The sequence below is a fragment of the Flavobacterium sp. genome (assembly GCF_039595935.1).
GTDB lineage: Bacteria > Bacteroidota > Bacteroidia > Flavobacteriales > Flavobacteriaceae > Flavobacterium.
Map to the genome: position 1 here is coordinate 1 of NZ_JBCNKR010000007.1, position 49,354 is coordinate 49,354.

Genomic DNA, 49,354 nt, shown 5'->3' on the forward strand with positions numbered 1-49,354 from the left:
CGATGTTTTGCGCAATACTTTCTAACTGTCCAGATTGAGTATAATAAATAACGAGAACATTTTTCATTGAGGTTTTGTTGCTTTGGTTGCGAACAAAAATAAGTAAATTTATTTAAACGGATTTTTCTTGTTTAACGGATTGAGGGTTTACCACGAATTACACTAATTTTCACGAATGTATTGCGTAAAAAAGAATGTTTTTAACCACATGTTGAGATTTACAAAATTTCAGAGAGTATTAAATTAGTGAAAATTTGTGGCTAAAGAAAATTTTAAGGCTTCAAATCATTCCAGAAATCGAAATAATTAAACCATTGTAAAGGGTATTTTTTTAGAATGCTTTCTACACTTGTTACGTATTCTTTTAGCAATGCTTTTTCGTCGCGATGTTTTACTGTAGCTTCTCTTGCGTATAAATGATAATGTAAATTTGGCTCTTTCATAACATAAACGAAGACAACCGGAACTTTTAATCTCGAAGCAATTAAAAATGGTCCGGCAGGAAAGTTTGCTTCTTTGCCTAAAATATTTTCAGAAAGTGATTTTGTGCCTTCAAAATAGCGGTCGCCTGTAAAACAAACCAATTCGTTATTGGCCAAAGCAGCATTGATCTCAAAAATATGAGACAAATCTTCTTTGATAATGATGAATTTTACGGTTGGTTTTTGGGTAATGCTTTCCAAATAATTTTTGATGGCAGAATGCTCTAAATCTGTAGTAACTAAATTGATTTGAAAATCGATATCAATTTCTCCAAAAAAATGTTCGGCGATTTCAAAATTACCAACATGTGCGCTAATTAGTACACCGCCTTTTTTTTCTGCCAAAAGATTTTTTAAAGTCTCGATTCCGTCAAATTCATAGGTAAATTTGTTCCGCATTCCGGCCGAAATGGAAACTTTATCAATAATGGTTTGTCCAAAAGTGTAATAACTTTTGAAAACCATTTTTTTTGATTTAAAATAGGAGTATTGCAACCTTTCTTTAAAATAATAAAAAATAGCGCGATTGCTTTTCTTTAAAAATAAAAAGTAATAAGAGGCGACAAAATAAAGTAAAACATAAGCAGATTTAACACCCGCTTTTTGAATCAAAAAAACGAATATTCTATATCCTAAAACCGTTCCTTTTGATTTGCCATCCCATTCACTCATTAAGCTGTTTTGGCTTTTAATTTATTTTCGATAAGGTCATAGAAACTTTGGAAATCAGAGATTCCAACAAAATCAGCCTCAACTAGTTTTACGCCAAAGTTAGATTCTATTGAAACTACCAAATCAACATAATCTAAACTATCTAAGCCAAGTGTGTCTTTTAAATTAGCATTTGGTTCAATGTCATCATTGTCTACTTCAAATTCATCAACCAAAAAACCATTAATTTTTGCTATTATCTCTTCTTTATTCATTGCTCAATTTAAACTTTTTAACCACCAACGCAGAGTTGGTTCCTCCGAAACCGAAAGAATTGGACAAAAATATGTCAAATTTTTTGTTTAACGTAGTTTTAACTAAATTTAATTTTGAAGCATCTTCGTCTGGGTTTTCTAAATTGATGTTTGGCGCAATGAAATCGTTCTGCATCATTAGGATAGAGTAAATAATTTCACTTGCTCCGGCCATCCAGCATTCGTGTCCCGTCATCGATTTTGTTGAACTTACATAAGGATTTTTCTCACCAAAAACTTCAAAAATTGCTTTGGCTTCGTTTGCATCACCAACCGGAGTTGAAGTTGCGTGTGCATTTATATACTCAATATCGGTTGCTTTTAGTTTAGCATCGTCAAGTGCTCTCTGCATAGCTGTAGCCGGTCCTTCGACGTTTGGAGTAGAAATATGTCCACCGTTTGAAGAAAATCCGTAACCGGAAACTTCGGCAATAATGTTGGCTCCACGAGCAATAGCAGATTCGTAACTTTCAAGAATTAAGGTTGCTCCGCCGCCACTCGGGATTAATCCGTCGCGTCCGGCATCAAAAGGTCTTGATGCTTTTTCCGGATCACTTTCTCTGTTAGAAAAAACACCTAAACCATCAAAACTGCTCATGGCATATTTGTTAATTTCCTGTGCTCCTCCGGTAATAACGATATCCTGAAAACCGCTTTTTATTAAAAAATAAGCTAATCCTATAGAGTGCGAACCGCTGGCACAAGCTGCACTTACGGTTAAATTGATACCACGAAGTTTAAAAATTGTTGAAAGATTCATGGTAACGGTAGAATTCATCGATTTAAAAATCGCTCCGGAACCAATTAAGGCAGTATCTTTTTTCTCGCGTACAATATCTGTAGCATCAATAATGGCTTTAGAAACACTGTCGTTTCCGTACATAATTCCCACTTCGTGAGTTTCAAAAAAAGAATCGTCGATACCGGCATTTTTCAATGCTTCGATCGTGGCCATGTAAGCATATTCGGTTTCTTCGCCAATGCTCATACGTTGTCTTCGGGTCAAAAGATTTTTTAAATCAGCTTTCGGAACCATTCCGGTTAAGGCTGACTGAAAACCAAATTCTTTTCGTTCAGCATCGAACTGAATTCCTGATTTTCCATTATATAATGATTCCTTTACTTCATCTAAAGAAGTTCCGATACAAGAATAAATTCCCATTCCAGTAATTACAACTCTTCTATTCATCGTCTTTCAAAGTAATTTTTTATCCTTAAAGTGTAATTTTTACTAAGTATATTTTATATTCTTTAATTGGTATTGAAAGCATTTAAAAGCTATACATTTTTAGAGTATTATGCTTTAGGCTTCTAATTTTTTAACCGCAAATTTCACAAATTTCCGCAAAATTAATTTGTGTGAATTTGCGTAATTTGTGGTAAGAATCAGGTAAAAACTTAAAATATTATGCAAACATAGTATTCTTAAGAATATATTCCGCCGTTTATGTTAATAATTTCACCGGTAATATAACTTGATTTTTTTGAAATCAAAAAGCTTACCAAATCTGCAACCTCTTCGGCTTCACCAAAACGATTTACCGGAATTAATTTTAGTAACTCTTTTTCATCCAGCTCACTTGTCATATCTGTTCTAATAAAACCAGGGGCAACAGCATTAACGGTAATATTGCGTTTTGCTACCTCTTGTGCCAATGCTTTTGTAGCTGCTACAATTGCTCCTTTTGCTGCCGAATAATTAGTTTGTCCTGCAGTTCCTTTTACACCGGAAACAGAAACCATATTTACAATTCGACCGTATTTGTTGCGAAGCATTTTTTGAATAAAAAACTGCGTCACATTAAAAAATCCGTTTAAACTTGTGTTTACTACACCATTCCAGTCCTGAGGAGTCATCCACATAAAAAGACCGTCTTTTGTAATTCCGGCATTGTTTACAATAGCTTCTACAATAGCTTCCGGATTTGCTTCCTGCCATTGTGTTAAAACGCTTTGTACTTCTTCAAAATTGGCAACATCAAAACCTAAAATTTCTCCTGTTGCGCCTAATTTTTGAATTTCCTGAAGTGTTTCTTCGGCAGCGGTTTTCTTTGAATGATAATTAATAAGAATATGATAATTAGATTCAACGGCTAATTTTTTACAAATAGCACTTCCAATTCCTCTTGAACCGCCTGTTACTAATACACATTTCATTGATGTAAATTTTATTTTTTATTTCTTTTTCTTCGGTGTTGGTTTGACAGTTTGTTTTGTTTCCTGCTTTGGTTTTTCAAGAGCGATTTCATTTGTTTTAGGTTTTTCTACTGCAGCAGACTGAGAGAATAATTCAGCATTTTCAAACCATTGGTTTCCTAACACAGTTCCATCAGGTCTTAAAAATCCCCATTTGCCTTCATTTTTTACTCTTGCAAGACCATCAATAAAACCTTTGTCCTGCTGTACAAACAAAGCAATAACAAATCCGTTTGAAGTGATTCCGTATTGAGTTGGGATTACGAGTTTTCCAGATTCATTAATAAATCCCCAATTATTTTCTTTTACAGGAGCCAGACCGTTTGTGCTAAAAACTTCAGCATCAGTATAAGTTGGTTCAATTACAAATGTTCCTTTTAAATTGATATAACCCCATTTTTTTCCCACTAAAACAGGAGCTAAATTTTTTGAGAAAGCTTTTCCTTTATCATATATAGGCAGAATTACCCAATTTCCGTTTAAATCGATATACCCAATTTTTCCGTTCTTTTTGGCATAAGTTAAATCCTGAGTTTCAAAATCCCAGATTTTTTCGGCACCATCAATCGGAATGAATTTTCCGCCGCTTACCAATCCGAAAGTTTTATCTTTTCTTGCCCAGGTTGTACCTTTAAAATAGTTTCCAATTTCAGCGTAAACCGGTTCAACTAATTCTTTTCCGCTGGTATTTATAATTCCCCAGTTTTTGTTGAGTTCAACCTTTGCGTAACCATTTTCAAAAGGTTTGATCTGGTCATATTTTGGTTCTAAAACTACAGACAGTTTTGAATTGATTAATCCAACTTTATTTCCTTGTCTAATAAAAGCAACGCCATTATTAAAATCAAATATTTTTTCAGTTGCCGGAGCTTTTAGAATTTCTCCCTTTTTATCAATATAAACCCAGTCCTTATCTTTTTGTACTACTGCAATTCCGCTGTTAAAATCTTTAGCATTGTTGAAAGAAGAAGGAATTACCCAGCTTCCTTTAGTATCGATAAATCCCCATTTTCCGTTATCTTCTACTGCGGCTAAACCTTCAGAAAAGCTTTTGGCTGATTTGTATTGAGGCTCGATTTTAAAAGATCCGTCTTTTGAAATATATCCAATTTTTGAATTTTTTTTAACTAATGCCAGTTCTTGACTATTAACAAATTGAATGCAACTTAGCAACAAAAAAATAAGTGTTTTTTTCATGATTTTAAGATTCAATGTTTAATAATTAAAGCAAAACTCTTTGGGGCATATTTTAATCTATAGAAACTATAGTTTCTATGTAAAATCTTTTAATTATTGATCAAATAATCTTTTACATTTTGAACAAAAGGATACATTACCTGATCTTCTTTAAATGTTGGAATTATATTTCGAACATCGTCGTACCATTTTTTAGTAACAGATGAGATTTTATCTTTTTGTCCTAAATAATCAATTGCCTGAACAATAGTAATCATTTCGATTGCTAATACTTCAAATGAGTTTTCGATTACTTTAGATGTAATAACCGCAGCATTTGTTCCCATACTTACAATGTCCTGATTGTCATTGTTGTTCGGTATACTGTGAACATACATTGGGTTGGATAGCATTTGACTTTCGGCAGTTGTTGAGGTTGCTGTAAACTGAACTCCCTGCATTCCGAAATTAAAGCCTAATGTTCCTAAATTCACAAAAGGAGGCAGTAATTCGTTGATTTTTGAATTCAATAAATAATTCAATTGACGCTCTGCAAGCATTGTCAATTTTGTAATAACAATTTTCAGTTTATCCATTTCAAGCGAAATATAATCTCCATGGAAATTTCCTCCGTGATAAACGTGTTGGTTTTTTACGTCAATAATTGGATTATCATTTGCCGAGTTAAACTCGTCTTCTAAGATAGAAGCTACATTATTAATTGTTTCTAAAACCGGACCTAAAATTTGAGGTACGCATCTTAAAGAATAATATTCCTGAACTTTTTCTTTGAAAATTTCTTCGGTATTTTCTCCAGAATATAAATGGTCTTCTCTTTTACGTATTAATGTACTGTCTGAAAGATTCTGACGCATTTTTGCAGCAATTTCCTGCTGTCCTTTATGACGTTTTGTTTGGTTTAATTCTGCTGAGAAATGATCGTCATACGCCTGAACTAATTCGTTTATAGCGCAAGAAGATTTTAATGACCAGTCTAATAATTTTTTAGCGTGATACACATTTACAACCCCAATTCCGGTCATTACAGAAGTTCCGTTGATTAACGCAAGACCTTCTCTAATTTCTACCTGAATTGGTTTTAAGCCTTCGATTTCGAATACTTCCGGAGTTGGTCTTCTTTCGCCTTTATAAAAAACTTCACCTTCGCCAATTAAAACTAATGCTAAATGTGATAATTGTACTAAGTCTCCGCTGGCACCCACACCGCCGTGTTCAAAAATTAATGGCGTAATATCTCTATTGATAAGTTCAGACATTAAATGAATTACTGATGGATGAACACCAGAATTTCCTAATGAAAGCGTATTTAATCGCGCTAAAATAGCCGCTTTTGCACAAGCAGGACTTAAAGGTTTTCCTGTTCCTGAAGAGTGGCTTCTGATTAAATTATATTGAAGCTGAATTTGGTCAGATTCTTTGATTCTGTACTGCGCCATTGGACCAAAGCCCGTGTTTACGCCGTAGATAACTTTATTCCCAGAGAATTCTTTTAAGAAATTGAAGCTTTCGTTTACTCGGTTTAGAACAACATCGCTAATTGTAACTTTTTGATTTCCAAAGATTATGGCTTCAAACTCTGCTAAACTTAAATATTCATTAATTGTATTCATTAAATCGGTTTTGATTGTGCTAATTTAATTTTATTTATCAAAATAATTGTAGTTATTTTGATGAGGGCAAATGTAGGTTAATAATTGATAATATTTTTATTATGACAAAGGAGTTTGTAGATGTTTTAGTAATAGGCGCCGGACCGTCCGGATGTGTATCGGCATCGTATCTTCATAAAAACAATGTTAAGGTAAAAGTTGTAGAGAAACAAAAGTTCCCTAGACTGGTTGTTGGCGAAAGCTTAATACCGAGAGTAATGGACCATTTTGCTGAGGCAGAATTGTTTGATGCTCTTAATTCGATGAACTTTGAAAAAAAGCTTGGAGCCCGTTTTATTAGAGGCGAAGAGATTTGCGTTTTTGATTTCAGCAAAAAATTTGGCGAAGGTTGGGACTGGACCTGGCAGATTCCGAGAGCTGATTTTGATAACACTATGGCGCAGGAAGTTGTGCGAAAAGGTGTTGATCTTGAATTTGAAACGGAGGTTCTTGAAGTTACTTTTGAAGGAAAAAATTCTAAAACAATTGTAAAAGATAAAGACGGAAACTTAAAAGAAATCCATGCCAAATTTATTGTAGATTCAAGCGGATACGGACGTGTTTTACCAAGGCTTTTAGATTTGGATACGCCTTCGAAATTAGATCCGCATTCTTCGATATTTACGCACGTAAAAGATATTAACAGACCAGAAGGTGAGGAAGGAACGCAGATTTCGTTTGATATTTTAGAAACGGAGGTTTGGCTTTGGGTAATTCCATTTTCTAACGGAAATACAAGTTTGGGTGTTGTTGGGCCAACAGATTTTATTAATTCGCTTTCTGAAAATAAAGATAATGCCGAGGCTTTGAAAAACGCTATTCAGCTATCAGATTATTATATTAAGAGATTTAAAGGAACAGAATTTTTATTTGAACCTGTAAAACTGGAAAATTATTCGAGAGCTGTAAAAAGAATGTACGGAGATGGTTTTGCTTTAACAGGAAATAGTTCTGAGTTTCTTGATCCGGTTTTTTCGTCTGGAGTAGCTTTTGCAACTGAATCTGGAATGCTTGCAGCGAAATTATATTTGAAAGAATCACAAGGAATTCCTGTAGACTGGGAAGTTGAATTTACACAATATATGAAACGTGGTATTGGCGTATTTACAACTTATGTGCAGGAATGGTATACTGGAAACTTGCAGACTTTATTTTTCCATCAGCCGGAAAACCCTGAAGTTAAAGAAAAAATTTGTGCTGTTTTAGCGGGTTATGTCTGGAACGAAGAAAATTCGTTTGTCAAAAAACATGATCACGTAATTGCGAATATGGCGTATTTACTAAATATGCAAAAAGAACAAAGCCCTGAATAATCAGGGCTTTTTTTTATAATAAGATATAAAAGAATGTCTTTTATTTTGTTTTTTTAACGATAAGCTTAGACATTGATTTTGCCGTTTTAGCAAATCCTTCTCCAATTCTGGTTTCGTTGCTAAAGTTGCTTCCCCATTGATCTCCGGGAGCTTCATCACTTGTAATTTCTAATAGTACATTTGATTTATTAGCAGTTTCAACAAACTTTAGGTTTGTAGTAACTTTGGCTGGCTGTTTCATAATTCCAGCATCCCAGCCCGGATAAATCCATACTGCTTTTACTATTAAGGTATAAGGAGTGTTTAATCCTTCCTGAAAGTTTAAATCTTTTTTCTCTTTCGTTAATACAATGTTTGCAATCTCTAAAAATTTAGGCGTCCAGATTTGGTCTTTTGCTACACCCCATTTTTTCTCCCAGATATTTCCATTTCCTTTTGCTTTTTCGTCCAGATCGGCTTTATGTTCTTTTACATATTGCGCTTCCGACTTTTTTTCTTTCATCATAGTAAAGTCACTATAATCAAATACGGTATTAATTTCTTTTTGATCTTTTAAAAAGTCAAAGTTTCCTTTTACTACTTCCATGTCCTGAGCAAACGCTGTTCCTGAAATAATAAATAATGCAAAAATTAGTTTTTTCATTTTTTCCTGTTTTGGTTAATTACGGCGTTAAAAATAATGAAAATGATTATATGAATGTTTTTTTCTTGTTAAATTATAATTAGGATTTTAAAATACAAAAGACAAAAAAGGGATTCTAACCAGAATCCCTTTTTCTCTTCAAAATTACTTATTAAAAAATTACCAGAATTTAACGTACAATGCTACTATAATCAGTAATGTAATTACAATTAAAACTGTTGTTTGTGGTTTTACTTTAAACATTTCAGAATCTATTTCAAAAGCTTTTGGATTTACTTTTGGTCCGGCAAAACTGATTCCAATCATGGCTAACATGGTAAAGAAGAATGATAATCCCATACAAATGTGGAAAGGAATTTCGTACACAGGAACACCGCCTATAACTTTTCCAGTAGGCCATGCGGTATATAGCAAAGTGTCGTTTCCAAATAAAGCCGGAGCATATTCGTTGAATAATACAGATAAAAGAAATCCTAAAATTACCCCAACAATAGCGGCAGTTCCAGTAGTTCTTTTCCAGAACATACCAAGGAAGAACATAGCGAAAACTCCAGGACTAATGAAACCAGTGTATTTTTGAATGAATGTGAATCCACCTTCTCCTCCAATTCCAAGAAGGTCATTCCATGTAAATAAAACAGCTAAAAGCATTGCGGTAAAAACAGCGATTCGACCAATGTTTACCTGTTTTTTTTCGCCAGCTTCTTTTTGAATATATTTTTTGTGAACATCTAAAGTATAAATAGTAGAGATACTGTTTACTTTTCCAGCTAATGAAGCTACAATTGCAGCAGTTAATGCCGCAACAGAAAGTCCTTTAAGGCCTGTTGGAAGAAACGTTAACACAGCGGAATAAGCTCCATCTTTTCCTCCAACTAATTGTGGTAAATGACCGTCTTTGTATAAAACAAAAGCTGCGATTCCAGGAAGCATTACAATTAAAGGCATTAATAATTTTAACATACCAGCAAATAAAATTCCTGTACGAGCCGTTTGTAAATCTGCTCCAAGCGCTCTTTGTGTAATGTATTGATTACATCCCCAGTAATTTAAGTTGATGATCCAGATACCTGCAAGGTAAGACATCAAACCTGGGAAAGTTAAATATTTATTGATTTCAAGTTGAGATGAAGTTGCGGTTGGTCTTGGTATAATCATTTTGAAATGTTCAGGAGCTTCTCTCATTAAAACTTTAAAACCTGCAATTGCATTTTCTCCAACTCCAAAAGCACTCCCAACAGTTGTAAGCGCAATGTAAGAAGTTACTAAACCTCCAATGATTAAAACCGCAACCTGAATAACATCTGTATAAGCCACAACCTTCATTCCTCCAAGAGAAATAAATAAGGCAAACACAGCCAGACCAATCATAATAATGTGAAGATATCCTCCTCCCGCCAGACCGTCAATAGCAACTGCACCTAAATATAGAATAGAAGTTAAGTTTACAAAAACATATAAAAACAGCCAGAATACCGCCATAATCAACGCAGTCGATTCGTTGTAACGTGTTTTTAAAAATTGAGGCATAGTATATATCTTATTTTTAAGATATACCGGAATAAACCAAACGGCTACAATAATTAAAGCAACAGCAGCAAGCCATTCATAAGCAGCAACGGCGATTCCTAAAAAGAAACCTTCACCGCTCATTCCGATGAATTGTTCTGCTGAAATGTTTGATGCAATTAACGAAGCTCCAATTGCCCACCAGGTTAAATTTCCTTCTGCAAGAAAATATGCCTTAGCATCGTGCTCATCTTGTTTACGTTTGCGATAAACGGTGTAACCGTAGACAGATACTACGATGAAATAAATAATAAAAACCGCATAATCTGCGAGTGCGAGGTTTGACTTCATTGGTAATAGTATTTTAGATAATTAGTATAGGTGATTGTTTAAGTTAAAGTTTGAAATTAATATTTATGTGGTTTAATGTCTTTAAAAATGAAATATGTGTTTTTATTCTGTTATTTTTTTATTAAAACAAGAACGAAAGCCAAATTTAAAATAAAAACTGAAAAAACAACTATTTTAAATGTGTTATTTACATTTATAAGCGGATAATTCTGTTAAATTTTTAAATTACAGGTTTTAGCGTAAAATTTTAGTCAATTTTTACTGCAATTTTGTAATGTACTTCAGATTGTTGCCTTAAAATTTCAGCACTTTTTTCCGGAGTAATATCTCTTTGCGATTCTCCCATCATTTCGTAACCAACCATGAATTTTTTTACAGTTGCAGAACGAAGCAAAGGCGGATAAAAATGCATATGAAAATGCCATTCAGGATGATCAAAACCATCTGTTGGTGCTTGGTGAATTCCTGATGAATACGGAAATGAAGTATTGAATAAATTATCGTATTTGATTGTTAACTGCTTTAAAATTTTGGCATAAGCCGAAACCTCTTCAGCTGTAAAATCAGTTATTTTACTGATGGCTCTTTTGCTTACAATCATAGTTTCATACGGCCAGATTGCCCAAAACGGAACCAGTGCAACAAAATGTTCGTTTTCGATTACAATTCTAACTTCGGCTTTTAATTCGGCCTGAACGTAATCTTCTAATAAAGTTCTTCGGTTTTTATCGTAATATGATTTTAAGCTGTTATGTGTTTTTTCAACCTGAGTCGGCAGTGAGGACTGTGCCCAGATTTGTCCGTGCGGGTGAGGGTTGCTGCAGCCCATAACACTTCCTTTATTTTCAAAAATCTGAACGTGGTTGATGTATTTAATATTTCCTAAATCGGTATATTCTTTTTGCCAGGTTTTTACAATGTTTTCAATATCCGAAACTTCCATTTCCGGAAGCGTAAGATCGTGTCTTGGTGAAAAACAAACCACTCTCGAAATTCCCTGTTCTGGTTTTGCCTTAAAAAATGTGTGCTTGATGTCTTCCTCAAAAATAATTTCATCCTGTTTTAGGGCAGCAAAATCATTGTCGAATACAAAACTGTTTTTGTATGCGGGATTATGTACACCATTTGCACGAACATTTCCCGGACATAAATAACATTCAGGATCGTGTTTTGGAAGTGATTCTGTAGAAATAGTTTCATTTTGTCCCTGCCACGGACGTTTTGCACGATGAGGTGAAACCAAAACCCATTCATTAATTAAGGGATTAAAACGTCTGTGCGGATCTTCGTTAATGTCAAAATTTTTCATTGTGTTGTGTGTGGTATTAAAGTAATGTTGTTCCGTTTGAGATTTTTACGTCATAAAATTTTAATTGAATCCCAAATGTATCTAAATAAAGATTTGAAAACTTACTTTTTACCTCATTTTCATGTCCTTTTTTAATTAAATTTATAGTACAGCCTCCAAAACCGCCTCCCATAACGCGAGAACCTATAATGGCGTCGTCTGCTTTTGCAGTGTCTACAAGCATGTCCAGCTCAGCGCAGCTTACTTCATATTCCTGCGATAAACCATAATGCGTTTCAAAAAGCAATTGTCCTAAAAGTTCTATATCACCGTTATCAAGTGCTTCGCAGGCTTTTATAACTCGGTTAATTTCTTTTACAACAAAATGAACTCTTTTAAAAACTGTTTCATTCATTTTATCCTGAATGCTTAAAAGCTGCTCTTCAGAACAGTCTCTGAAACTTTTTACTTCAGGGAAATTTTCTTTAATAATCGCTAAACCTTGTTCACACTCAATTCTGCGCGTGTTATATTCAGATGTAAAAAGAGAATGTTTTACATTACTATCCATCAAAATCAATGAATAATCTTTAAAATCGGCATTATGATATTCAAAATCAAGCGTGTTGCAATCAAGTTTTATAACCTTATTTTCAAGACCGTGAACACTCGAAAACTGATCCATAATTCCGCAGTTAATACCAACCCAGTGTTCTGCTTTTTGTCCTAATAATGCTATTTTAACTTTCTCAATTTTTAAATCAAAAAGTTGTTTAATTCCGAAAATCATTCCGCATTCTAAAGCCGCAGAAGAAGACAATCCAGAACCAACCGGAATATTACTGCTAAAAACACAGTTGAAACCATCAAACGAAAATCCTTTATCCTGCAATTGTTTGATAACGCCGCGAATGTAATTTGTCCAAACAGCTTCGCTTAGTTTTACTTCTTCGGTTAAATCAATTTCAAATTCTTCATTTAAATCAATGGCAATGATTTTTGATTTTTTAGAATTACTTTTTTCAAAAGCAAAACAAATCACTTTATCAATCGCGGCTGGCAGAACATAACCGTCATTATAGTCAATATGTTCTCCGATAATATTAATTCTTCCCGGAGAAAGGACTACTTTTTCTGGCTTAGAGCCGAATGATTTCTCAAAAAAAGCAGTCGTATTTTGTATTAAAATGTCATTCATTATATTGTAATAGGTAGTTAGTTTATATTTTCAAATTTGTAAACCGTTTTCTGAATATATTCTTCGCCTTTTTTCAAAACCGAATTCGGAAAATGTGCCTGATTTGGAGCGTCTGGGAAATTTTGGGTTTCAAAACAAATTCCGCTTGTTTTATGATAAACAGCATCATTTTTTCCTTTCAAAACATCAAAACAATTTCCTCCTACATATATATGTACACTTGGCTGATCCGTATAAACGCTCATTTTCAAATTGTTTTTTGAGCTCGATAAAACGGCAGCAGCAGTATTGGTCTGATCAATTACAAAAGAATTATCGATAGATGCCGGACAATTTTTCCCAGATCTAAAATCAAATTCGTGATTGGTTAAATCAATAAATTTTCCAGTTGGAATATTTTTGCTGTCAGTTTCTAACATTTTTTCGGCATCAATAAAAACCTTTTGATTTAAGACACTTGTGTCGTGTCCGTCAAGATTGAAATAACTATGATGCGTTAAATTTATAATCGTATCTTCTGTAGAAACCGCTTTATACTCTAATTTCAATTCATTTTCTTCTGTCAGAGTATAAGTCAAATCAACATGCAATTCTCCCGGATAATTCTCCTCTAAATTTTCACTTACAAGACTAAATGTTATTGAAGGGTTTTCTCCCAAAGTCTGGTTGGTAACGTTCCATACTTTTTTCCCAAAACCAATATTTCCACCATGCAGAGAATTTCCATTATTGTTTTTGGACAATTCATATGTTTTTCCATTTAAAGAAAAAGTTCCGTTATGGATTCTTCCCGCGTAACGGCCGACAGTTGTTCCAAAATAAGGCGCACTTGGCAGTAAATAAGATTCTAAATACGAAGAAACAGAATCGAAACCTAAAACAACATCAACAAGATTTCCGTTTGAAAGCGGAATTTGTAAAGATGTTACAGTCGCTCCATAATTAATAATCTCCACTTTCATACCATTTTTGTTCGATAATTCGAAAGAAAGAATTTCGTTATTATCTGGCATGAAACCAAAGGATTTAGAATTATAAGTTTCGTTTAAATGCGATTTATGTTTTATTTCCATATAAAATTTGCCAATAATGAAATCCAAAAATAAAAACATTTCTTTATTTTTACATACCAGTACCTACCAGTTTTTGTATATTGCACAAAATTTCAGTTTTCTTATGAATATAATTTCGATTCAAAATAACATTGGCCTGCCAAAATATAAGCAGATAATTCTTTCAATAGAAAAAGCAATTGAAGAAGAAAAATTGATAAAAGGCGATCACCTTCCGTCAGTAAATAAAGTCTGTCTGGCGTTTTCACTATCTCGTGATACGGTTTTGCTGGCGTATGAAGAACTCAAAAAAAGAGGAATTATTTACGCCATTCCGGGAAAGGGATATTACGTTAAAAGCGTTGAAATCACTATAAAACAAAAGATTTTTTTACTTTTTGATGAGCTGAATATTTTCAAAGAAGATATTTATAATTCGTTTTTAAATAATATTGGAAAAAATGTTCAGGTAGATATTTTCTTTCATCATTTCAATAGTCAGGTTTTTCAGAAGCTTATAAATGACAGTAACGGAAATTACACCAAATACATTTTGATGCCGACGAATTTAAAAGATATTCTTCCTTCTATAAAAACCCTACCAGTAGGTGACGTAATTATACTGGATCAGACGAATCCGGATTTAAAATTGTATCCGGCAATTTATCAAAATCACCAAAAAGATATTTTTCAGGGGTTGAAAAAAGGAAGAGAAAGATTGAATAAATACAAAAAACTCATTTTAATTTTTCCGGGATTTAGAGAACCACTCGGAATGAAACTGGGTTTTGAAGATTTTTGTGCTGAATATCATTTCGAGTCTGAAATTATAACGGAGTTTACAAACAGAGAAATTACCGAAGGCGATTTGTACATAATTCCAAACGATCGTGATTTAGTTCGCGTAATTGAAAATGCGAGAGATAAAAACCTGAAACTGGGAACTGATTTTGGAATTATATCTTATAATGAAACGCCGCTGAAAAAAATTGCGGCAAACGGAATTACAACTATTTCAACTCATTTTGAAGGCATGGGAAAAATTTTAGCCGAAATGGTTTTGAAAGGAAAAAAAGAACAAATCGAAAACAAATCATCTTTGATTATGCGAAATTCTCTTTAATATTTTCATTTCTGAATTTTGTGAAAAGCATTGCATATATCACACCTAAACCTCTTTTTGTTTAAAAAATAGATTATAAATTAATAAAAAACTATTTGTTGTTTTTAAACCATTATTTTGTTTACATTTGCAAATGTAAATTTCACACTTATTAATTGTTTTTATCGATTAGTGTTCATAATAATCGTATAGATGCAAGGTTAAAAGATGAAAAATAATTTGTTTATTTTTTTTAATAGTAGTTTTATTGAAGAAAAAACCCTGAAAGTTGTGGATTTCAGGGTTTTGTTTTTTTAGTATTTAGCCACAGATTAAAAGGATTTACACAGATTAAAAAAATCATTTTAATTCTTTTAATCTGTGGCTAAACTTTTTTATAAATTCAGTACAAAATCGTTAAGTAATTTCTCTTCGTACTTTTCTTTATTAAAAGTGTATAAATAAGATCCTTTTCGGGACGACTGCATGTCTTTTTCATCCAGTTTATTCAGGATTTCAAGAGAATTTATTTTACTGATAAAATTTCTCTTATCTAATTCCTTGCTTAAAATTGCTTCATATAATTCTAAAAGCTGACGCATAGTGAATTTTTCCGGAAGCAATTCAAATCCAATTGGTTTAATCGATGTTTTATAACGAAGTCTTTTTATGGCATTTTGAACCATTTCATTATGGTCAAAAATTAAATGTGGCGCATCATTAATTGGAAACCATTCTGCATGATAATTTTTAATTAGTTCGGCATTATGATTTTCGATATTAATTAAAGCAAAATAAGAAACCGAAATAGTTCTTTCAACAGGGTCACGATCAATTTCACTGTAAGCATATAACTGCTCCATGTATATATCGTTTAAACCTGTATATGTATTTAAAATTCTAATCGCTGCATCGTCTAAAACTTCGTCGCGTTTTAAAAATCCTCCAATCAAAGACCATTTTCCTTTTTCAGGTTCAAAATCTCTTTTAATTAAAAGTATTTTCAAGCCTTCATTGTCGAATCCAAAAATAATACAATCTACCGCCAGTAAAACCTTATCAGCAGTGCTATAACTGTTTAGCATATTTAATATTTTATTGGTAAAGATATAAACTTCCTGATTTGTTTCATAATTTATTAATGTAGATTTTACACTTACACAAATAACACTTCAAAAATAGAGTTAAAAAAATCACTTTTTGCACAAAAGTAACATTCATTTTTCTTTTTTATGATTTTTTTAGGTCGAAAACAGGATATTACAGGATGGTTTTTTGAAAAAAAGTTTAAAAACACATCAAAAACTCATTATTTTAAATAGGTTTTTATTTACAAAAATAAATTTTTTTAGTATTCAAATAATTAAAAAACAGCTTATTTCAGGTTTTTTTAGAACATGTCTTTTTTTGATTAAAAATAGACATTTTGCCAAAAAGTGTAGTTTTTACACAATTAACTCGTCAAAAATAGTAAAATTTTGAAAAAAACAACAAATTTTTAAATGTTTATATTACACTTAAATTACGATATGTGTTTTTTTTCAGTTGTTTTTTTGCCATATTAATTTGTTTTTGAGGTTTTTTTTTAGTTAAATTTACAAATGTAAGATTAACACTTATTAACTATCACTAAAACCAACCTTAAACAAACCAGTATGATAACAAACCAACAATTAACTTTTTACCGCAATTTTTTATTGCCAAAAAAAGACTGGATTTTAGCAATTTGTCTGCTATTATTTTCAGTTAATCAAATGTCGGCTCAAGGCAGATTGATTAACGGAGTTGTTACTTCGGCACAGGACAATCTGCCTCTGCCGGGAGTAAATATTATGATTAAAGGAACCAAAACAGTTGCTGTAACTGGGTTTGACGGAGAGTATTCGATTAAAGCATCTCCAAACGATGTTTTAGTTTATTCATTTATTGGATTTCAGCCACAGGAAATCACAGTAGCAAATCAGTCAAAAATAAATGTAACATTAAGCGAAGACACTAATAAATTAAATGAAGTAGTAGTTGTAGGTTACGGTACACAAAAGAAATCTGATCTTACAGGTTCTATTAGTGTCGTAGATATGGAAGCTGCCAAGAAAACGGTGACTTATGATCCGGCAAAAATGCTTCAGGGACAAGTTGCCGGAGTTACAGTACAATCATCTGGAGAACCGGGAGGATTTGTAAATGTGAAAATTAGAGGAATTAACTCTTTTACAAACAATAATCCGCTTTTTGTTATTGACGGAATGATTGTAGACAGTCCAAACGATTTTGCTCCGGGCGATATTGAGTCGATGCAGGTTTTAAAAGACGCGTCATCAGCAGCTATTTATGGAGTTCAGGGTGCTAATGGAGTTGTAATTATTACAACCAAAAAAGGAAAAGCCGGAAAACTGGATATCAAATATAAATCGCTTGTTGGGTTTCAAAATGTAGCCAGAAAATGGGATGTTACTGATCGTGTGGGTTATCAGAAAATTACAACAGCAGCAGAGTTAAATGCAGGCTTAGGAATTGCTCCCGGAAATGATCCAAACAGCCCTTCTTATATCAGCAATGTTAATACCGACTGGCAGAAAGAAGCTTTTGAAACGGGTATTGTAAACAACCAATCTCTTACTTTTAATGGTGGAGCTGAAAATTTAGGATATAATCTAAATGTAGATTATTTCAAAAACAGCAGTTATCTAAACTCGCCTCAGGATTACGAAAGATTTTCTTCAAACTTGAATTTATATGGTAAAAAAGGAAAATTCAAATACGGAGCTAAACTTGGTTTTACACAATCAGATAAAGAAAATTTTAACGAATACAACGCAGGACAATCAGCAATTGTTGATTTATTAGGAGCTGTTCCAACAATGCCGGTTTACGATCCAAGCAGATTGGGCGGATACGGAGGAACAGACAACTTAACGCAGAGAGCTATTTCGATGAACGTAATTGGATACAACAATTTGATTACAAACAACGGAAAAAGAAATCGTTTCATAGGAGATATCTGGGGAGAACTTGAAATCGTAAAAGGTCTAAAATATAAACTGGATGTAAGTTATGACAGATTGGATTTTCAAAATAGAAAATTTATTCCGCCAAGTGATTTAGGCTGGTATTATATTACAACAAACGACGAATCTTCGTTAGACGTTTCGACAGGAAATCAGTCAAGAACATTCTTAAACAATTTACTAACATATGAAATTTCACTAGGTAAACATAAGATTGATGCTTTGGCCGGATGGATTCAGGAAAGAAAAGACTACTATAATCACTGGTCAAGAGGTGTAGGGTATACGCCGGGAGAAATCAGTATGATTCAGTATGCAGATGCTATCAGCGGCGGCGAATACAAAAATACAGTTACGAATGTCTCTTATTTAAGCCGTTTAAATTATTCTTATGATGATCGTTATTTCATTACAGGAAACTTCAGACAGGATAAAACATCTCTTTTCAGCGAAGAAAATAATACAGGAAATTTCTATTCTTTCTCAGGAGCCTGGAAATTAAGCAACGAAAAGTTCTTGCACTTACCAGCATGGTGGAACACAATTAAAATAAGAGGAGGTTACGGTAAATTAGGAAACAATACCATTGGGGTTTACGCCTATTCACCTACAATTAATGCCTTTGCAGGATATGATTTTAATAATGCATTAGCACCGGGAACAACAGTTGTGAGTGCAATTGACCCAAATGTGCATTGGGAAGAAACAGCAACATCAAACGTGGCGGTTGAATTAGGTTTTTTTGATAACGATTTGCAGTTAACAGCTGAATATTATCAGAAAAAATCAACCGATTTATTGATTGGAGTTCCGCTTCCGTATTCAACAGGAGCATTTCCGGCAAGTATTACAACCAATGCAGGAGCAGTTAAAAACAGCGGTTTGGAGTTTACAGCGGCTTACAATAACAATCACCATGAATTCAAATACAGTATTTCGGCTAACTTAGGAACTCTTAAAAATGAAGTTTTACAAATTGGTTTAAACGGAAATCCTATTTACGGAGCCGCTTCAAAAACAGAAGTTGGAAGATCGATAGGAGAATTGTATACGTATCAAACAGTTGGAATTTTTCAAAATGCAGCTGATTTGGCTTCTTCACCAACTCAAACCAATGCAGGCGTTGGAGATATTAAATTTAAAGATATCAATGGAGACGGAGCTATTACAGATGCCGACAGAACATACATGGGAGTTTCGATTCCTAAATACAGCTACGGATTTAATTTTAGTGCAAATTATAAAAACTGGGATTTTTCAATGTTCTGGCAAGGTTCAGGAGGAAACAAAGTATTCAACGGATTGTACCGCAATTTAATGACAGAACAATACGGAAACCACCATGTTGACGCTTTAAATTACTGGACACCAACTAACACAGATACAAACGTACCAAGGCCAATAATTGGAGATCCAAACGGTAACGCCAGAGATTCAGACAGATTTATCGAAAGCGGAGATTATATCAAATTGCAAACGATGGAAATCGGATACGAGCTTCCGCTGCCAAAAGATTTGTTTATACAAAAAGCTAAAATATTCGTAAACGGTCAAAACTTATGGATCATAAGTAAATACAAAGGTTACGATCCTGATTTTAATTACAATGACGGATTATTTTCAAGAGGATACGACGCTGGATCTTTTCCAAACCCAAGAACCATTTCTTTGGGTGTTGAAGTGAATTTTTAAACTAGCCTAACCAATTAAAAACGAATTAAAATGAAATATAAAATATTTAACTATATAACAGTTTTCTTTTCACTAACCCTTGTAACAACAAGTTGTGTTAATGACGAAGATTTACTGCAGGTTGATCCTAACGTAGAAACGGCAGGTTCATTTTGGAAAACAGATCAGGACGCTATTGAAGGTGTAAATGCGGCTTACGGAAGTTTACTGACAGATGGAACTTATATGAGAAGTACACCTTTACTTTTAGATTTAAAAGGAGACGATACTCGCAGTAACAGCCCTTGGGGTGCAATGTACAACGTTGGACGTTTCAATTCAAATCCAACAGATGCGGCTATTTACGGCTGGGCTTATGAAACCTATTATCAGGGAATTTATCGTGCCAATCAGGTGCTTGAAAATGTTCCGAAAATTGACATGGAAGACGGGGCGCTTAAAAACAGAATCATCGGGCAGGCTTATTTTTTAAGAGGATTGTATTTATTTCATGCCGTAAATATGTTCAAAAATGTGCCGCTTCCGACAGAAATTGCAGTGTATTATCCACAAAAAACTCAAGAAGAAGGCTGGGCTCAGGTTATTGCCGATTTTAAAGCAGCGGCTGATTTACTGCCAACTTCTTACGATGGAATTTCAGGTTTAGACGGAGGTCAAAAAGGACGTGCAACAAAAGGCGCCGCTCTTGGATATTTAGGAAAAGCATATTTGTTTACAAAAGATTTTACCAATGCCAGAACAACCTTTAAACAAGTTATTGATTTAGGAGTTTATTCTCTAGTAGCAAATTACCGAGACAATTTTATAACTGCAAACGAAAATAATTCTGAATCTCTTTTTGAAGTACAATTTAGCCGAAGTGCCGGAGGAGTTGATTTAGGATGGGGCGGTGCGCCTGCATCTGGCTGGGGAAAAACATCGGCTCGTGCGATTACGTATGCACCAAGAGCTTTTGGATGGACAGACGTTCAGCCTTCATGGACTTTGTTTAACGAATTTCAGGAAGAAAAAACAAAAACAGGAGCAGTTGATCCCCGTTTAGACGCTACTATTTTCTACAATAAACCAGGCGGAATGCAATTGTACGGTAAAGATTTTGCCACATTTTACGCTTCAAGCCCTGCCGATTTAAATGATATTTTTTGTAGAAAATACCAAAACTCTGATGGAGAATTTGCAGACGAATACGACTGGCGTTCCGGAATTAACGAACGTTTGTTAAGATATGCCGATATTCTTTTAATGTATGCCGAAACTCTAAACGAAACAGGAGATACTCCTAGAGCATATACTTATATTCAAATGGTAAGAAACAGAGTTAATCTTCCGGATTTATCAGTAACAAAACCGGGAATGACGCAAGAACAAATGAGAGAACAGATTGGTCACGAAAGATTTTTAGAATTCCCTCTTGAAGGTCACCGTTTTGACGATATCCGTCGTTGGGGATGGCTTCAGAATCCAACAAAACTAGCCTGGTTAAAAACAAGAGACGTTGAGTTTAATTCTTACGCAGCAGGAAGAGAATATTTTCCGATCCCGCAGTTAGAAATGGACAACAATCCGGGGACAAAACAGAATGACAGTTATTAAGTTTTCAGTGACAGTTTTCAGTGACAGTTTTCAGTCACAGCCTTACTGTACACCTGAGACTGTACACTGAAAACTGAGAATAAAAAAATATTTGAGTTAGTTAGAGTTAGTATCACATGGCAAATTCCTGATCTGCCATGTGGTATTTTCAAAAAAGAATGCGATTACAAGATTAAGTATTGAAACAGTAACTAAAAATTAGAAAAAATGAAAACAATTACAAGTTTGGTTTTATTCGCAATATTATTAGGAAGTTGTCAAAATGAAGATGTTATAATCCCTTCGAATGAGAGTGCAGCAGCAGAATCTCAAAATTCTCAGGTAAAAAATAATCTAACGGCTAAAACAGTAAGCGGAAACGTTCCGTCACACGACCCTAGCACAATAGTAAAAAGCGGTGTTAATTATTATGTTTTTACAACAGGAGATAATATCCCAATGACGTATTCAACAAATTTAACCAGCTGGACTTGGGGAACTTCAGTATTTACTTCTACCCCAAGCTGGATTACAGGTTACGTTCCGGGTTTTACTAAAACATTCTGGGCTCCGGATGTGGCATGGTTCAATAACCGCTGGAACATGTATTATTCCTGTTCGACTTTTGGTTCGGCAACTTCTGCAATTGGTTTGGTTACAACACCAGCCATTTCACAAAGTGCTGGAACAAACTGGACAGACAGAGGTGTTGTTGTTTCTTCTTCATCAGCATCAGATGTAAATGCAATCGATCCATCCATTTTAGTTGACGGAAGCAATGTTTATATGGCTTATGGTTCATGGCATGCCGGAATTGGAGTGATTCAAATTAATCCTTCAACCGGAAAAACAACAGGAAGTAAAACCATTGTAGCGGGCGGAAACAGCGCCTCTTGGGAAGCACCGTGTTTAATAAAAGAAGGCAGTTACTACTATTTGTTCGTAAACCGAGGGACATGCTGTAACGGCGTAAACAGCACTTATTACATTGTTGTAGGACGCTCTACAAGCCCGTTTGGGCCATTTACAGACAAAAATGGAGTATCTTTAAAAAGCGGCGGCGGAACCACAGTTTTAGCCACGCAGGGAAATTACATTGGTCCGGGACATTTGTCAAGAATTACAGGTACTCAAAAAGGAGCTGTTCATTATTATGACGGAGCAGACAGCGGAAATCCTAAACTCGAAATCGTATATTTTACATGGTCATCAGGATGGCCTACACTTTCTTATTAAAAATACCATTCCGAAGAAAATTCAAGGAACATTTTCTTCGGAATAACTTATTTAAAACACTATGAAAAAAGCACTTTTAATCACATTTCTTATCGCCGTTTGTGAGTCAGGTTTCTCCCAAAACGCCACAGTTGTAACCATAAAAAACAACACTGATGCACCAACAATTAACAAAAATATCTACGGACATTTTGCTGAACATTTAGGACGTTGTATTTACGGTGGTTTTTTTGTTGGAGATACCTCAAAAATACCAAATACAAAAGGTGTTAGAAATGATATTATAGCCGCTTTAAAAGACCTGAAAATTCCAAATTTAAGATGGCCGGGAGGTTGTTTTGCCGACACCTATCACTGGAAAGACGGAATTGGTCCAAAAGAACAAAGACCAACAATTGTAAACCAATGGTGGGGCGGTGTAACCGAAGATAACAGCTTTGGAACACATGACTTTTTAAACCTTTGCGAAGTTTTAGGAGCAGAACCGTATTTATCCGGAAACGTAGGAAGCGGAACTGTTCAGGAATTATCAGACTGGGTTCAGTACACCAATTTTGGAGGAAAAAGCCCGATGAGTGATTTACGTAAAAAGAACGGAAGAACGGAACCTTGGAAAGTAAAATTCTGGGGAATTGGAAACGAAGCCTGGGGCTGCGGCGGAAATATGACTGCAGATTATTATGCTAATGAATATCGCAAGTTTACCACTTTTATGTCTGACTGGAACAACACTGGAGGCATTACCCGAATAGCATCCGGAGCAAATAGTTCTGACTATAACTGGACAGAAGTATTAATGAAAAACATTCCACTAAATATGTTAGGCGGAGTCGGCGTTCATCATTATGCCGTAATTGACTGGGGCAAAAAAGGAGACGGCGTTAATTTTTCTGAAGAAGAATATTTCAAAACCATGCAGTCTGCCTTAAAAATGGAAGAACTCGTAACAAAACATGCTGCCGTAATGGACAAATACGATCCGGAGAAAAAAGTTGCCATGGTTGTAGACGAATGGGGCGGATGGTATGAAGTAGAAAAAGGAACAAATCCGGGATTTTTATATCAGCAAAATACCATGCGCGATGCTGTTTTAGCAGGTTCAACTTTAAACATTTTCAATAACCATGCAGACAGAGTTCGAATGGCAAATCTGGCACAATGTGTTAATGTTCTGCAAGCCGTAATCTTAACTGATAAAGCCAAAATGATTGTAACGCCAACGTATCATGTAATGAAAATGTACAGCGTTCATCAGGATGCAAAACTATTACCAATCAGTTTTCAGTCACCATTGTATACTGTAAAAGGAGAAACACTTCCTGCAGTATCAGTTTCGGCATCAAAAGACAAAAACGGAGCAGTACATATTTCATTGGTAAATGTTGATGCTAAAAACAAAAACAAAATAGAAATTGACACAAACGATCTTGGAGTTAAAAACTTTACAGGACAAATTATAACATCTGCAAAATTGCAGGATTACAATTCATTCGATACACCAAACAAAATTGTTCCAACAGTTTTTAAAGGTTTTGAAAACAAAAAAGGAAAACTAGAAATTACAATTCCTCCTTTCTCAGTAATTGTTTTAGAAGGAAAATAAAAATATAAACAAATGAAAAAATCAAATTCCATTTTAAAGATTGTTTCTTTCATTGGATTTTTTGCAGCAGCGATTTTAATTTCCAGCTGTTCAAAAGATGATCCGGCATTAGAAGAACCAAATCCAGATCCGGTTACGCCGCCTGTAGTAACACCAGCTTTTCCGGGGCCGACTTATGCAGATAATTATACCGCAATTTCAGCTTGGGGAAACAGATCACAATGGAATTTAGCCAACGTGCATGATCCATCTGTAGAAAAATCGGGAGACTATTATTATATGTACCAAACTGATGCTTCTTACGGAAATGCTCATGACGGAAACGGACATTTTTTCTACAGAAGATCAAAAGACTTAATCAATTGGGAATTTATGGGATCTTCGATGACACAGGCTCCGGCTTGGGTAAAAGATTCCTTAAACAATAAAAGAGCCAGAATGAATCCGGCGCTTCCTCCAATAGAAAATCCAAATTATGGATATTGGGCGCCATGCGTTCGCAAAGTTGGAAATGTTTTCAGAATGTATTACAGCATAGTCGTTACCAATCCAATTACTGGAACAGATACGAATACCTCATGGACAGAACGCGCTTTTATTGGTTTAGCCGAAACTACAGATTTAGCGTCAAACAATTGGGTAGATAAAGGAATGGTTGTCTGCTCAGAACCAGACGGCGTAAAAAGTTATGTTAGAAACGGAGGAAACGATTGGGATGCTTATTTTAAATTTAACGCCATCGATCCAAGTTTTATCGAAACTCCTGAAGGCGATCAATATTTGATTTACGGTTCCTGGCATTCCGGAATTGCCGCTTTAAAACTAAATCCAGTAACAGGAAAACCAGACAAATTAAAAACAATCGACGATTACGGAGTGCGAATTGCAGGCCGTGGAAATGTAAACACAAACCGCTGGCAGGCACTCGAAGGACCAGAAATTATCTACAATCCAGACACACAATATTATTATCTGTTTCTGGCTTATGATGAATTATCAGTTGCGTATAACACGCGTGTGGCTCGTTCAAAAAACATTTTAGGACCATACTTGACCATCAGCGGAAGTAGTATTACGACTGGTGCTGAATGTTATCCAATGATAACGCATCCGTATCAATTTAAAAATCATACAGGCTGGGTTGGGTTTTCGCATTGTGCTGTTTTTCAAAACCCAACAACCAAACAATGGTATTATGCTTCGCAGGCACGTCTGCCGGAAGGTGTAGCCGGAATTAACGTTTCAAACGCTGTCATGATGGGACACGTAAGAGCTATTCAATGGACAGAAGACGGCTGGCCGGTTGTAGAAGCAGAGCGTTATGCAGGAGTTCCAACAACTACAATTTCCGAAGCAAATTTTGTAGGAACATGGGAACAAATTACCATGAATTATCAATACAAAACCATGCAGAAATCGGTTACTCTTTATCTAACCGCAGATAAAAAAGTAAGCGGTGACGCAACAGGAACATGGTCGTACGACAGTACCAAAAAAATCCTGACCATAAACGGCGTAAAATGTAATGTAAGCAATGCCTGGGATTGGGAATCGACAACCAGAAAAGTAACTTTAAGTTATTCTGGTTTAACAACAGCGGGATTACCAGTTTGGGGTAAAAAGATAAATTAGAAAATTAGAATTTATAAAACTCTAAAATAAAATCTGCTCAATCTGCCAAATCTGCGTGAGAAAAAATAAGCCACAGATTTAGAAAAAATCATTTTAATCATTTAATCTGTGGCTAAAAAAAATAAAACGATAATGAAGAACCTCTTTACAAGCCTTTCCATTTTGCTCTTATCGGTAGCAGGAATTGCACAATCGGTAAAATTCAATAATCCAATTATTAAGGATCAATACACAGGAGATCCTGCAGCGTTGGTTTACAAAGACAAAGTCTATTTATACGCTGGTCATGACGAAGCGCCAAATGATTTTCACTTTTATAAAATGAATGAATGGCTGATATATTCTTCATCTGATATGAAAACCTGGGAATCGCATCCGGTACCCTTAAAAGTAACCGATTTTAAATGGGCAAAAAGCGATGCCTGGGCTTCGCAGGTTATCGAAAGAAATGGAAAATTTTATTGGTATGTAACGGTCGAACACGGAACTGTTCCCGGAAAATCAATTGGAGTTGCTGTAGCAGATAATCCGCTTGGGCCTTTTAAAGATGCGTTGGGAAAAGCTCTAATAACAAACGATATGACAAAATTTAGCGATATAAGCTGGGACGATATCGACCCGACAGTTTTTATTGATGATGACGGACAAGCTTATTTATTTTGGGGAAATACAGCCTGTCATTATGCTAAACTAAAAGAAAATATGACTGAAATAGATGGAGAAATTCATCACATAAAACTGCCAAATTTTACCGAAGCACCGTGGATACACAAACATAAAAACTGGTATTATTTATCGTACGCTTATCAGTTTCCTGAAAAAATAGCTTACGCAATGAGCAAATCCATTAATGGACCATGGGAATTTAAAGGAATTTTAAACGAAATCGCCGGAAACAGCAACACCAATCATCAATCGATAATAGAATTTAAAGGACAATCGTATTTCATTTATCACAATGGAGCATCAATTCCCGATGGAGGAAGTTTTAGAAGATCAGTATGCGTTGATAAATTATTTTATAACAAAGACGGAACAATGAAAAGAGTGATTATGACATCAGAAGGAATTCAATAGATTGTCAGTCTGAGCGAAGTCGAAGACAGTCGCCGTCACAGTTTTCAGTTTGTTCATGAAACATTCAGTTGGACTTACATGACCTAAAAGTTTCCAGATAAAGCCAAACTTAAATTTACTTATATAACTTATATGGTTTACAAAAACATAAAATATGCAATTTCAATTCTAATCTTCCTAATCGGTGGAATTTCTTTTGCGCAGGAGATTGTAGTACACGATCCCGTTGTCATTAAACAAAAAGACACTTATTATTTGTTTTGTACCGGAAAAGGAATCAGTGTTTTTAGTTCCAAAGATTTAAAAAACTGGAATCCAGAACCACAGGTTTTTGCAGAAAAACCCGTTTGGGCAGATGGCGTTGCGGCAGATTTTAAAAACCATATCTGGGCGCCGGATATTTCATTTCACAACAATAAATATTATCTATATTATTCCGTTTCTGCTTTCGCCAAAAATACTTCGGCGATTGGCGTTGCGACCAATACAACATTAGATTCAAAAGATAAAAACTACAAATGGGTTGATCAGGGAATTGTGATTCAGTCACAGCCAAACCGTGATATGTGGAATGCGATTGATCCGAATTTGGTTTTTGATGAAAATAATACACCATGGCTGGCTTTCGGTTCTTTTTGGGAAGGACTGAAAATGGTAAAACTAAATCCCGATTTAAAATCTATTGCAGAACCTCAGGAATGGCATACGATTTCAAAACGAAAAAGAACTTTCGAATTATCAGATTCAGATCCCGGAGACGGCGCACTCGAAGCTCCATTTATATTTAAGAAAAACGGTTATTACTATCAATTTCTTTCTTGGGATTTATGCTGTCGCGGAGAAAAAAGTACTTATAAAGTTGTCGTTGGAAGATCTAAAAATGTAACAGGTCCTTATGTCGATAAAGACGGAAAACCACTCGATCAGGGCGGCGGAAGTTTAGTCGTTCAGGGCGACGAAAATTACTTTGGTGCAGGCCATAACAGTGCTTATACATTTGACGGCAAAGATTATATTTTCTATCACGCTTATGAAAAGAAGTCAAACGGAACACCAAGATTAATAGTAAAAGAAATGCAATGGGACGCAGATTTATGGCCGATTTTAAAATAGAATAATCAAAATAATGAAAAAATATACTTTCACATTCATACCAATTTTAATCGCATTTCTCGTTTTGATTTCCTGTAAAGAAACCAAAAATGATGTGGTACAATCGAATAAAACTTCGGTCTTAAAAGCTGGTTACGAAATAGAACCTGTTAACATTCAAAATGTAAAATTGACCGATTCATTTTGGCTTCCAATTATAAAAAGAGTGCAGGAAGTTACGATTGCCTACGCCATTCAAAAATGTAACGAAGAAGGCCGTTTCGAAAATTTCTTAATCGCAGGAAAACAAAAAACAGGAGAAGTTCGAGGGCAGATGCCTTTTGATGATACAGATGTTTATAAAATTATTGAAGGCGCATCAAACACATTAATTTCGGCTCCAAACCCGAAACTGGAAAGAGTTTTAGATTCCTTAATTGCCATTGTAAAAATTGGTCAGGAAAAAGATGGTTATTTAACCACATGGAGAACCATAAATCCTGCAAAACCGCCAGCGCCGTGGGTTCCGGTTATTGAAGGTAAACGTTGGGAATCGTTGCAAATAAGCCACGAATGTTACAACGCTGGACATTTAATAGAAGCTGCCGTTGTACATTATGAGGCCACAGGAAAAAGAAATTTTCTGGACATTGCCATCAAAAATGCCGATCTGTTTGTAAAAACTTTTGGCGATAAACCAGGTCAGGTAAAAGGCGTTCCGGGACATCAGATTATAGAAACGGGTTTAATCAAATTATATCAAATTACAGGAAAAGAAGATTATTTGAAATTAGCGAAATATTTTTTAGACAATCGTGGAAATCCAAACAATCATAAATTATATGGCGAATATGCACAAGATCATATTCCGGTAATTCAGCAAAGTGAAGTTGTTGGACACGCCGTTAGAGCCGTTTACATGTACGCAGGAATGACGGATATCGCAGCAATGACAAAAGACCAAGGCTATACCAATGCCGTAAATAATTTATGGGAAAACATGGTCAACAAAAAAATGTACATCACAGGCGGAATTGGTTCAAGACACGACGGTGAAGCTTTTGGAGCGAATTACGAATTGCCAAATCTAACGGCCTATAACGAAACCTGCGCAGCAATTGGAGATGTTTACTGGAACCATAGGCTGCACAATTTATACGGAAAATCACAATATTTTGATGTAATCGAAAGAACAATGTACAACGGATTAATTTCAGGAATTTCATTAGACGGAAAAGAATTTTTCTACCCAAATGCCTTAGAAGCCGATGGCGTTTTTAAATCAAACAGAGGTTCTTGCACACGTCAGGCTTGGTTTGATTGTTCTTGCTGTCCTACAAATTTAATCCGATTTATTCCGTCGATTCCGGGACTTATTTATTCGAAATCAAAAGATGTTCTATATGTGAATTTGTATGCTTCAAACAACGCCTCATTCACTTTAAACAAAACCGATTTACAGATTTCGCAGCAAACCTCTTATCCCTGGAACGGAAAAATTGCCATTTCTGTAAATCCAAAAAAAGAAAGCCAGTTCACAATCAAACTTCGAGTTCCGGGCTGGGCAAGAAATGAAGTTTTACCGGGAGATTTATATTCTTATAAAAAAGCTTCAACTCAAAAAACAAGCATCAGTTTGAATGGAGAAGAAATGTCAATTCAACCTGAAAATGGATATTATACCATTTCAAGAAATTGGAAAAAAGGAGACAAAATCAATCTTAATTTCCCGATGGAAGTTCAGGAAGTAGAAACCAATTCAAAAGTAGAAACTAATAAAAATAAAGTTTCACTAGAATATGGACCAATTGTTTATGCCGTAGAAGAAATCGATAATAAAACCAATTTCGACAAAATAAATGTAGCTTCTGGGGACACCTTCAAAGTAAAAAAAGAAGCCAATTTATTGCAAGGTGTAAATGTGATCGAAAATGAAAAATTTAAAGCGATTCCGTATTATTCTTGGTCAAACAGAGGCGTTGGAAAAATGAAAGTTTGGTTGGATTATAAGAATTGAGATTCTATTCCTGCAAGGTTTCCAAAACCTTGTAGGTTTAGTTTTTAAACTTAAGAAACTTAATAATACCTACAAGGTTTTGGAAACCTTGCAGGAGAGCAAAAAAATAAAAACCCGTTTTATCCGCGTCATCCGCGTGCTATAAAACACATTAAATATAAAAGAATGAAGCCTAATTTAATTACAAAAATCACCCTTTGCGGTTTATTGCTGAACGGCATTTACACATCGGCACAAAAAAATAACCTTCAGGTTGATGCATCCAAAACCATCACGAAAATTCAACCGACTATGTACGGAGTATTTTTTGAAGATATCAATTTTGCAGCCGATGGAGGCTTATATGCCGAAATGATCAAAAACAGATCATTCGAATTCCTATTTCCAATGATGGGATGGAACGAGCCAAACAGCGATCGCCACAAACTAAATCAGCAATCCGGAATTGCCAATGTGATTCAGTATTCTCAAAAAGGGACAAATCATAATTATTGTCGCGTTACAATTAATGATGCTTCTGGATATCAGTTAATAAACGAAGGTTTCAGAGGAATGGGAATCAAGAAAGATTTGAAGTACAATCTGACTTTAAAAGCTTCAAAAATATCAGGTAATATTTCGAAAATAATATTTCAGTTTATTGATAAAGATAACAAAGTTTTAGGCGAAACTTCAGTTGTGCCGACTTCGAATGACTGGTCAAATTATTCGGCTCAATTAATATCAAATGCAACAGAAGCCAAAGCAAAATTGAAAATCACTTTTGAAGGAAATGGCGTAATTGATTTAGATAATATTTCATTATTTCCAGAAGATACTTGGGCAGGAAGAAAAAACGGACTTCGTAAAGATTTAGTACAATTATTATACGATTTAAAACCAGGATTTTTACGTTTCCCTGGAGGCTGTATTGTTGAAGGAAGAACTTTGGCAGAGCGTTACCAATGGAAAAAATCAGTTGGAAATGTTGAAGACAGAGAAACAGCAGTAAACCGTTGGAACATGGAATTTGCACACCGTCCGGCACCAGATTATTTCCAAAGTTTCGGATTAGGTTTCTTTGAATATTTCCAGCTTTCAGAAGATATTGGCGCTTCTCCGCTTCCAATCTTAAGCTGCGGAATGGCTTGTCAGTTCAATACTGGAGAATTAGTTCCGATGGATCAAATCGATCCTTATGTTCAGGATGCATTAGATTTAATTGAATTCGCAAATGGCGGAACAGAAACAGCTTGGGGAAAAGTAAGAGCTGATATGGGACATCCAAAACCATTCAACTTAAAATTCATTGGAGTGGGTAATGAACAATGGGGACCAGATTATATCGAGCGTTTTAAAGTGTTTCAAAAAGCCATTAAAGCCAAATATCCAAACATCACAATCGTATCTGGAACAGGACCTTTTCCTGACGGAGATTTTTACGATTATGGAATGAAAGAATTGAAAAAACTGAATGCAGAAATTGTAGACGAACATTATTATAAAGATCCAGCCTGGTTCCGTAAAAATGTAACGCGTTACGATAATTATGACCGAAAAGGGCCTAAGATTTTTGCTGGAGAATATGCGGCGCAAAGTGTAGCAATCGCAAGTCCGGAGAATAAAAATAATTGGGAATGTGCTTTTTCTGAAGCGGCTTTCATGACAGGAATGGAGCGTAATGCTGAGGTGGTTCAGCTGACTTCTTATGCGCCTTTATTGGCTCACGTTGAAGGCTGGCAATGGACACCGGACATGATTTGGTTTAATAATTTACAATCATACGGAACGCCAAATTATTATGTTCAGAAATTATTTTCTAATAATAAAGGAACCGATTTAATCACTATTACAAAAGACGGAAAAGCAGTTACAGGCCAAAATGATTTGTTTGCGTCTGCAGTAAAAGATGTGAATTCAAAAGAAGTAATTCTGAAAATTGTGAACACAAATTCGGCTTCTCAAAATGTTTCAATTGATATAAAAGGAGCAAAATTAGATTCAAAAGGAACATCCATAATTTTAAAAGGAGACGGAATAAATGATGAGAATTCTTTTGAAAATCCAACCAAAATAAGTCCGAAAGAAAGCGAATTTAAAGTGTCTGGAAACAAAGTTCAATATGATTTTCCGGCTTACTCTGTTACCGTTTTGAAAATTAAGATGAAATAATCGCAATGTAATAAATGTAACACTAACATTTATTTTTTGTTTTGATCTTAAACCCTTGTTTTTATGCATTATTTGTAAAAGTTCATTAACTTATTTTTATTAAGTGTTTTTTATACACTTATGAGTTATTTATAATTATATTTGTCATTATTTAAAATAAATTTCGAATGAAAAATTATGTAATAGGATTAGACTACGGAACAGATTCTGTTCGTGCGGTGCTTATAGATACTGAAAATGGGCAGGAGTTAGCATCTAATGTTTCTCATTACAAAAGATGGAAAAACAAACAATATTGTGACGCTTCTATAAATCAGTTTCGCCAGCATCCTTTAGATCATATCGAAGGGTTGGAAATTACAATTCAGAATGTTGTAAAAGAAAGTAAAGTTGACCCGAAATTGGTTCGCGGAATCTGTATCGATACAACAGGATCATCTCCTGTTCCGGTTACAAAAGACGGAACTCCATTAGCATTAACAAAAGGTTTTGAAGAAAACCCAAATGCGATGATGGTTTTATGGAAAGACCATACTTCGATAAACGAAGCAAACGAAATCAACGAACTGGCAGTAAGCTGGGGCGGAGAAGACGTTACTAAATATGTAGGCGGAATTTACTCATCAGAATGGTTTTGGGCAAAAATACTTCACATTGCAAGACAAGATGAAGCAGTTCGAAATGCAGCACACACTTGGATGGAGCACTGCGATTTAATGACATATTTATTAATCGAAGATAAAGATTTAAAAACCTTCAAAAGAAGCCGTTGCGCTGCAGGTCACAAAGCAATGTGGCACACAGACTGGAACGGATTACCTCCAGTTGAATTCTTAGAAAAATTACATCCGTATTTGGCGCAACTTCGAGGTAATTTATACGACGAAAGCTATACATCCGATTTAGTTGCTGGAAAATTAAGCAAAGAATGGGCAGATCGTTTAGGACTTTCAACAGAAACAGTTGTAGCTGTTGGAACTTTCGATGCACATTCTGGAGCAGTTGGGGCTAAAATTGAAGAAAATACTTTGGTTCGCGTTATGGGAACTTCAACTTGTGATATCCTTGTCGGTTCTTATGATGAGGTTGGCACAAAAACCGTTCGTGGAATTTGCGGACAAGTTGATGGTTCAGTTATTCCAGGATTTATCGGTTTAGAAGCGGGACAATCTGCTTTTGGTGATTTATTGGCCTGGTATAAAGAATTATTAATGTGGCCAACAGAACATTTATTAGGTTCTTCATCAACTTTAAATGATGCGCAAAAAGAGCAGTTAAGAGAAGAATTCAGCGATAAATTAATTGTGGAATTAACTAAAGAAGCGGAGAAAATTCCGGTTTCCGAAAGTCTTCCAATTGCTTTAGACTGGATTAATGGAAGAAGAACTCCAGATGCTAACCAAGAAGTAAAAAGCGCGATTTCAAATCTTTCTCTAGGAACAAAAGCGCCGCATATTTTTAAAGCTTTAGTAAACGCAATTTGTTTTGGAGCGAAGAAAATTGTAGACCGTTTTGAAGAAGAAGGCGTAAAAATAGACAGCGTAATAGGAATTGGTGGTGTTGCTCGTAAATCTCCTTTTATCATGCAGACTTTGGCAAATGTTTTAAATAAGCCAATTAAAATTGCTGCTTCAGATCAAACTCCTGCTTTAGGAGCAGCAATTTATGCAGCAGTTGCAGCTGGAATTTATCCAAACGTAATCGAAGCAAGCCAGAAAATCGGAAGTGATTTTGATGGTGAATATTTCCCTCAAACTGATAAAGTGGAAGCGTATCATAAACTTCTTTTAGGTTATGAAAAATTAAGTGCTTTTGCAGATCCAAACCTTAAAATATCGCAACATGAGCTCTCTTTATAAAGATTTAAAACAAGAGTGTTACGAAGCCAATATGCAGTTAAATGCATTGAATTTGGTTGTCTACACTTTTGGAAATGTAAGTGCCGTTGACCGCAAAAATGGTGTTTTTGCCATTAAGCCGAGCGGTGTTCCTTACGAAGATTTAAAGCCTGAAGATATTGTTATTGTCGATTTTGATAATAATATTATCGAAGGAACGATGCGTCCGTCATCTGACACTAAAACGCATGCTTATTTATATAAAAACTGGTCAAATATTGGAGGCGTTGCGCATACACACGCAACATATTCTGTGGCTTGGGCGCAATCACAGCAAGATATTCCAATTTTCGGAACAACACACGCAGACCATTTAACGGCAGACATCCCGTGTGCGCCACCGATGGCAGATTCGCTTATTGAAGGAAACTACGAACACAATACCGGAATTCAGATTCTGGATTGTTTCAAAGAAAAAAATCTTTCGTACGAAGAAGTAGAAATGATTTTGATAGGAAATCACGGTCCGTTTGCTTGGGGAAAAAATGCTGCAAAAGCGGTTTACAACAGTAAAGTTTTAGAAGTAGTTGCAGAAATGGCATATCTGACTTTGCAAATTAATCCAAACGCACCACGATTAAAAGATTCATTAATTAAGAAGCATTACAACCGCAAACACGGAAAAGATTCGTATTACGGACAGTAATGATTTTAGATTTTAGAGTGCAGATTTTAGATTAAAGAAAATAGAATAAAGGACAAAGAGAAAATATTTTCGCTAATCGTGAATTTTTAGATAAAGAAAAACGATTTGACGATTAAACAAATAAACGATTAAACAACATGATTGATATATCTCAAAAAGAAGTATGGTTTGTAGTAGGAAGCCAGGAATTATACGGTGAAGAAACGCTTAGAAAAGTAGCAGAACATTCACAGATTATTGCAAAAGGATTAGATGCTTCGTCTTCAATTCCGGTAAAATTGGTTTATAAAGATGTGGTAAAATCTCCATCGCAAATTTTAGACGTTTGTTTGGCGGCAAATTCAGCTAAAAATTGTATCGGAATTATTGCCTGGATGCATACTTTTTCTCCAGCAAAAATGTGGATTGGCGGATTAAACATCCTTAAAAAACCATTATGCCACTTACATACACAATACAATGCTGAAATTCCGTGGGGAAGCATCGATATGGATTTCATGAACTTGAATCAGTCTGCACACGGAGATCGTGAATTCGGTTTTATCATGTCTAGATTACGTAAAAAACGTAAAGTGGTTGTAGGACATTGGGAAGACGAAAGAGTTCAGAAAAAATTAGGAATCTGGTCAAGAGTTGTTTTAGGATGGGACGAACTTCAAAATCTAAAAGTAGCTCGTATTGGAGACAATATGCGTGAAGTTGCCGTTACCGAAGGAGATAAAGTAGAAGCTCAAATTCGTTTTGGAGTTTCAGTAAACGGATATGATTCTTCAGATGTTACAAAACATATCGAAAAAGTAACAGATAAAGAATTAAACGATTTATTGGCAGTTTATGAGCAATCATATACTTTAACGGATTCTTTAAAAGAAGGCGGAGCGCAAAGAAGTTCTTTAGCGGAAGCGGCAAAAATTGAATTAGGTTTAAGAGCTTTCCTTGAAGAAGGAGGATTTGGCGCTTTCACAGATACATTTGAAAATCTTGGAGTTTGGAAACAATTACCGGGAATTGCAACACAAAGATTAATGGCCGATGGTTATGGTTTTGGTGGAGAAGGAGACTGGAAAACAGCTGCAATGGTTAGAGCTTTAAAAGTGATGTGTGTTGGTCTTGAAGGCGGAACTTCTTTCATGGAAGATTACACTTACCACTTCACACCACAAAAATCGTATGTTTTAGGATCTCACATGTTAGAAATCTGCCCATCAATTGCTGACGGAAAACCTTCTTGCGAAGTGCATCCATTAGGAATTGGAGGAAAAGAAGATCCGGCTCGTTTGGTGTTCAATTCGCCTGCAGGTGACGCGATCAATGTTTCTTTGGTTGATATGGGAACGCGTTTCCGTTTAATCGTTAACGAAGTTGAAGCAGTAAAACCAATGGCTGAATTACCAAAATTACCAGTGGCACGCGTTCTTTGGGATTGTAAACCAAATCTTGAAGTTGCAGCAACTGCCTGGATTTTGGCTGGTGGAGCGCATCATACTGTTTACAGCCAATCATTGACAACAGAATATATGGAAGATTTTGCAGATATCGCAGGAATCGAATTATTGGTTATTGATGAAAAAACGACTGTAAGAGAGTTTAAAGATAAAATCAACGCAAACGAAGCTTATTATCATTTGTTTCAGCACGGCCTGTAAGGCAGTAAAATGTAATTTGTAAGATGTAAAATGTGAAAAAACTTAAAAAGGTAATTTTTACATTTTTAAAATGATTAAATTTCGCATCTGACATTTTACATCTAACATTTAACCTTTTACAAACCAAAAAACTATCATTTATGAATGTATTAAAACGTTGTATTTTTGGAATCGGCTTGTTAAGTCTGACGGCAATTTCAACTCAATGCAAAAACGATAAAAAAATGGATGAAGCTACAGTTTCTTCGGATAAAAAAGCAACAGTTACAATCGAAAAATCTTCTTATGGAACAACCGCAAAAGGAGAAAAAGTAGATAGTTATAAATTAAAAAACCAAAACGGGATGGAAGTTGATATCATCACTTTTGGTGGAAGAATTACAGATTTGAAAGTTCCGAATAAAGAAGGGATTTCTGAAAATGTTGTACTTGGATTCAATTCTTTGGCACAATACGAAAAAGAAAATCCTTTTTTTGGAGCTTTGATAGGAAGATACGGAAACCGAATTGCTAAAGGGAAATTTTCGTTAGACGGAAAAGAATATCAATTGGCAATCAACAATGCACCAAATGCTTTGCACGGAGGACCGCAGGGATATTTTAATGTAGTTTGGAAAGCAGATGAGGTAAAATCCGGCGAAACAGCTTCTTTAAAATTATCGTATTTAAGTAAAGATATGGAAGAAGGTTATCCCGGAAACCTGAAAGTTTTTGTAACTTACACGTTGACAAATGATAATCAGTTAGAAGTTTTATATGAAGCTGAAACTGATAAAACAACGGTTGTGAATTTAACACAGCATTCGTATTTTAATTTATCCGGAGATTTCGCCAAAACCATCTTAGATCACGAATTGACGTTAAATGCCGATAAATTAGTTCCGGTTGATGCTGATTTAATTCCAACAGGAAAGTTAGATGATGTTGCAGGTACTCCATTTGATTTTAGAACGCCAAAATTAATTGGAAAAGATATCAATGCTAAAAATGATCAGTTAGAAAAAGGAAAAGGTTACGATCACTGCTGGGTGTTGAACAATCCTGAAAAAGGAAAAACAATTATTGCAAAAGTATACCACGCACCAAGCGGAAGAGTTATGGAAATGACAACAGACGAACCTGGAATTCAGTTTTACTCTGGAAATTTCCTTGACGGAACGCTGCCAATGCCTAACGGCGGAACTTTTGCGCACAGAACCGGACTTTGTCTAGAAACTGAACATTATCCGGATTCTCCAAACCAGAAAAATTTCCCAACAACGGTTTTAAACCCGGGAGAAAAATACAAAACTAAAACTACCTTTAAATTCTCAGTAAAGAAATAGTTTTAGAATTTGTTTCATTAGTTTAATTCTCTAAGAAACCTCGGAAGCGATATGCTTTTGAGGTTTTTTTATTAGCAATTTTACTCATTTTCGTCATTTCGACGAAGGAGAAATCTCCACGAGTAGCTCGACAAAGATTGGAAATTTCTGTGCGGAGTTGTTCGTGGAGATTTCTCCTTCGTCGTGAAAATATTGCGTTTAGTCTTCCAGTCTTCATTACATTTAATAATAACTTTGTTGTATTCAAAAAGAAGGCAAAATGAAACATTTATTTAAAGCACAATTAAACTGGACTTCTAAACAAAATCAAGAAGAATCATCTAAAAAATTCTACAGCAAAACCCATCAAATTAAAATTGAAGGAAAACCAGTTTTAGACATTTCAGCAGCAAAAGCTTTCAAAGGCGATCCGTCATTATATAATCCCGAAGATTTATTATTGAGCAGTTTAGTTTCCTGCCACATGATGTCCTACTTATATGTCTGTTCTCAAAACGGGATAGAAGTTGTTGAATATTCAGATAATGCAAAAGCAACATTAGAAGTAAATTCAGATGGAAGCGGGCGTTTTGTTGAGGTTAGATTATATCCGAAAGTGAAAATTTCAAATCCAGATCAAATTGAATTGGCTTTAGGTTTACATTTTAGAGCGAATCAATTGTGCTTTATTGCTAATTCGTGCAATTTTCCTGTTTTACACGAGGCGAGTTGTGAGGTTTAAATATATAATATAAATTCCTTGTAGTAATGATCTTCTTTATGGATAACCGTAAATAAGTAAAATTTAAAAAAAGTAGATTTGAGTTATAAATTTAATAAAGAAAATGAAAAAAACATTGCTAATATTGTTTGTTATTTTTGCGTCATGCGCAAAAAAAGAATTACCGTCTAATGTATCAATTGCTCTAGATGATTTAGATGGTTTTATAAAAATAAATAGAGATTATGACAGTTTGATAAGTGTTTTAGAAGATTTAAAAAAATTGCATTATGCATGTGTTAAATTAAAGACTTCAAGTTAATTTAAATTTTAAGAAAATTTTGGCGACATATTGTCAGTTTTGTCAATATGGTACATGTTTTGTTAAAATTTTAGAAAAACTAAATCTATGCTAACATTATCAGAATCAATAACAAAGATGGTAGATAACATCAGCGTTACCGACCGACAAGAAGACACTATTACTATAACAATTGAAAATTTAGACAGCTATTTAATAGACGAGGAATCTGAGTTATATATAACTGAAACATTCACTAATGGTTCTTGGGAGAGAGAAACAAACATTCGACCTTTGGATGATGTTGATGTTTTTGCTGTACTCGAAAAAAGTAAATGGTTGGATGAAGAAGACGAGCTTCCAAAGCCAAAAACCGTTTTAAAGAATTTGAAAGATTATTTAAATGGAATCCCGATTTATGAAGGTAAAGTTTCACAGAATAGACCTTGTGTAACAATTGAATTAAGCAAAATTGATTTTGATATTTTGCCAAGTTTTGAAGAGGGGGAAGGATTTCTAATTCCTAATCATGATTTGGAATCATGGACATTTAGTAATCCAAAAAGTTTGACTCAACGTTTAGATGATGCAGATGTATACAACGATTATCAATTAAAAAGCATTATTAAGGCAATAAAGTATTGGAATAAATTGAATGATAAGCTTATTCCATCTTTCCAAATAGAAGAATCTGCTATCTCAATTTTCGACACTGACAAATTTTCTGATTTAGAAGAAGGAATAAGAAACTGGTTTAATTTTGCCATTGATTTATTGGATAAAAAAACTTTTAAAACAGAAAACAAATACGATAAAGGAAAAGAAAATGTTGAGTTTGTTAAGCAAAAGTTGAATGAAGCAAAGAATTTATTTGATGATGGCAAAGAAACGGATGCAAAACAAATATGGAAAGAAATTTTTCAAAAAGAATTCCCAACGGTTGACGAAGAAGAAGCAAAAAGATATTCTACATTGCTTTCAGAGGGAAGTTTGAAGATTTCGTCAACGGGATTATTGTCTGATACAGTAGGAAAAAACATTACCGCATCAAAAGGTTACTATGGGGAATCATTATAAAAAAAGATTACTTCCTAGTGATAGGCAAATTATTTCCATGCGAAAAGAATATCCTCAATTTAAAAGTAGAAGAGAAGGTAAAAACATACTTTTTACAGGAGAATTAAAGGTTAAACCTGAATTTCCTTCCTATACGGTTTCTATATTGTACAGGCATGATAAAAGCCCGCATGTTAAAATTTTGTCTCCAACATTGGTTGATAAGCCACCACATTTTTATCAGTCAACAGGTACTTTGTGTCTTTATTTGCCAAAAAACTATAGATGGAGTAAGCATAGATTAATATCTAAAGAAATTGTTTCTTGGACTGCTGGTTGGATATATTTTTATGAAATATGGCTACAAACTGGAAAATGGTTTGGTCCAGAAGCTAAACATAATACTGATAAAAAAAATGAATAGAATCGTACCGCATCAGGTTAGTTACAGTTGGTTAAAATATACAGGTGCTATATCAACAATATGTTTATATGTCTCTGCTATTATTTCTTCAATACTTTTATTTATGGAAATATTCCAATTTAAAAGTGAAAACTGTACTGAGGTCTTAAATAGGTTATTGGCATTAATTTCGTTTAGCTATTTTGTGAATGAATTTTGTCAGAGCTGTATTTTTAATAAAGCTGAATCACAGAGAAATTTGGATTTTATTGATAATAGTTTCAATACAAAGTTCGCAGAAAAGAATTCCTCAGGTTATTATTCTAATGATGAAGTTCAGGCAGGAATCATTAAGATGGGATTTAATGGCTTTGAGAATTCTTTTTTTTCAAAAAAGGTATCAGCCGAAATGCTAAATAAGGAATTACGCAAATTTATAGTGGTAATTCTATTATTTCTAACATGTATTTTTACATCGCCTAAAATTGTGGTCGTTATTGTTCAAATGAGTCTTCCTCTTGCTATAATCCAACAGACTATAAAATTGTACATTTATAATTATAAAGTCAATGAGATATTTTTTAATTATAAAACGATATTCTCGTCAATGAATCAGAATGAAATGACTCCGCACATTATTAAAAATTGTATTAATTATGAAAAATTGCTTTCATGGGCAAGCATACCTTTAGATGACACATTATTTAATCAAATGAATGGTAGACTTTCAATAGAATGGAATGATTTAAAAAATAATATTTGAAAGTGAAGAGACACATTTTATAAAAAAAGAGAGAATTAATTTCTCTCTTTTTTTATTTTTATTCTGAGACTGCAGTCAAAGAACCTTTTGAAATGCTGAATGACTTCTCGGTTATCCTGCTTCCGTTGCAGAACCCAAAATTGGAGTACGGACTCTTATTGGTTAGATTATCAATTGAGAACTCAGCTTTCAGAATTGTTCCGTCAAAGCTGATTATCTTGATTTTTCCCACTGTTTTAGCACCTTCAAACAAATCAGTACTCGTGTAGCAGACCGTTTGGTCATAAGCCAGAGGAATGTCATTTATGCCAGAGTTGAGGTAAACAAAAGAAATGTCGTATGTCTTTCCAGCAGTCAGTTTAGCATCAGAAGTTACGATTTGAAAATACATATCGCCTGAATCACGGTTGTCACTTGATGCGGGATTTTTGATGATGAAACTGCCGTAAATACTGTATTCATTCTCAGATGTGTTTGTAGACTCGCTTTTCGTCCATGTAACGTCAATTGCCGAACCAGAAACATCAGTAGCGGTCACATACTGGGTTTTATCGTTCAATGTGAAAGCGATGGATGATTTTGAATTATCCGCGTTTTCTTGTTCAGAGTCATCAGACTGGCAGTTCGTGAATAAGATGCTTAGCAATGCAAAAAGTACAATTTTTTTCATGTTTTTAGTTTAGTTGGTTTAAGTAATTTCTTGTTTTATCGGCATTTATCTATTTCCTTGTCAACATAGTGGAACAATTCGTCCGCATAGCTGTCAGGCAAATCATTATCCTCAATGACATTTCGAACCAACTGCGGTACATACAGATACCTGCTGTTATCGACACGGCTCAGCTCACGCTGGTGGCTTGTTTCATTGTTGATAGTTTTTACATAAGAGTATCTTTTGCAGTAATCTTGAATGATTTCTGTCTGCGCCCATGCTTTCAGGTCTTCTAGGCTTTTTGTTTTCGGATGCTCTTTTACGTATTCATTGTGGACACGAAGACTGAACATGTAGCCCGCAAAGCAGAGAAGTGCAAAAATGATAGCGGAAACCCTCACGATAATTTTTAATGGATTGTTCATTTTTTGGTTTTTAAGATGTGTTAAAATTCAGGCAAACTTAGCATTAAAAATTTAATTCGGCAAATATGCCGATGATTTAAAACGGCATTATTCGACTTTTGGATAATGTCAGAAGAATTTTTAATAAAGTTAGGCGATAACATAAATGCCAGAGCCAAAGCTAAGTACAAAACTAATTTGGAGTTTGCATCTGCATGTGAAATTGATGAAGCAAGCATCAGACGTATATTGAAAGGAAAACAGAACTTTTCGATTAAAATCTTTTTACGAATCTGTAATTCTTTAGATATAAAAATGTCGGAACTACTTTCTGAAGTAAATCTTTAGTATTCTGAATTAAAGATTATTTTCCATATTTGATTATAGATACTTAACAGTAATTCATTAATATTATTTAAGAACAAAAAGCCATTCCATAACGGAATGGCTTTTTAATTGTAAATATTGACAGTTGATTGCTAGTCTGACTATTGTATGTAAACTTTGTAGTAAAATAGTTATATTAGCGAAATAAATGCATTTTAAATTACTGAGACTCAATAAATAATTATGAATACTCTCGAACTCCACTATTGGTTTAATGATGATTCACACAGTATGAACGCATTTGTTCAGAATAAATGTGAACATGAATTTTTAGGAATTTTAAAAGAAATTGCAGATACTTTTGAAGTTGAAATTATCATAGAAACAGAACCTTTTGGAGAAGGTGGTTTGTTAAGAAGGTTTAATATTTTTACTCTTAGCACTGAAAATAAGAATGCATTAAAGCTAACAATAGTATCAGCATTAGTGCTTGGTATTTTTGTAACTCCAATAGCAACGGGAGTGCTTAAAACGACAGAGCACATAATTGATAAAATATTTGAGGACGAAGAGCTGAAAGAAATCGAAAAAAACAAATCAAAAAGTGAAATTGAAAAAAACAATGCCGAAACTGAAAAAATAAAAGCTGAAACAGAAAATTTAAAGTTGGATGCTGAAGCTAAACGTCAAAAACTTTTGAAAAGTACGGTAATTAAGAAAAAAAGGTCTAATTTTTATGAGGCATTGGAGAAAGACCCAAAAGTAAATCAATTTTCAATCCAAGCAAAAAACTCAACTTCTACTTCTGGTTTTGAAGAAATGTTCATTATCAAGAGCAATTTTAAAGAGTTTATTTTGGTCACGGATGATTTGGAAACTGAAAAAATTGATAATGCCATAATTGAAATTATAACTCCTGTTTTAAAGAAGGGAAAGTATAGATGGATTGGAATCTATAATGGAGAACCACATTCGTTTAATATGAAATCAAACGAATTTAAAACATTAGTACAGACAGGTAAAATTGAATTCAAAAATGGTTCATCGATAAATTGTTTGTTAGAAGTAAGAAAAAAAATAAACAATGAAGGAGTTGAACAAATTGCAGGTTATGATATAGTTCGGGTTAATAATTATTTTGAAAATGATAAACCAATTGAAACTCCTGAAGGAAAACAGCATCGACAAAAAGAAGAAGCCAATAAACAACAGGTTAAGATGAATTTTAATCTTGATTAAAGGTAATTTAAAGCGATATAGTAGATATTGATTGTTGAAATTAAAATCATTTTATAACAAATAAGCGTCGATCGTGCAGAGCACGATTAACGCTTATTTTCTTTATTAAGGTTTTATCAAAATTTTTAGTTTCGAAATCATTAAAGGAGTTATCAAAACTCCATCATAATCATTGTACTTCTGCTGAGCAGTCTGTTTAGTTAAATAATCTACTAGTTCAGCCATTTTTACGTTGGAGCTGTCAATTCCAGAAATGATTTTTAGAGTATTTTCAACGTCAAAAGATAATTGAGACAAGATATCGTAAAGATTTATCATTTCATTCAGAGCGTATTTCTGCAACGGCTCAAACGTTGATTCAACCAAATCACTGCTGTTTACTTTGACGCTGGTTTTCACTCCATGTTCCAAAATGATACGGTTCATGGTTTCAGCTACTAGTTCTCTGTCTTTTTCTTCACACATCAGCGCATCATACACATACAGCACATATACTCCTTTAGCGTTCAAATCGCTGATAACTGCGCTCATGATATCTACTTCAACTGCAAACATCTTCTGAGAAGTAATCTTATGACCATGCTCATTTTTATCATGATAGATTTGAGCTAACATGTCGGGTTCATTTGTTGAATAGTAGTCAAATAAAGGAGACCTTCTCATGTCATCCCATTTCTTATTGAAAAAGCTCAGGTGCTCAATCTTGACATCATTAAGGTCAATTCCTGTAAGTTCCGCCACTGATTCATGTGTGAGGTAAGCCAGTGAGCCATCATACAGCGTAATTGCAATATTTGGGTGTAGAGCGGTGTAGTCACATTCAGTCAGCCTCTTTCCGTCAACTGTAATCTGCTCCCGAATCCATGAGGGCATAAGCGTGAAGCTGTCCACCACACGACCACCGCTCGACATATCGCCAGCACTTGGAATCATGAAGCCACGACTCGTTAAGAACTCAAAAAGCTTAATATTATCTTCAACAAAGCTCCTGTTATCGACATCGACCCAATAGTGATTTAGGTGTTTGTTACGCATGGTCAGGATTTTGTTTTTTTTTGTAGTATGTCCTTCTTTTACCAACTTCCTACCGATAGCCAGCAATTCTTCGCTGGTTGGCAAATCAATCTTTGGATACAGGGCAATAAGATTAGCGCATATCGGATTGGTCATAGCTTGGCACAACTGCTGATAGTAGATTCTGTTGCGGGTAAGGATAATTCCAGCATCTTTGATGATATACTCAATAAGTCCAGCTTTCAGATATGTATCGGTCAATCGGAATTTTTTTGACTCTACACCGACTTGATAGCTCTTATCAACTTCGATAAATGCTCCTGTGCTTGTTCCAGTGGTCAGCACGTCGATTATCTTCTTATAGATAAAGGTATTGTTTGCATTTTTGCTCTGCTGGTGCAGAAGCATTGCGTTAAGCGGTTTCCATTTGGAATCCGTGTAGTAGGTGCTTGCAAGGTTGGAGAGAAATGCCAGACACTTCTCAACGGCAATGTCAATGTCTGAGTCAACCGCTTTAAGTAAGTCTTTGGAAACGTATTTCCTTAGGTTGTATTCGGATTTCTTTGGTATTAGGATAGAATTTACGTTTGGGAAACGCAGTGCTGATTCTGACAGCTTGTAATCGTTTAGGAGCACGTCTAAGTCTCCAGTATCGCCAGTAAAAGCGATGTAGTCTTCATTTTTAGAATTCATTTTGATATTCTCTTATTCTCGTTCCATCAAACAGATGGATTATTGTCTCTTAGATTGGCTTGGTAAGAGAAGCTGGGGCTATAACTCCCAGCAACCAAGGATTTAATGAGTTTTCTCTCAGTTATTATCAAGTATACTTCTAAATCATAGAATAGTCAATAGTTTTGGAACACTATTTTGATAAATATTTGAAGTTATTTTTTAGACCAACATTTTTGATTAGCGCAAACTGCGCATAAAGCCAAGGTCAAAATACGTCTGAATACCTTGTTATTGCTGGTGTTGTTGTATAGTAGTTATTAGTAACATATATGATAGAAGAGAGAGAGACAGAAAGAAATAATTTTCCGCTCGAAACCTTTAGAACAATAGCGCAGATTGAGCATAACAAAATTTGTGCTAATATGTTCTTAAACCTTGATGTCACTGATGTTATGCTTACAGGATATTAAGTAACATATATGATAGAGAGAAGAGAAAGAGTAATCAAACCTTATCAGCTCTTTCATGTACCATTAAGTGCCGTATCGTGTTCCTATAGAGCTATAGATGCTCCTGTAAATGCTGGGAAGCCTGCAAAGTGGAACAATCTGAACCAAAAGACCGCTTCATGTCAAGCAGACCCTCCGCACTCCCTGCAAAAACTGGTACTAGAGACCCAAGTTACCCGCCCATGTGCATCTGAAAAAGTGTACTTGTCCTGACATGTAGCTCGGATATGTCCGTAAACTGCGCTCGTAAAAATGAAGAAAAAAAAATCTGATGAGAAAATGGCAAAAAATTTCTAAGAAAAAATTCCGAACTTGATTTCCAATGATATTTATGATAAAAGAGAACATGAAAATAGTAATAACCTTATCCCAACTAAAAGAGATACTTAAGACCCAAGCAGTCAGATATCCGCTGTCATTCAAAGCGGGAAATTTTACGGACAAGGAACTTGAAGAATTTACACAATTGATACAATCCAAAGAACGAGGCTAACGACCTCGTTTTTTTGTGCTCTGAAATGACCCAAAAATCCGTGAGTCCAGGAAATCCAGGATTTTTCTTGCACAATCCAAAATAGACCTGGACATTTGTTTCACTTTCTAAAAGAAGTGAAAGTAATCGTGTAAGCTCAATGAAATCAGCGGTTTATAGAGCATGAAGAATCTACCGCTTTCAGATACATATATTAAGGTAGAAAAGTGAAACTAAAATCATGAATTATGGCATTAAAAGGACAAAAGACGACAAGTGATTTTTTAGAGTGGGAAAAGATGCAGAGCATCGTTTTGAAACTGGAGCGTGATAACGACCTGAAATTTGCGCTACTTATTGCAACAGGTTCTTACATTGGTCTGAGAATTTCTGACCTGCTCCAGCTTCGTTGGAATCAGGTTTTGAATCAGGATTACTTCACGATAACCGAGAAGAAGACCAAAAAGACCAGAAAAGTGACCATCAACCCAGAGTTGCAGACCATCCTGAGTCGTCTGTTTGTTCAGCTCAAAGCTAACGAAAGCGATTTGATGTTCGCCAACCGCACTGGAGATAAGCCGTTCAGCGTCCAATACGTGAACAGCAAACTGAAAGATATTTTTGCCAAATATAAAGTGCGTGGTCAGTATTCAAGCCACTTTATGAGAAAAACCTTAGGTAGACGTGTATGGGAGGTCAACAAGTACAGTGACCAAGCTTTGCTGTTACTATCTCAATTATTCAATCATTCGAATGTTTCGACCACTAAAATCTATCTTGGAATCCGAGAACAGGAGATAAGTAACCTGTATTTAAGCGTATAGTTAAAAAATTATTCGCAAAAATTCAATGCATTTTTCATTGTTTTTTGCGAATTCTTCAAAAAAGGAAAAATACATAACTCAATTTAGCTATGTATTTATGCTAATTTATTGATTTTTAGTCATTTAAAAACAATTAAGAGCCTTGTAACTCAATTAAGTTAGCAACTTTAACAAAATCAATAATTGTAGGTTTTTACCCATTTTTGAGTCCCGTTTTTTTCGCATACCTTTGTCAAACAAAATCAAAGGAAAAAGATTATTGCAAGAATCTTTTCGCCATTCTGACAGCTAAAGAATGGAATAAGAGCAAGTTGTAAAGCTGAACAGCAGGCTCTAAAAATCAAAACATGTTTTAAATAATCAAATTCAGTAAAAATAACTGAAGAGGAAAGGTATGTCAACAAATTAGTGTTAATCATGCCGTATACATACAATTTCTAAATCAAACTGGTTTAGGAAAGGTCTTTAGCGACCTACAATAAGAAGAATTCCACCGTCAAAGAAAAAAATTGGAAAATGACGACAGAGTACCAAATTGTTAAGTGTAACACAATGTAAAAAAATATTAAACAAAAAAGGAATAAAATACTCGGATGAAGAAATTGAATTAATCCGAAATGTGCTTTACAAATTGGCAGAGGTTTGCCAGTTGAATAAAAATAGATTAAAATAAAATAATATAAAAAAACAAGAATTGATAATGACAGTACAAGAAAAAATAGAAATGGTGCAATTAAGAGGGACTCTGTGTGAGTCAGGAATCATTAGTTTATTAAATGATAAATATGCTGAATGGGCAATGATTTCATTCGAAGATGAATATTTTGTGACATATTCAGTTTTGGATAGCTACGCAGATATATGCTATTATGAGGATATCGAGTCTTTTGAAAATGAATTACGAGCAAGGACTTATTGTCTAAACTTACCAACCGACTTAAATGGAGAAGTTTATGAATAGTAGTGTAAATGTGATAATTTATTGCAGGGTGAGCACTGATGAGCAAGCTCAAAAAGGTTTTAGTTTAGATTATCAAGAAGAATCCTTAAAGAGATACTGTGATTCAAGAAGCTATAATATTGTCAAAGTTTACAAAGAAGACCACTCGGCTAAAAACTTTAATAGACCAGAATGGTCAAAATTGAAAACATATGTGAAATCTAACAAGAAAGAAATCCATAAGGTTCTTTTTGCTAAATGGGATAGGTTTTCAAGGAATGTTGAACAAGCTCTGACGGTTTTAAGAGAGTTTGATTCAATAGGTGTTGAGTTAAATGCATCTGAGCAATACCTAGACACGAGTAATTCTGACAATAAAATGGTATTGGCTATTTATTTGACTGCTGGCGAGGTTGAGAGGGATAAAATATCTAGTAGAACAATTGCGGGGACTTATCAAGCGAAGAAAGATGGTTATTTTGTTGGAAAAGCTCCGTTTGGATATGACAACTTTAGAGATGAACTGAAAAAATCCACTCTTAAACCAAATGAACATGCTGGTTTAGTGAAAAGAGCATTCAAAGAAGTTGCTATGGGGATAGAGCCTGTAGAAACGATAAGGAAAAAGTTAAGACAAGACGGAATGGAGTTAAAGAAGAGTGCTTTTAGCGAACTTCTTAAAAACATTGTGTATATCGGTAAAATAAGAGTTCCTGAATTTAAAAAGGAATCTGCAATGATAGTTGATGGTAAACATGAGGCTTTAATAGATTTGGAAACGTTCAACAAGGTTCAAAATGTGTTCAAGGGAAAAAGATGGCACGGAATCAAACCGAGTCATAAAAACCATGATTTCCCAATGCGTGATTTCTTAATTTGTAAGATTTGTGGAGGTCAAATCACGGGAAGTAATTCTAAAGGTAGAACAAAGAGGTATGCTTATTATCATTGTAGAAATAAGTGCAAAACAAGGGTCTCCGTTGATGATGCTCATCTTAAAATCGCAAGTATTTTAAGTGGTTTGCAGATAAATGAGAATATAAAAGAATTGTTTGTTGATGTCTTAAAAGATTCAGAATCTCAAATCAATGGAGATAAAAGTAATCAGCTTGAGATTAAGCTGGAGGCTCAGAGAGCATTAAAAGCTCAAATTGAAAAAGCAGAAGATAAGCTTATGAGTGACGATATCAGTAAAGAAAGATTTGAAAGTATAATAGAACGCATAAATGGAAATTTAAGTGTTGTGAACAATGAAATTGAGATTCTTAGTGCTAAGACGGATTCAATAAAAACGTATGTAGATTCAGGTATTGAGTTACTTGCAAACTTGGATAAGTTGTTTCTTAATGGAGATTATGATGGAAAAAGAATTGTAGCAGGTGCGATTTTTACTCAAAAATTACTTTTTGGAAACGATGATTGTCGAACCACTCAAGTCAATGAGGTAATCAACGTTTTGACTAGAAATAGCAAGGGTTCGGAAGGGCTTAAAAAAGAAAAAGCTGTCAAAAATGACAGCTTTTCCGTTAATGTAC

Annotated in this window: 39 protein-coding genes; 24 read left to right on the forward strand and 15 right to left on the reverse strand. The window is 34.6% G+C overall.

The genetic code is table 11. From position 1 onward, the window contains the following. Window positions 1-272: 272 nt before the first annotated feature. The 6 genes from ABDW27_RS23585 to ABDW27_RS23610 all read right to left on the reverse strand — a co-directional run bounded on the left by ABDW27_RS23585 (window position 273) and on the right by ABDW27_RS23610 (window position 6,450). On the reverse strand, window positions 273-1,154 hold the full coding sequence (locus ABDW27_RS23585) for a lipid A biosynthesis acyltransferase (protein ID WP_343696236.1): 882 nt from the start codon (window positions 1,152-1,154) through the stop codon (window positions 273-275). Then, window positions 1,154-1,408, reverse strand: a complete 255-nt coding sequence (locus ABDW27_RS23590; protein WP_343696237.1) for a phosphopantetheine-binding protein — start codon at window positions 1,406-1,408, stop codon at window positions 1,154-1,156. The genes ABDW27_RS23585 and ABDW27_RS23590 overlap by 1 nt, the downstream gene beginning before the upstream one ends. Further along, complete coding sequence (locus ABDW27_RS23595) at window positions 1,401-2,636, reverse strand: beta-ketoacyl-[acyl-carrier-protein] synthase family protein (RefSeq protein WP_343696238.1); 1,236 nt, start codon at window positions 2,634-2,636, stop codon at window positions 1,401-1,403. The genes ABDW27_RS23590 and ABDW27_RS23595 overlap by 8 nt, the downstream gene beginning before the upstream one ends. 236 nt (window positions 2,637-2,872) lie before the next feature. Beyond that, entirely contained in the window at window positions 2,873-3,604 is a 732-nt protein-coding gene (gene fabG, locus ABDW27_RS23600; RefSeq protein WP_343698152.1) for a 3-oxoacyl-ACP reductase FabG, read from the reverse strand. Between the two features lie 18 nt (window positions 3,605-3,622). Further along, on the reverse strand, window positions 3,623-4,840 hold the full coding sequence (locus ABDW27_RS23605; RefSeq protein WP_343698153.1) for a WG repeat-containing protein: 1,218 nt from the start codon (window positions 4,838-4,840) through the stop codon (window positions 3,623-3,625). 89 nt (window positions 4,841-4,929) lie between these two features. After that, a complete protein-coding gene (locus ABDW27_RS23610) occupies window positions 4,930-6,450 on the reverse strand; it encodes an aromatic amino acid ammonia-lyase (RefSeq protein ID WP_343698154.1) in 1,521 nt (506 codons plus the stop codon). Between the two features lie 101 nt (window positions 6,451-6,551). Between ABDW27_RS23610 and ABDW27_RS23615 the strand changes: the two genes are divergently transcribed. Next, on the forward strand, window positions 6,552-7,802 hold the full coding sequence (locus ABDW27_RS23615) for an NAD(P)/FAD-dependent oxidoreductase (protein WP_073414971.1): 1,251 nt from the start codon (window positions 6,552-6,554) through the stop codon (window positions 7,800-7,802). A gap of 40 nt (window positions 7,803-7,842) precedes the next feature. Here ABDW27_RS23615 and ABDW27_RS23620 read toward each other — a convergent pair whose 3' ends face one another. The 5 genes from ABDW27_RS23620 to ABDW27_RS23640 form a co-directional block, all read right to left on the reverse strand. Then, window positions 7,843-8,445 carry a hypothetical protein gene (locus ABDW27_RS23620; protein WP_343698155.1) on the reverse strand — a complete coding sequence of 201 codons (603 nt, stop codon included), beginning with the start codon at window positions 8,443-8,445 and terminating at the stop codon, window positions 7,843-7,845. 159 nt (window positions 8,446-8,604) lie between these two features. Next, window positions 8,605-10,305 carry a sodium/sugar symporter gene (locus tag ABDW27_RS23625; protein ID WP_343698156.1) on the reverse strand — a complete coding sequence of 567 codons (1,701 nt, stop codon included), beginning with the start codon at window positions 10,303-10,305 and terminating at the stop codon, window positions 8,605-8,607. 247 nt (window positions 10,306-10,552) lie between these two features. Then, window positions 10,553-11,614, reverse strand: coding sequence for a UDP-glucose--hexose-1-phosphate uridylyltransferase (locus ABDW27_RS23630; RefSeq protein ID WP_343698157.1), 1,062 nt, complete (start codon window positions 11,612-11,614; stop codon window positions 10,553-10,555). Window positions 11,615-11,630: 16 nt separating this feature from the next. Further along, on the reverse strand, window positions 11,631-12,791 hold the full coding sequence (gene galK, locus ABDW27_RS23635) for a galactokinase (protein ID WP_343698158.1): 1,161 nt from the start codon (window positions 12,789-12,791) through the stop codon (window positions 11,631-11,633). Between the two features lie 17 nt (window positions 12,792-12,808). Then, the gene (locus ABDW27_RS23640; RefSeq protein WP_343698159.1) at window positions 12,809-13,864 is read right to left on the reverse strand and encodes an aldose epimerase family protein; all 1,056 of its coding nucleotides are present in this window, start codon (window positions 13,862-13,864) and stop codon (window positions 12,809-12,811) included. A 103-nt stretch (window positions 13,865-13,967) separates the two neighbouring features. Between ABDW27_RS23640 and ABDW27_RS23645 the strand changes: the two genes are divergently transcribed. After that, on the forward strand, window positions 13,968-14,966 hold the full coding sequence (locus tag ABDW27_RS23645) for a GntR family transcriptional regulator (protein ID WP_343698160.1): 999 nt from the start codon (window positions 13,968-13,970) through the stop codon (window positions 14,964-14,966). Between the two features lie 374 nt (window positions 14,967-15,340). Here the strand turns inward: ABDW27_RS23645 and ABDW27_RS23650 are convergent, their stop codons facing one another. Next, complete coding sequence (locus ABDW27_RS23650) at window positions 15,341-16,030, reverse strand: NUDIX domain-containing protein (protein ID WP_343698161.1); 690 nt, start codon at window positions 16,028-16,030, stop codon at window positions 15,341-15,343. Window positions 16,031-16,600: 570 nt separating this feature from the next. On the opposite strand from ABDW27_RS23650, the gene ABDW27_RS23655 reads away from it, so the two are divergent. The 18 genes from ABDW27_RS23655 (at window position 16,601) to ABDW27_RS23740 (ending at window position 40,763) form a co-directional block, all read left to right on the forward strand. Continuing rightward, window positions 16,601-19,645: a TonB-dependent receptor gene (locus tag ABDW27_RS23655; protein WP_343698162.1), complete on the forward strand. Its 3,045-nt coding sequence runs from the start codon at window positions 16,601-16,603 to the stop codon at window positions 19,643-19,645. A gap of 30 nt (window positions 19,646-19,675) precedes the next feature. Further along, the gene (locus ABDW27_RS23660) at window positions 19,676-21,238 is read left to right on the forward strand and encodes a RagB/SusD family nutrient uptake outer membrane protein (protein ID WP_343698163.1); all 1,563 of its coding nucleotides are present in this window, start codon (window positions 19,676-19,678) and stop codon (window positions 21,236-21,238) included. A 207-nt stretch (window positions 21,239-21,445) separates the two neighbouring features. Next, entirely contained in the window at window positions 21,446-22,453 is a 1,008-nt protein-coding gene (locus ABDW27_RS23665; RefSeq protein WP_343698164.1) for an arabinan endo-1,5-alpha-L-arabinosidase, read from the forward strand. 61 nt (window positions 22,454-22,514) lie between these two features. Further along, window positions 22,515-24,056 carry an alpha-L-arabinofuranosidase C-terminal domain-containing protein gene (locus ABDW27_RS23670; protein WP_343698165.1) on the forward strand — a complete coding sequence of 514 codons (1,542 nt, stop codon included), beginning with the start codon at window positions 22,515-22,517 and terminating at the stop codon, window positions 24,054-24,056. Window positions 24,057-24,068: 12 nt separating this feature from the next. Further along, window positions 24,069-25,688, forward strand: coding sequence for an arabinan endo-1,5-alpha-L-arabinosidase (locus ABDW27_RS23675; RefSeq protein ID WP_343698166.1), 1,620 nt, complete (start codon window positions 24,069-24,071; stop codon window positions 25,686-25,688). A gap of 132 nt (window positions 25,689-25,820) precedes the next feature. Then, on the forward strand, window positions 25,821-26,765 hold the full coding sequence (locus ABDW27_RS23680; RefSeq protein ID WP_343698167.1) for a glycoside hydrolase family 43 protein: 945 nt from the start codon (window positions 25,821-25,823) through the stop codon (window positions 26,763-26,765). A gap of 132 nt (window positions 26,766-26,897) precedes the next feature. Beyond that, window positions 26,898-27,878, forward strand: a complete 981-nt coding sequence (locus ABDW27_RS23685; RefSeq protein WP_343698168.1) for a family 43 glycosylhydrolase — start codon at window positions 26,898-26,900, stop codon at window positions 27,876-27,878. Window positions 27,879-27,891: 13 nt separating this feature from the next. Continuing rightward, window positions 27,892-29,874, forward strand: coding sequence for a glycoside hydrolase family 127 protein (locus tag ABDW27_RS23690; RefSeq protein ID WP_343698169.1), 1,983 nt, complete (start codon window positions 27,892-27,894; stop codon window positions 29,872-29,874). A 165-nt stretch (window positions 29,875-30,039) separates the two neighbouring features. Further along, window positions 30,040-32,025: an alpha-L-arabinofuranosidase C-terminal domain-containing protein gene (locus ABDW27_RS23695; RefSeq protein WP_343698170.1), complete on the forward strand. Its 1,986-nt coding sequence runs from the start codon at window positions 30,040-30,042 to the stop codon at window positions 32,023-32,025. A 167-nt stretch (window positions 32,026-32,192) separates the two neighbouring features. Further along, window positions 32,193-33,884: a ribulokinase gene (locus ABDW27_RS23700; protein WP_343698171.1), complete on the forward strand. Its 1,692-nt coding sequence runs from the start codon at window positions 32,193-32,195 to the stop codon at window positions 33,882-33,884. After that, window positions 33,868-34,569: an L-ribulose-5-phosphate 4-epimerase gene (locus ABDW27_RS23705; protein WP_343698172.1), complete on the forward strand. Its 702-nt coding sequence runs from the start codon at window positions 33,868-33,870 to the stop codon at window positions 34,567-34,569. The genes ABDW27_RS23700 and ABDW27_RS23705 overlap by 17 nt, the downstream gene beginning before the upstream one ends. 137 nt (window positions 34,570-34,706) lie before the next feature. Next, window positions 34,707-36,215 (forward strand): L-arabinose isomerase, encoded by a 1,509-nt coding sequence (araA, locus tag ABDW27_RS23710; RefSeq protein ID WP_343698173.1) that lies wholly within the window; start codon window positions 34,707-34,709, stop codon window positions 36,213-36,215. 140 nt (window positions 36,216-36,355) lie between these two features. Then, a complete protein-coding gene (locus ABDW27_RS23715) occupies window positions 36,356-37,540 on the forward strand; it encodes an aldose epimerase family protein (RefSeq protein ID WP_343698174.1) in 1,185 nt (394 codons plus the stop codon). A gap of 259 nt (window positions 37,541-37,799) precedes the next feature. Further along, a complete protein-coding gene (locus ABDW27_RS23720; protein WP_343698175.1) occupies window positions 37,800-38,261 on the forward strand; it encodes an OsmC family protein in 462 nt (153 codons plus the stop codon). A gap of 103 nt (window positions 38,262-38,364) precedes the next feature. Next, entirely contained in the window at window positions 38,365-38,562 is a 198-nt protein-coding gene (locus tag ABDW27_RS23725; protein ID WP_343698176.1) for a hypothetical protein, read from the forward strand. Window positions 38,563-38,649: 87 nt separating this feature from the next. Then, window positions 38,650-39,618 (forward strand): nucleotidyltransferase, encoded by a 969-nt coding sequence (locus ABDW27_RS23730; protein WP_343698177.1) that lies wholly within the window; start codon window positions 38,650-38,652, stop codon window positions 39,616-39,618. Beyond that, entirely contained in the window at window positions 39,602-40,021 is a 420-nt protein-coding gene (locus ABDW27_RS23735) for a hypothetical protein (protein WP_343698178.1), read from the forward strand. The genes ABDW27_RS23730 and ABDW27_RS23735 overlap by 17 nt, the downstream gene beginning before the upstream one ends. Further along, entirely contained in the window at window positions 40,014-40,763 is a 750-nt protein-coding gene (locus tag ABDW27_RS23740; protein ID WP_343698179.1) for a hypothetical protein, read from the forward strand. The genes ABDW27_RS23735 and ABDW27_RS23740 overlap by 8 nt, the downstream gene beginning before the upstream one ends. Window positions 40,764-40,821: 58 nt before the next feature. On the opposite strand, the gene ABDW27_RS23745 is transcribed toward ABDW27_RS23740, so the two are convergent. Beyond that, on the reverse strand, window positions 40,822-41,433 hold the full coding sequence (locus ABDW27_RS23745) for a hypothetical protein (RefSeq protein ID WP_343698180.1): 612 nt from the start codon (window positions 41,431-41,433) through the stop codon (window positions 40,822-40,824). Between the two features lie 35 nt (window positions 41,434-41,468). After that, the gene (locus ABDW27_RS23750; RefSeq protein ID WP_343698181.1) at window positions 41,469-41,840 is read right to left on the reverse strand and encodes a hypothetical protein; all 372 of its coding nucleotides are present in this window, start codon (window positions 41,838-41,840) and stop codon (window positions 41,469-41,471) included. A 549-nt stretch (window positions 41,841-42,389) separates the two neighbouring features. Between ABDW27_RS23750 and ABDW27_RS23755 the strand changes: the two genes are divergently transcribed. Further along, on the forward strand, window positions 42,390-43,385 hold the full coding sequence (locus ABDW27_RS23755) for a hypothetical protein (RefSeq protein WP_343698182.1): 996 nt from the start codon (window positions 42,390-42,392) through the stop codon (window positions 43,383-43,385). A 105-nt stretch (window positions 43,386-43,490) separates the two neighbouring features. Here the strand turns inward: ABDW27_RS23755 and ABDW27_RS23760 are convergent, their stop codons facing one another. Then, complete coding sequence (locus ABDW27_RS23760; RefSeq protein ID WP_343698183.1) at window positions 43,491-45,092, reverse strand: hypothetical protein; 1,602 nt, start codon at window positions 45,090-45,092, stop codon at window positions 43,491-43,493. Window positions 45,093-46,303: 1,211 nt separating this feature from the next. On the opposite strand from ABDW27_RS23760, the gene ABDW27_RS23765 reads away from it, so the two are divergent. From ABDW27_RS23765 to ABDW27_RS23775, 3 genes are all read left to right on the forward strand, one after another. Beyond that, window positions 46,304-46,879 carry a tyrosine-type recombinase/integrase gene (locus ABDW27_RS23765; RefSeq protein ID WP_343698184.1) on the forward strand — a complete coding sequence of 192 codons (576 nt, stop codon included), beginning with the start codon at window positions 46,304-46,306 and terminating at the stop codon, window positions 46,877-46,879. A gap of 700 nt (window positions 46,880-47,579) precedes the next feature. Next, window positions 47,580-47,840: a hypothetical protein gene (locus ABDW27_RS23770; protein WP_343698185.1), complete on the forward strand. Its 261-nt coding sequence runs from the start codon at window positions 47,580-47,582 to the stop codon at window positions 47,838-47,840. Next, window positions 47,833-49,354, forward strand: a 1,522-nt coding sequence (locus ABDW27_RS23775; protein ID WP_343698186.1) for a recombinase family protein, incomplete at its 3' end; no start/stop codon positions are given. The genes ABDW27_RS23770 and ABDW27_RS23775, both read left to right, overlap by 8 nt.

Excerpts from the sequence above, each read along its gene's own strand:
- ABDW27_RS23700 (WP_343698171.1), top strand. The coding sequence starts at position 32,193 with ATGAAAAATTATGTAATAGGATTAGACTACGGAACAGATTCTGTTCGT.
- ABDW27_RS23660 (WP_343698163.1), top strand. The coding sequence starts at position 19,676 with ATGAAATATAAAATATTTAACTATATAACAGTTTTCTTTTCACTAACC.
- ABDW27_RS23705 (WP_343698172.1), top strand. The coding sequence starts at position 33,868 with ATGAGCTCTCTTTATAAAGATTTAAAACAAGAGTGTTACGAAGCCAAT.
- ABDW27_RS23670 (WP_343698165.1), top strand. The coding sequence starts at position 22,515 with ATGAAAAAAGCACTTTTAATCACATTTCTTATCGCCGTTTGTGAGTCA.
- ABDW27_RS23680 (WP_343698167.1), top strand. The coding sequence starts at position 25,821 with ATGAAGAACCTCTTTACAAGCCTTTCCATTTTGCTCTTATCGGTAGCA.
- ABDW27_RS23640 (WP_343698159.1), bottom strand. The coding sequence starts at position 13,864 with ATGGAAATAAAACATAAATCGCATTTAAACGAAACTTATAATTCTAAA.
- ABDW27_RS23740 (WP_343698179.1), top strand. The coding sequence starts at position 40,014 with ATGAATAGAATCGTACCGCATCAGGTTAGTTACAGTTGGTTAAAATAT.
- ABDW27_RS23590 (WP_343696237.1), bottom strand. The coding sequence starts at position 1,408 with ATGAATAAAGAAGAGATAATAGCAAAAATTAATGGTTTTTTGGTTGAT.
- ABDW27_RS23650 (WP_343698161.1), bottom strand. The coding sequence starts at position 16,030 with ATGCTAAACAGTTATAGCACTGCTGATAAGGTTTTACTGGCGGTAGAT.
- ABDW27_RS23730 (WP_343698177.1), top strand. The coding sequence starts at position 38,650 with ATGCTAACATTATCAGAATCAATAACAAAGATGGTAGATAACATCAGC.
- ABDW27_RS23645 (WP_343698160.1), top strand. The coding sequence starts at position 13,968 with ATGAATATAATTTCGATTCAAAATAACATTGGCCTGCCAAAATATAAG.
- ABDW27_RS23675 (WP_343698166.1), top strand. The coding sequence starts at position 24,069 with ATGAAAAAATCAAATTCCATTTTAAAGATTGTTTCTTTCATTGGATTT.
- ABDW27_RS23765 (WP_343698184.1), top strand. The coding sequence starts at position 46,304 with ATGGCATTAAAAGGACAAAAGACGACAAGTGATTTTTTAGAGTGGGAA.
- ABDW27_RS23655 (WP_343698162.1), top strand. The coding sequence starts at position 16,601 with ATGATAACAAACCAACAATTAACTTTTTACCGCAATTTTTTATTGCCA.
- ABDW27_RS23625 (WP_343698156.1), bottom strand. The coding sequence starts at position 10,305 with ATGAAGTCAAACCTCGCACTCGCAGATTATGCGGTTTTTATTATTTAT.
- ABDW27_RS23760 (WP_343698183.1), bottom strand. The coding sequence starts at position 45,092 with ATGAATTCTAAAAATGAAGACTACATCGCTTTTACTGGCGATACTGGA.
- ABDW27_RS23620 (WP_343698155.1), bottom strand. The coding sequence starts at position 8,445 with ATGAAAAAACTAATTTTTGCATTATTTATTATTTCAGGAACAGCGTTT.
- ABDW27_RS23735 (WP_343698178.1), top strand. The coding sequence starts at position 39,602 with ATGGGGAATCATTATAAAAAAAGATTACTTCCTAGTGATAGGCAAATT.
- ABDW27_RS23720 (WP_343698175.1), top strand. The coding sequence starts at position 37,800 with ATGAAACATTTATTTAAAGCACAATTAAACTGGACTTCTAAACAAAAT.
- ABDW27_RS23690 (WP_343698169.1), top strand. The coding sequence starts at position 27,892 with ATGAAAAAATATACTTTCACATTCATACCAATTTTAATCGCATTTCTC.
- ABDW27_RS23595 (WP_343696238.1), bottom strand. The coding sequence starts at position 2,636 with ATGAATAGAAGAGTTGTAATTACTGGAATGGGAATTTATTCTTGTATC.
- ABDW27_RS23685 (WP_343698168.1), top strand. The coding sequence starts at position 26,898 with ATGGTTTACAAAAACATAAAATATGCAATTTCAATTCTAATCTTCCTA.
- ABDW27_RS23610 (WP_343698154.1), bottom strand. The coding sequence starts at position 6,450 with ATGAATACAATTAATGAATATTTAAGTTTAGCAGAGTTTGAAGCCATA.
- ABDW27_RS23605 (WP_343698153.1), bottom strand. The coding sequence starts at position 4,840 with ATGAAAAAAACACTTATTTTTTTGTTGCTAAGTTGCATTCAATTTGTT.
- ABDW27_RS23695 (WP_343698170.1), top strand. The coding sequence starts at position 30,040 with ATGAAGCCTAATTTAATTACAAAAATCACCCTTTGCGGTTTATTGCTG.
- ABDW27_RS23745 (WP_343698180.1), bottom strand. The coding sequence starts at position 41,433 with ATGAAAAAAATTGTACTTTTTGCATTGCTAAGCATCTTATTCACGAAC.
- ABDW27_RS23770 (WP_343698185.1), top strand. The coding sequence starts at position 47,580 with ATGACAGTACAAGAAAAAATAGAAATGGTGCAATTAAGAGGGACTCTG.
- ABDW27_RS23725 (WP_343698176.1), top strand. The coding sequence starts at position 38,365 with ATGAAAAAAACATTGCTAATATTGTTTGTTATTTTTGCGTCATGCGCA.
- ABDW27_RS23715 (WP_343698174.1), top strand. The coding sequence starts at position 36,356 with ATGAATGTATTAAAACGTTGTATTTTTGGAATCGGCTTGTTAAGTCTG.
- araA (WP_343698173.1), top strand. The coding sequence starts at position 34,707 with ATGATTGATATATCTCAAAAAGAAGTATGGTTTGTAGTAGGAAGCCAG.
- ABDW27_RS23630 (WP_343698157.1), bottom strand. The coding sequence starts at position 11,614 with ATGAAAAATTTTGACATTAACGAAGATCCGCACAGACGTTTTAATCCC.
- ABDW27_RS23585 (WP_343696236.1), bottom strand. The coding sequence starts at position 1,154 with ATGAGTGAATGGGATGGCAAATCAAAAGGAACGGTTTTAGGATATAGA.
- fabG (WP_343698152.1), bottom strand. The coding sequence starts at position 3,604 with ATGAAATGTGTATTAGTAACAGGCGGTTCAAGAGGAATTGGAAGTGCT.
- ABDW27_RS23750 (WP_343698181.1), bottom strand. The coding sequence starts at position 41,840 with ATGAACAATCCATTAAAAATTATCGTGAGGGTTTCCGCTATCATTTTT.
- ABDW27_RS23615 (WP_073414971.1), top strand. The coding sequence starts at position 6,552 with ATGACAAAGGAGTTTGTAGATGTTTTAGTAATAGGCGCCGGACCGTCC.
- ABDW27_RS23755 (WP_343698182.1), top strand. The coding sequence starts at position 42,390 with ATGAATACTCTCGAACTCCACTATTGGTTTAATGATGATTCACACAGT.
- ABDW27_RS23665 (WP_343698164.1), top strand. The coding sequence starts at position 21,446 with ATGAAAACAATTACAAGTTTGGTTTTATTCGCAATATTATTAGGAAGT.
- galK (WP_343698158.1), bottom strand. The coding sequence starts at position 12,791 with ATGAATGACATTTTAATACAAAATACGACTGCTTTTTTTGAGAAATCA.